A 57,399-nucleotide genomic window follows, 5' to 3' on the forward strand; every position below is an offset into this window, starting at 1 on the left:
CAGCTCGTCGACGCCCTGCGCCGACACGCTCACCCCGACACCGGCGCCGACACCAAATCTGTCGGTGCCGCCGCCTAGAGTTCATCGTGGATCGTCACCCAAATTCCACGCGACTCGGGACATGCTCCCCTGCCGCTCCCACGGCGAGAACGGGCACGATCGATGCAACGGACACAACGATGAACATCGTGCGACCGCCGAATCTGTCGGTCAGCGATCCGATGACGATGCGGCCCAGCGATCCGACGAGGATCGGGGTGGCGACGAGCATCGACGCCTCGGTGCTGCTCAGTGACAGGTCGCCCGCATATGTGGTCGAAAGGGGCCCGATCATGTTCCAGGCCCAGAAGTTGATCGCCGAAACCCACGTAGCCAGCACCAAATTCACAGTTCTGCCGGTGCCGATGTCCGGCGAAGTCGCCGTGTTCACGTTCCTAGATAATCATCAGCCGGCCAACGAGGTGTGACTTTCGCGGAAACATTTGCGGCAAACGCAGAGCCCACTGCGCAGTGCGAATTAGATTCGCCGATCCGCATCCGCGGCTTAGGTAAGCCTGACTATTTGCTGGAACTTGATGCTTTTGACGGCTAGGGAGTGATGATTGTTTCTGGGTCTGGCTCGCCTACAGAATCCAACGAGGCGTCCTTGGTCTCGCGCATGACCAGAATCGCAATGAAGCTCAAGGATGCCGCGATGAAGAGGTACAGGCCCACCCAGCCCACGCCGTAGGACGTGGCGAGCCAGGTTGCGATGAACGGCGCTACCGCAGCCCCCAGAATGCTCGCGACGTTGTAGGAGATCCCCGATCCCGTGTATCGCACGTTCGTCGGAAACAATTCGGGCAACACGGCGCTCATCGGCCCAAAAGTGAAGCCCATCAACGTCATTCCGATCACCAGGAAGAGCAGCATCATGCCTTGCGAGGTCTCACCAGATCCGAGCATCGGGGCGAACAGCGCACCGTAGGCCATGATTCCCAAAGTCACGACCAGCAGCGAGCGCCTGCGGCCGAAGCGGTCGGAGACCAACCCCGACAAGGGCAATGTTGCCGCGAAAAACAGCACGGCGATCAGCTGGAGTTGCAGGAAGTCGACATAGGCGAACCCAAGGCCTTTGCCGTCTGGCGGCCGCTTGCCGGTGCCGAAGCTCAGCGCCCACGTCGTCACGATGTAGAAGATCGTGTAGGTCGCCAGCATGACGAAAGTGCCGATGATCAGCTGGCGCCAACTGGTCCGAAATACTTCGGCCACTGGAGCTTTCACCTTCTCGCCACGTTCGACGGCGCGGGTGAACACCGGTGTCTCGACGAGGCGCAGCCGCACATACAGGCCGATGGCCACCATCACCGCGCTCAGGATGAACGGCACGCGCCAGCCCCACGTCAGAAACGCCCCGTCAAGATCGGGCGTCACATTGCTGTGACCGAGCCACAGCAGCAACCCCACGAAAAGGCCATTGGCCAACAGGAACCCGAACGGCGCTCCGAGTTGCGGCCACATCGCGGCCCAGCCTCGCCTACCGGGTTTCGCAGTCTCGGTGGCCAGCAGCGCCGCTCCGCTCCATTCGCCGCCGAGAGCCAATCCCTGCGAGAAGCGCATGATCGCCAACAGTGCCGGAGCCAGGATTCCCACCTGGGAGTAGGTCGGCAACAGCCCGATCGCGAAGGTCGCAATCCCCATCACCAGCAGGGAGGCGACCAGGGTGGCCTTGCGGCCTACTCGATCGCCGAAGTGGCCGAACAGGACCGAGCCCACCGGGCGGGCCACAAAGGCGAGACCGAAGGTGGCCAGCGAGGCCAAAAGTGCCGTCGTCGGATCACCCTTGGGGAAGAACAGATGCGGAAACACCGAAACCGCGGCGGTCGCGTAGATGTAGAAGTCGTAGAACTCGATGGTGGTGCCCACCATCGAGGCGATCACGATACGGCGACGGGGAATCCCGCCGACCAGATCGGGGTCGGACGTCTCGGTGCTCATCTACGCGCCTCTCAGCCGAGGTTTTGGCAAAGGCACATCATGCCAGCGGCCAGCGCAATCTGAGGCTCGTACGCGGAGATAGGTTGGCGAGCTGTTCAAGGCATTGACCAGTAGTAACTATCCGGATGCGACGACACCTTCGGAATCCCACGGCGCCAGAGGCGAATCCGATGTCGAGCGGAATGCGTCGGGCACGTCGTCTGTGACGCTCCACGTCGCCGCCAGCCGGCCCATGCCCACCGCATAGGCGCAGTGCACGCCGAGTTCGACGAGTTCGTCCTCGGTGAAGTGCTGGCGCAGATCGTCGTACACCGCGTCGTCGATCGCCAGGTGGTTCGTGGCGAACAGGTCGGCGTATCGCAGTGCGCTGCGTTCGGCTTCAGTGAGGTCATCGGCCTCTGCCGGCTGTTCGAGCGAGCACACCAGGTCCTCGGTGAGCCCATCGTCGATCGCGCTCTGGTAGCGCACCGACATGCAACTGCGGCACTGATTGTGGAAGGCGATCCGCAACCGCACCAGTTCGGCGAGCCGCGGCGACAGCGTGCCGGTGGAGACAAGCGCCGCCTTCAACGCTCCCAGCGCGCCGGCCACCTCAGGCCGATGACCGAGTATCGAAGCCACCCCGAGGTTGATCCGGTCACCTTGACCGAGGTCTTCCACCGGGATCGCAGAGAACGCCGCGGACGGGGCAATTCGGGGCTTTGTCACTTCAAGTCACCTCACATCGCCGTAGGTTAGCGCTGAGGAACACCGTAACGCGCGGGACTGCGACAGCTAAACTGTTGGTCATACGGTAAGCAACTACAGAGGAGCGCCGCCGTGAACAAAGACGACATGATCCTGATCAGCGTCGATGATCACATCGTCGAGCCGCCGGACATGTTCCGCAACCATCTGGCGAAGAAGTACTTGGACGAGGCACCCCGTTTGGTGCACAACCCCGATGGGTCCGACACCTGGCAGTTCCGCGACGTGGTGATCCCGAACGTGGCGCTGAATGCTGTCGCGGGCCGGCCGAAGGAGGAGTACGGCCTGGAGCCTCAGGGCCTCGACGAGATCCGGCCTGGCTGCTGGCAGGTCGACGAGCGCGTCAAGGACATGAATGCCGGCGGCATCCTCGGCTCCATCTGCTTTCCAACCTTCTGCGGCTTCGCCGGCCGATTGTTCGCCACCGAGGATCCCGAGTTCAGTCTGGCCCTGGTGCAGGCCTACAACGACTGGCACGTCGAGGAGTGGTGCGGGGCTTATCCCGCCCGGTTCATTCCCATGACGCTGCCAGTGATCTGGGACGCCGAAGCCTGCGCCAAGGAGATCCGCCGCAACGCCGAACGCGGCGTGCATGCACTGACATTCAGCGAAAACCCCGCGGCGATGGGCTACCCGTCGTTCCACGACGACTACTGGACGCCGATGTGGGAGGCGCTGGTCGATACAGACACGGTGATGAACGTGCACATCGGGTCCTCGGGAAAGCTCGCCATCACCGCCGCGGATGCTCCGATGGACGTGATGATCACGCTGCAGCCGATGAACATCGTGCAGGCCGCCGCGGATCTGTTGTGGTCCAAGCCCATCAAGAAATACCCCGACCTCAAGATCGCGCTGAGCGAGGGCGGCACCGGATGGATACCCTACTTCCTCGACCGTGCCGATCGCACATACGAGATGCACTCGACGTGGACAGGCCAGGACTTCGGCAAGCAGACGCCCTCAGAGGTCTTCCGCGACCATTTCCTGACCTGCTTCATCTCCGATCCGGTCGGGGTGGCGCTGCGCAACGAGATCGGTATCGACAACATCTGCTGGGAAGCCGACTACCCGCACAGCGATTCAATGTGGCCGAGTGCTCCCGAGCAACTCGACGCGGTCCTCAAGAAGTACAACGCGACCGACGCCGAGATCAACAAGATGACCTACGAGAACGCCATGCGCTGGTACCACTTCGATCCGTTCAGCCACATCGCCAAGGAGCAGGCGACCGTCGGCGCGCTACGGAAGGCGGCAGAGGGCCACGACGTGTCCATCCAGGCGCTGAGCAAGCACGAGCACGGCGGGGACGGACTCGGGGCGAATTCACTGCAAGCGCAACTGGATAGGGCCACCGCGCAACAAAAGTGACCGCCTAGGTCAGCGCAGCGAATACCTGATCGGCAGGTGCTTGAGCCCGCCGACGAAGATCGTCGCCATATGCGCAGGATCTCCCGTTAATTCGATCGAGTCGAGTCTCGGCACGAGTTCGGAGAAGAAGCTGTTGACCTCCATGCGTGCCAGCGCCGCGCCAAGGCAGAAGTGCACGCCGTAGCCGAACGCGTTGTGCTTATTCGGTTCGCGGCCGACGTCGAACCGGAACGGATCGTCGAAGACGTCTTCGTCGCGGTTGCTCGACACATAGGACAGCAGTACCGATTCGTCCGCGGAAATGGGCACACCCCGGACTTCGGTGTCCTCACGCGCCGTGCGCATGAACTCCTTCACCGGGGTGACCCAGCGGACCATCTCCTCGGTCGCCAGCGGCATCAGATCCATGTTGGCGCGCAACCGTTCCCGTTGATCTGGATTGTCGACCAGCGCATGCAGGCCACCCGCAATCGTCGCGCTGGTGGTGTCATGGCCGGCAGTGGCGATGATCAGGTAGTAGGAAACCGTATCGATGTCGGAGAGCGGCGCACCGTCGATCGTGGCGTTGGCGATCGCGGACGCCAAATCCTCGGTCGGGTTCTTGCGCCGCGACGCAGTCAGTTCGTTGAAGTACTGGAACATGTCAAGGAGGACAACCATCTTCTCCTCTTGTGTTGTACCCCGCTGAAACTCGGCGTCTTCGCTGCCGAATAGTTCCTGCGTGTACTTCAACATGCGGGGGAAGTCGGATTCAGGTAAGCCGAGCATCGACATGATCACATACAGCGGGTAGTTCACCGCGACCTCCTGAACGAAGTCGCACTCTGGGCCGGCCGCCATCATGTGGTCGACAAACCGTTTCGCCAGTTCGTCGATACGGACCTTGAGCGCCCGCATTGCCTTCGGGCGGAACCAATCGGCCCCGATCGCCCGCACGGCGCGATGCTGCGGATCGTCCATGTGGATGAGCGTGCTCACGCCGATCGCGGCCTGTTGCTCGTCGCCCTCGATCGTCGCCAGCACGGGCCTTGGCGAGTTGGTGAACACGGTGTTGGCCCGCTCGATGCTCATGACGTCGGCGTGTTTGGTGATGGCCCAGAAAGGCCGGTAGTCGGGCACATCCACCCATGACACCGGAGCATTGGCACGCAGATGTGTCAGTGCGGCATGGAGTCTCGCCTCGTCGGCATATGCCTGCGGATCGGCGAATACCCTTCCCGCCTCATCCATGATCCGAGTACTCATGTTCGGCTCCTCATTGACGCAGCTCCTGCAACACCGTCTTCACCGTCTCTTCGGAAGTCGAGCTTCCGAAGCCCACCATGACGCGGTCGATCAGGCCGTCGCATCGGTCTCGAATCTTCGCCGCCAGCTTGTCGATTGGAGCCACCACGGCGAACGTTTCGAGAATCTCGTCGTCGACGAGCGCACCCATCCCGTCCCAGTCACCTTTCAGCGACAAGGCGTGCAGCTGGTCGTGCAGCGCGCCCCAGCCGTGTAGGTCGAGCACCTTCTTGTAAGCAGGTGTCGAACCGTAGAAGGCGATCTGCTTACGGGTGCCGACGGCGGCGGCATCCAACTCGGACTCGTCGGAACCCGTGACGACGAACAGCGGACACGACACCTGAAAGGCATCGCGCTGCCGGCCCGACTTGCTCATCCCGCGCATCAGCGCGGGCATGGTCACCTCTTCGAAGTAGCGCTTGGTCGTGAAGGCATGCGCGAGAACTCCGTCGGCGACTTCGCCTGTCATCTCGGTCATTGCCTCACCGACTGCTGCGATGAACACTTTCGGGATGCCGTAGTGATGGGGCTCTGGCGTGAACATCGGCGTCATGAGCTTGTGTGTATAGAAATCGCCCTCGAACCGCAATTTCGAACCGTCATGCCAGCATGCCCAGATCTCGCGCAACGCCAGCACGAACTCCCGCATCCGGGGCACCGGCCGGCTCCACGGCATGCTGAAGCGCTTCTCGATGTGGGGTTGGATCTGAGAGCCCAGACCCAGGTTCAGCCGGCCCTTCGAGTAGTCCTGGAGATCCCAACCGACGTTCGCGACCGTCATCGGGTTTCGCGCGAAGGCCACGGCGATGCTGGTGCCCAGTTCGATGGTTTCGGTGTGCTCGGCGGCGAGCGCCAACGGCAGAAACGGATCGTGGTTTACCTCGGCGGTCCAGCAGCCGTCATAGCCGCGCCGTTCCAAGGTCACCGCCGCGTCGACCACGGCATGGAGCTGGGTGAAAACGCCGCCATCGACCTTGAGGCCGGCGCCGGTACCCATGCCCGCAGACGCTACAGTAAGCAATTCAGTATGGTCAACGTGAACATGCCGGTGCGACGATCGCCTTTCAACGACAGGAAGAGCGCATGACGAACGAGCAGGGCTGGAAGGAGACGCTCGAAGACCTCGATCTTCGGCGTGAGCGTTCGCGGGCGATGGGTGGCCCCGAGCGGCTGGCCAAGCACCACGGCAAGGGCAAACTCGACGCCCGTGCGCGCCTCGATCACCTTCTCGACAAGGGCAGCTTCCGGGAGTTCGGCACCCTGGTCGGAGGTGAGATCGCCGCCGACGGAATCGTCGCCGGCTCAGGTCTCATCGATGGATCACCGGTGATGATCGGGGCCGAGGACTTCACCACGCTGGCGGGCAGCATCGGCCCTGGGGGCAACGCTAAGCGCTACCGGCTTGCGGAGTTGGCGCTCCGGGACCGAATTCCGTTGGTGATGCTGCTCGAGGGTGCCGGCTTCCGGCCCAGCGGCGAGCACTACGGCCGCACCCCCACCGATCTGCTCGCCCAGGCGCAGTGCTCAGGCAAGGTGCCGATGGTCGGCGGCCTGCTCGGCCCGTCGGCCGGCCATGGCGCGCTAGTGGCTCCCGTATGCGACTGGACCGTCATGAGCAAGCAGGGCGCGATCTTCACCGCCGGGCCGCCGGTCGTGAAAGAGTCCACGGGCGAGGATATTTCGAAGGAAGACCTGGGCGGTCCGTCGGTGGCGATCGCCAGCGGAGTGATCCACAATCTCGCCGAGGACGACGAGGCGGTCCTCGACGACATCCGCCGTTATCTGTCGTACTTCCCGCCGAGCGCGTGGTCGTATCCCGCGTCGTTGCCCTCAGACGATGCGAGCGAACCGCGCTCGACGCCTGAGCTGCTCGACATCGTGCCGCGAGGCAATCGGCGCGTCTATGACATGCGCGCCGTACTGGACGTGGTGTTCGACGACCGTGGCTGGTTCGAGGTGCAACCGAAATTCGGACCGGCGATGATCTGTGGGCTTGCCCATCTGGGCGGCCATCCCGTCGCCGTGGTGGCCAATCAGCCGAAGGTGATCGCCGGGTCGATCGACGCCGACGCCGCCGACAAGGCAGCACATTTCATCAATGTCGCCGACTCGTTCCATCTGCCGATCGTGTTCCTCGCCGACAACCCCGGCATGCTGCCCGGGAGCCGATCGGAGAAAACCGGCGTGCTGCGCAGCGGCGCCCGCATGTTCGCCGCCCAGACCGCGGCCACCACGCTGAAGCTGCACGTAACGCTCCGCAAGGCCTACGGTTTCGGGTCGATGGTGATGTCGCTGTTGGGCTTCGACAACCAGAGCGCGACATTCGCCTACCCGGGCGCCACGATGGGCGCGATGAGCGCTGCCGCTCTCAGCAAGGCCTCCCACGCCGCCGAGGACGTGGAGGCCAAGCTGCGCAAAGCGGAACTGGATGCGTCGTTCCGCTCGGCAGGCACTATGGGCTTCGACGACCTGATCCACCCGGAAGAGACGCGTAACGCGCTGCTGTCGGCGCTGCAGCGCGGGATCTACAGCAGGCAGGCCGCCGCAGAACCGGTGAGCCGCACCGTCATCACGCCTTAGCTCTGTGGCGATTTCGGTGCGCAAACGATCGCTCAGCGACTGTTTGCGCACCGAAATCACACCGTTGCGCGGTATTGGGCGACGATCGGCTCGAGTTCGTCGGGCGTCGCGCCGTGCATGATCACCGCGTCGGCTCCGTAGTCGAACTCCTTGCGGATGCGGTCCACACATTGCTGTGCCGAACCCGTCGCCGAGGGCTCCAGCCACTCGTCAGGGATGAGCGTGGCGATGTGCTCGATCTGCTCGGCCGTGGCTTTGTGGTCGATGCCCCCGCCGATGGACTGGACCACCTGGTCATCCCTGAAGCGTTGCAGCACTGAGAGATCCCAGCCGTTGGTGTTGATCAGGAGTTCGCCGTAACCCTGCAGATAGGTCGCCAGTCGCGCCACCGTCTTCTTCAGTCGGAGTTCCTCGGGTAGATGGTCACCGACCGTCGCGAAGCACGACCACACCTTGACGTCGTCAGGGTTGCGGCCCGCCTGCTCCGCGGCATCCTTCACGGTTTTGACCGCGCGCTGCAGGGTTTCAGGCGTGAAGTAGGTGTGCAGGATGACGTCGTCGAACTCGCGACCGCCCAGCGCCAACGTCTGCGGACCGAAGGCCACGATCGCTAGCCGAATGTCCTCGTTGAAGTCCGGATCCAGGAAGAGCAGCTGATACTTGCCGATCGGCCCATCGTGGTTGAAGACGAGTTCACCGTGCCAAAGCCTGCGCATCACCTGGGCGAAGTCCTCCATCTGTGCCGTCGTCACAGCGGGCACACCGAAGGCCGCGTACATCGCCGCCACACCTCGGCCGATCCCCAGCGTGAAACGTCCTTTCGACAGCCGGTGCATCGTGGTCGCGTACGACCCGGTGATCAGCGGATGGCGGGTGTTGTGATTCGTAGCGGCGGTGGCGATCTGCATCCGGTTGGTGACCGCCAACGCGGCACCGGTCAACGACGACGCTTCCTTGACGTTCCAGCGCTCGGAGATGAATCCCGTGCCGAAGCCCAACTCCTCACCGCGGCGCGCCTCGTCCATCAACCCGGCCGGCCCCTCGCCGCCCGCTCCCGCGAGCAGGTAGTAGCCGAGTTCGTCCAATACGCGTTCAGTCGCCGTCATTGCCAGATCCCTTGTTTGTAGCCGCAATTCCATACTTCGACGATCCTGCCGTCGACCACCCGGAAGATCTCCATGCTGCCGACATCGGTCTTCGTGCCGTCCTTCAGCTCCATCGGCGACTGGTACACGATGGCAACGTGCTCACCGTCATCACCTGCCACCACCAGGTTCAGCTCGAAGCGGATCGTCTCGAACATGTCCCAGTGGTCCACGATGCGCGCGAGGGCCTGCTCGTGGGTGAGCACCGTCGACTCTCCGACGCCATGGCGTATCACGCTGTCCCCCATGAGTTCCTCTGCCAGATCGAACTTGCGCTCGTTCCAGACGACGAGGTTGTACAGCTCCACCACTTCACGGGCCGACCGGGTCATTCGAACACCTCCAGTGCGTCGATCTCGTCGATCGCGGCGATCGCGCGATCAGTGAGCGTGAGGCACAGTTCACGTGACCGCTCGGGCAGGGCCTCCCAGCCGTTGAGTGTGATGACGGGCAGCACCATCAGGTAGACCGCGGCGTATCGGTAGTGCCGCCACGCGTCGTCGAACGAATAGTCCGTCACGCCCTGCGCGGCAAGGTGATCGAGGTACACCCGCAGTAGGGATTCGTCGTGGCCCTCGCGGGCCTCGCTACGCAGACCCTGCGTGACGAGGTAGGCGATATCAGCCGCGCCACAGCCGCGGGCGGCGAACTGGAAGTCGACCACCTTCATCTCGCCGCCGTTGAAGAACAGGTTGTCGGCGCGGATATCTCCGTGCAGCAGCATGTCGCGTTCGGTCAGCGCAGGCAACGCCGTCACCGCCCGTTGCGCGAAGTTCTCCGCGAAGTCCGCGACACGATCAGGAACCGAGCCGGCGCACTTCTCGAGATAGACCTCCCAGCCCGGCGCGAACGCAGGCACCAGAAGATCGCGCGCAATCGGCGTGTCAATGCTCGGAAACTCCTCGAGCGCAGAGGCATTCGCGGGGTCGGCAGACCAAGCGTGGAGCCCGGCAAGCTGTTCTACGCACAGCCGCGCCCGATCCATCGAAAGCCCCGCAAGATGGTCGGCGTTCTCCCAGTCCTGCAGGTCTTCGAGCAGCAGGATGAAGTCGACGGAGTCCTGCGCCATTCGTGCCGCGTAGACCCTAGGCGTCGCGATCGGCGCGCGTCCGGCGACGTTCCGGTAGAAGGCCAGTTCGCGTCGGTAGCCGCCGAGCAGTTCCATCGCTCCGCGCGCCTCGGACACGGCGGGCAATTTCGCGATCAACGTCGACGGGAGACCATCACCGGTCAGGTGCAGCCGGTAGAGCAGCGACGAGAAGCCGCTGTCCATGGCGATCTGCTCGACGCGAACATCGGTGACGTCGGAGCCGAGCTCAGAGGTCAGCCAGTGCAGTGTCAGCGCGTCGATGCCGTCGGGGACCGACCTCGTGCCCGCACTCACCATCGAGTTCCTCCGCGACTTATTTGACGAAATGCAACTAACTTAGTTGTCGTGCGTCTAATATGCAAGAGTGCCCTCCCCTGCTCGTGGCCTGACGCAGCCGGAACGAGTCGAGATCTCCAGTCGGCGGCTGGTCGAGGCGGCGGCTGAGTTGATCGTCGAAAAGGGCTGGGAGGCAACGACAGCAGCGGAGATCGGCCGTCGGGCCGGTTACAGCCGCGCCATGGTCCACGCCAGGTACGGCAGTAAAGATGCGATTCTCGACGCCTTCTTTCTGCACGACTATGTCAAGCAACTCAGCCCCGAGGCCAATCCTGATGCCACCGGCCTGCAGGAGGCAGTCGGCCACTTCGACCGAGTTCGACAACTGTTCACCGAAGATCAGGGCTTTCTGCGCGCTATGTTCGTTGCCACGTTCGAGGGAGTCAAGACGACATCGCCCCTGCGCCAACGTGTTCAGCGTTGGCTCCAGCGCGGCGTCGACAAGGTCGAGGGTGGTCTGCGACGCGGCGTCGACGATGGATCGGTTCGCGCTGACGTCGACATCGACCGTGCGACCAGCGACCTCAGCGCAGCCATCTTCGGCGCCGCGTACCTGTGGACCGTGCTGGCCGATGGCTATGACCTCGATCGCGAGTTGTCCTACATCCGCGACCGTTTCATTCGGGAGTACGGCTCGAGCGCTCGCTGACTCCGCGCAGGAACCGCTCCGAGGCCTGCTGGACCCCACCTGCGAAGAGATGTCCGACATGGCTTCCGGGATGCCAGTACACCTCGCCGCCCCACCGTTCGTGCAACAGCTGGGCGGGCTCGCGCATCGCCATCCGGTCGTTCCAGGCGCCCACGATGAGTCGGCGCGCCGGGGGCGGGGTCGGCTCGACGTCCATGTGATCGACGACCGACGCCGCGGATGCCACGGTGTCGGACTGCAGCAGGTCGATGGTGTCGCGCACCGATGGTCCCCAGCGGCCGAGGTGCTGGGCGATCATTGCGTTGAGTCCGAAGATCGGCGTGTAAACCGCTACGCCGTCGACTTTTTCGAGGTGTGCGGCCAGCGCGGCGACCGGGCTTCCCATGGAGACCCCGGATATGGCGATCGCGCTGGACTGGGGCCGCAGCCATCGGATGACCGCCCGGACCTCGGATACCACCCGCATCATGCCCGCGACATTGTTGAGCGGATCCATGTCCGGATAGGACGGCCATGCGTCGCGGCGGGCACCGTGGCCGGGCTGTACCGGCAGCGCGATGTTGAAGCCCAGTTCGTCCTGAAGTCGGCGGGCCCGTGAGAACAGCATGTCGATGGGTTGGCCCTGACCGGCGCCGTGCACCCACACCAGCCACGGCCGTTGGTCGTCGCCGGTGCGGCAGAGGTGCACCACCGCCGTAGCGGGACCGCCGAACCCCTCGCTGCTAAGTGACTGCGGCAGCCGCGGCTCGTGGTCGAATGACATCTGCTCGTAGACCTGGCGGCCGATCCGGCGTCGCCGAATAGACTTGATCCGCAGCGGTTCCGGCTCCGAGTTGGCTTCTGCCACACTGAGCCCCGACAACTCTTTGGCCGCTGCGGCGCAGGCGTCCACCGTGCGTTCGAGTTTCGGCGGCGGTGCGGTCAACGTCATGCCCGAGAGGGCGATTTCGTCGAGCACCACCTCACCGAGTTGACGGGCTCCGCGCTGCGACATCGGCTTCCAGTCATCGGAGCTCGCCACGGCGGCGTGCGCCCGGGGTAGCACTCCGGCGAAATCGCGGCCGATGAGCCTGGCGCGTTCGGAAGCCCTCATGCGAGCTTGAAGCCGGTGTAGCCGGCGTCCGCGATTTCGTCGCACCGTCTGCGGTACTCCGGGATTCCCGCCGTGTAGCCCATGTACATCCGTTTCTTGCCGGGGACGTTGCCGCCGTTGTACCAGGAGTTGCATGATGGATCTGCCAACACCGTCGGCTCCACGAGGGCGGTCGTGTGCTCGATCCACTCGCGCTGTGCATCTGGCAGCGCCTCGATGCTTCGGTAGCCGTTGTCCCGCATGTATGCGATGCAGTCGCCGATCCACTCGACGTGCTGCTCGAGAGCAGCGACGAAGTTGGTTGCCGCCGAGGGGCTTCCGGGCGCCTGAACGACGAACAGGTTGGGAAATCCCGCCACCGCGATCCCAAGGTAGGTGTACGGACCTTCGGACGTCCAGAAGTCGGCCAACGACATTCCGTCGCGGCCATGGACATTGATTCGGGTGAGCGCGCCCGTCATCGCGTCGAAGCCGGTGGCGTAGATGATCACGTCGAGGTCATGATGCCCCTGCTCGGTGCGGATCCCAGTCGATGTGATTTCGACGATGGGAGCCTTGCGTAGGTCGACCAGCGTGACGTTGTCGCGGTTGAACGTGTCGTAGTAGCCCTGGTCGATGATCGGTCGCTTGCATCCGAAGGGATGGCTCGGGATAAGCGATGCTGCCGTCTCGGGATCCTTCACGATGCGGGCAACCACCTCGCCATACAGTTGCGCGGCCATGCGATTTGCTTCGATGTCGAAGAAGACGTCGCCCCAACTGAGCGCGCCGATCACGCCGTTCTCCTCGATGGCTCGCAGTTGGTCTTTACGTGACGCGGATTTCAGCGGCGGGTTGGCCATCATCTCGAACATCACCGAGAAGGCACTCAGCCGCGCCGCTCCGATCATGTGCGCCCGCTGCGCGGCCCGGATCTCGGCGTAGTTGGCCTTCAACTCGTCGAGCTCGCCGTCATCGAATGCACGAACCTCCCACGGCAGTGTGTAGGCCGGCGAGCGCTGAAACACCGTGAGGTGCTCCGCCTGCTGCGCGACGACCGGGATCAGCTGTACGCCAGTCGAGCCGGTGCCGATGACACCGACGCGTCTGCCGGAGAGGTCATAACCCTCTTTCGGCCAGCGACCGGTGAACAACGAAGCGCCGGTGTAGGTGTCCATTCCGGGGAAGTCGGGGTCCAGCGGCACCGACAAGATGCCCGATGCTGCGACCACGAACGATCCGATGAACGTTTCGCCGTCCTGAGTTTCGACCACCCATTCGGCGGCGACCTCGTCGAACGTCATCGCCACGACTTTCGTATTGAAGTGGATGTCGCGGCGCAGGTCCAGTTTGTCCGCGACGAAGTTGAGGTAGGCCTCGACTTCCGGCTGCGCCGGCATGGTTTCCGTCCACACCCACTCCTGCTGGATCTCCTCGGAGAAGCTGTAGGAGTACTCGATGCTCTCGATGTCGCATCGGGCACCGGGATAGCGGTTGAACAGCCAGGTGCCACCGACGTCCTCGGCCGCCTCGAGCACCAGCGTCTGCACGCCGAGTTCGCGTAGCCGATGCAATGCGTACAAGCCGGAGAATCCGGCTCCGATGACGATCGCATCGAATCGCGCGGGACTGGGCCTGGTCACGTGTCGGCACCTCGTGTTCACTCCGACGGCAGATACTGTAATGATTACAGTATCAGGCGTGGGCGTCGTCGATGGCGCAACCAGATGTCGGCAAGCGCGCCGCGGTCAGCGTCCCGCGGACGCACCCGCTCCCGCGAGCCGTTCCTCGCGACGACGGTCGTAGTGCGCGGCCCTGTCCTGCACGAGATCGAGGAAGGCAGCGAGTTCATCTCGCGCACGCGCACCGTCGCCGTCGAGGTCGTCGCGTTCGAACACTCGCCAGAACCGCAGCACGGGGCGCACGACGTCGTCCAGATGTGACCGGAGGTCGTAGATGCCCGCCTTGGCGATCTTCAGGGCGTTCTCGGCGAAGCCGGGCATCGTGCTTCCCGGCATCTGGAAGTTGATGACCTCGTGGGCGATGGCGGTCATCGTCGCGTTCGGAGCGATCTCGAACGCCGCATCGACCAGGTTCCGGTAGAAGACCATGTGCAGGTTCTCGTCGGTCGCCACTCTGGTGAGGAGTTGTTCGGCGAGCGGGCAGCCTGACGCCTTGCCGGTATTGCGGTGGCTGATCCGGGTCGCCAGTTCCTGAAACGACACATAGGCCAGCGCCTCGAGCATCGACTTGTCACCCGAGTCGTAGCCGGCGACCATGTGCACCATTCGGCCACGCTCGAGCTCCACGGGATCGATGCCGCGCGTGACGAGGAGATAGTCGCGGATCGCAATGCTGTGGCGCGCCTCTTCGGCCGTCCACTGACCTACCCACTGACCCCACGGTCCGTCGGGCCCGAAACGCACGGCGATTTCGCGATGGTAGGACGGCAGGTTGTCCTCGGTGAGGAGGTTGACGAGCATGGCCGCCCTGGCAACGTCGTCCAGCGGCGAATCCTCCGGGACCCAGTCCTCGCCGCCGAGGAATGCGAAGTCACGACCCTGGCTCCACGGCACGTAGTCGTGCGGATTCCAGGGCTTCGCCGATGCGAGGTGGCGGTTCAGATTGGCCTCCACCACCGGTTCCAGCTCGGTGAGCAATGCACTTTGAGTTGTCGTCATTCGAGACTCTCCATACTTACGGCTGCGTAACCTACGCTACCGTAGGTTGACGGAAAATCAAGCCCCGGACGTAGCGGCGGAGCTCGACGTCGAATCGCCTGATAGACAGCGTGTTTCGTGGCCGTTGGCATCGCCGATCGTCCGCGCATTCGTCTCACCGGCAGCTGTCGAAACCTCTACTGTAATATCTTCCGTTAACTACGCTGGCGGTATGGAGGCGACGTGAAAGTCCCGTTCACCTGGAAAGTCACCGGCTGGTTCATGGCGGGTTGGTCGGCCGAGTTTCCGCAGGGCGAGGTCCGCCCGCTCCGGTACTTCGGTGACGACCTCGTCGCCTATCGCGACGAATCCGGTGAACTCCATGTGCTGCAGGCGCACTGCAGGCATCTCGGCGCGCACATCGGACACGGCGGCAAGGTCGTCGGCGACTGCGTCGAGTGCCCGTTCCATGGCTGGCGATGGGGCCCCGACGGCACCAACCGCTACATCCCGTACCAACCGGACCGGCCAAACCGTGCCCTCAAGCTTCGGGTGTACCCCGTCAACGAGCAAAACGGCTGCGTGTTCATCTGGCACCAACCCCAGGGCAAAGAACCGCAGTGGGAGATGCCCGACATCTTCACGTCGTTCCCTCAGTTCGAGACCGACCCAGCGGCGTACTACCGCCCGTACCCGGAGTTTTCACGCCGAACCGAAAACGAGCCGGTCCACCCGCAGATCGTGGCCGAGAACGGTCCGGACAGCTCGCACTTCCATTACGTACACGGCGCCACGGTGACCCCGGTGAACCTGGAGTGGAAGATCGTCGACGAGCAGTGGCAGTTCCTCACCGGCTGGCCGGACGCACGCAGCGACGATCCGAACAAGATGGCGCTGCACATCCACAGCCATATGTTCGGGCTCGGCGGCGCGATCAGCGTGTTCGAGGGGTCGTCGAATCACCGGCTGATCTTTGCCGTCACTCCGGTCGAGGACGGGCTCTCGACGATGTTCTATTCGATCTGGTGGCCCAAGCTCGATGGCGAGACGTCTGACGTACCGCCCGACAAAGTGCGCGAGCGAGTCGAGAAGCAGTTCCTGGGCACGGTGTGGGAGGACCTGGACATCTGGCGCTATCAGGAGTACATCGAGAATCCGCCGTTGGCGAAGATCGATGCGAAACCCTATATGGCGCTGCGGAAGTGGGCACAGCAGTTTTACGAGGTCCCCGCATCGGTATGAGAATCGACCTCGCTGAACTCGTTGCGCCCCCGCACACCGCGATCGTCACCCAGGAGTGCCAGGGTGCGGTCGTCGGACCGAACGCCGGACTCGCCGTCCTGGCAAAAGAAGCGCAGCGCGAGGCTCTTCCGAACATCGAACGACTGCTTCCGGCCGCCAGGGCGGCAGGGGTGAAGGTTGTCCACTGCCTCGTCCAACGCCGACCCGACGGACTCGGCGGCAACCACAACGCGAAGATCTTCGCGATCGGTGACGGCTCGGGCCGCGAAATCGCCATCACTGCGGGCACCCCGGGCGCGGAGCTGTTGCCCGAACTGGGTCCGGCACCAACCGATCTCGTACTGCGTCGCTGGCACGGCATCGGGCCCATGGGTGGTACTGACCTCGACGCCGTCCTGCGCAACCTCGGTGTGACGACGATCGTTGCCGTCGGCGTCTCGGTGAACCTGGCCATCACCAACCTCTGCATGGACGCCGTGAACAAGGGCTACCGCGTCGTGCTGCCACGCGACGCCGTCGCCGGTATCCCCACCGACTACTCGAACACGATCATCGACAACATGCTTTCGCTGCTCGCCACCATCACAACCACCGGCGACCTAATCGAGATGTGGAACCAGACGTGACCGAAACCGACCGTCACACCCCGGCCGAGAGCACGGCCTTTCCCGAGATCAAACCCGTCGTTGCCGGACCCGAGCTGGGCCGGTTCATGACCGCCATGCGGCGCCTGCAGGACATCGTCGTGTCGACCAACCCGGACGAGTCGCTGTGGGCCGACGGCGCCGACCAGATCGAAGAACTGTGCGCTCGCCTCGAAGACCACCGCGCGCCGCAGGGTGTCGCTCCCGCCGGTCGCGGGCCTCACCTGCCGGGGCTCGGCCATCCCTTGATGCCGCCGTGGACGATGACGGACTTCGGGCCCGATGGCGTGGTCATGGAGGGCCACTTCAGCCGCTTCCACGTCGGCGGCAACAACGCCGTGCACGGCGGCGTCATACCGCTGTTCTACGACTGGCACTTCGGGATGATCGTCTCGGCCGCGGGCCGGGCCAACAGTCGCACCGCCTACCTGCACGTCGACTACCGCAAGATCACGCCGATAGACCAACCCCTTGTCGCTCACGGTCGGATAGATTCGATTGATGGACGGAAGGCGTTCGTCACCGCGACGATGACAGACTCTGACGGCAACGTACTCAGCGAAGCCAACGGCCTGATGATCCGCCTGCTCCCCCACCAGCCATGAGAGGCACGATGTCCGACACCGCAGCTCAGTTCACCGTTCCGGGCGCCGCCGCCGCAGTCGCCGCGGTGATCGGTGACCGCGACCTCATCGTCCAGGGCGACCGCCGCTACACCTACGCCCAGATCGTGGAGCGGTCCAACCGGCTGGCGGCCTACCTGCACGCACGCGGACTGGGCACCAAGACCGAGCGCTCCGAGATTGCCGGTCACGAGGTGGGCCAGGACCTGCTTGGCATCTACGCGTACAACGGCCCGGAGTACGTCGAGTCGATGCTCGGTTCGTGGCGGGCCAGAGTCGCGCCGTTCAACGTCAACTACCGCTACGTGAAGACCGAGCTTCAGTACCTGCTGGAGGATTCCGGTGCGACGGCGCTGGTCTATCACGCGACGTTCGCGCCACGCGTGGCCGACGTCAAGCGAGCGCTTCCGCGCCTGCGCGTCCTCATCCAGATCGCCGACGAGTCTGGCAACGACCTCGTCCACGGTGCTGTCGACTACGACTCGATCGTCGGTTCGGGCTCGTCGCAGCCGCCGCCGGTCGAGCCGTCCCCCGACGACCTCTACGTCCTCTACACCGGCGGCACGACCGGCATGCCCAAGGGCGTGCTGTGGCGCCAGCACGACATCTTCATGACGTCGTTCGGCGGTCGCAACATGGCCACCGGCGAGCTCACCCGGTCCTATGACGAGATCGCCAAACGCGTCCAAGAGAACCCGGGGACCAAGATCTTCACGCTTCCGCCGCTGATGCACGGCGCTGCGCAGTGGAGCGTAATGACCGCGCTCACCACCGGACAGACGATCGTGTTCTCCGAGACACCGAGCCGATTCGACGCCGACGAGGTGGTGCGAACCGTGGAGCGGGAGAAGGTGCTTGCGGTGCAGGTGGTCGGCGACGCGATGGCGCGCCCGCTTGCCGACGCACTCGAACGCTCGTCGGCGGACCTGTCGTCGATGGCCGTGGTGGCCAACGGCGGCGCGCTGCTGACCCCCACCGCCAAACAACGGCTGATCGACGTCAAGCCCGGCCTGATCATCATGGACGGCGTCGGGTCCTCGGAGACCGGGATCCAGATGAATCACATGTCTTCTTCCGGCGCCGTGTCGACCGGCAAGTTCAACGCGGGACCGGACACCTTCGTCGCGGCCGAGGAACTCGATTCGATTCTCGAGCCCGGGCATGACGGCATCGGATGGCTGGCCCAGCGCGGCTTTGTGCCACTGGGTTACAAAGGCGATGCGGCCAAGACCGCCAAGACATTTCCGGTGATCGATGGCGTGCGGTTCTCGATTCCCGGTGACCGCGCACGCCACCTCGCCGACGGCGGAATCGAACTGCTGGGCCGCGAATCTCAGACCATCAATTCCGGCGGGGAGAAGATTTTCGTCGAGGAGGTCGAAACCGCGCTGCTATCGCACCCCGCGGTGGCCGACGTCGTGGTCTCCGGCCGCCCGAGCGAGCGGTGGGGACAGGAGGTCGTCGCGATCGTGGCCCTCCTGGAGGGCGCCGGCGCCGACGCCCAGGAACTGATCGACCACGCGTCGGGTTCCATCGCGCGATACAAGCTGCCCAAGGCGGTGGTGTTCCGGCCCGTCATCGAACGCAGCCCGGCGGGCAAGGCGGACTACCGCTGGGCGCGTGAGCAGGCGATCAGCGGGAGCGCTTGAGTCGACGACGCGTGCGGTTGCGTGCCATCCGTAACGCCAGCCGTGAGCCTGCCTGCATCGACCCGCTGAACGGCGGGGCCGCGCGCCCGGTGATGGTGAACGGCAGATCGGTGCCCACCACGGTGCGGTAGTGGCTGAAGGCATCGAATCCGGCCTTGCCATGGTAGGCGCCCGTTCCGCTGCGACCGACGCCACCGAACGGTGCGGCGGACGGAATCATCTGCGCGGCAAAGTCATTGCGGGCAACACCCCCACTGCGGGTATTGCGGACGAAATGACGGAAGTCGTCGTTGTCGGGCCCGTACCAGTACGCGACGAGCGGTGCGGGCCGCTGGTTGATGTAGTCGACGGCGTCGGCCACTTCCGAATACGGCCGCACGACCAGTACCGGACCGAAGACCTCCTCATCGGCGATGCGCATCCGTTCGTCGACGCCACGCACGATGGTGGGCGCGATTTTGCGGGATCCGCGATGCGGCAGGGACTCACCGTACGGGGCGACGCCCTCGACGGTGGCGCCCTTGACGCGCGCATCGTCGATGAGTCCGACCACCCTGTCGAAGTTGGTCTCATTCACCGAGGAGCAGTAGTCGTCGTTGTCGACGATCGACGGGAACATCCCGCGCAACGTGGCCTTGGCGACGCTGACGAACGCGTCCACCCTGTCATCGGGCACGAAGACGTAATCCGGGCATACACAGACCTGCCCGCCGTTGATCATGCGGCCCTGGGCAATTCGCGTCGCCGCCCGCTTGAGATCGGCATCGCGCGACACCACAACCGGGTTCTTGCCGCCCAGCTCCAGCGTCACGGGCACGAGGTTCTCGGCCGCGGCGCGCTGCACGAGCGCACCTACCGACGGCGAGCCCGTGAAGAACAGGTGATCGAAGGGCAGCGCTGAGAACACCGCGGCGACGTCGGCACCGCCAGTGACCACAGCCAGTTCGGTCGGGTCGAAGTATTTCGGGACTGTCGCGGCCATCAGGTCGGCGGTTCGCGGCGTCACTTCCGACATCTTGATGATGACGCGGTTGCCTGCGGCGAACGCCGCCGTCGCGGGCAGCACCACCAGGTTGAGCGGAAAGTTCCACGGCCCGATGATGCCGACGACACCCAGGGGCGACGGCTGCACCTCGGCCCGAAGCCCGAACAGCCGTGCGGCGCGCATGAGTTGTGTCGTCCGCATCCACTGCGGGACATGGGCTCTGGTGTGTTCGATCACCGAGATCATGCCGAGAACTTCGGTGAACAGCGTCCCCGCCCTTGGCCGGGTGCCGAAGTCGGCCGCCATGGCGTCGACGAAGGCATCGGAGTTGTCCAGCACCAGGGCCAGTAGTCGGTCGATGCGGTTGCGCCGCACCGCCGCGTTCGGTGGCCCGTCAGCGATGAACGCCTGTCGTTGACGCTGCAGAACTGCGCCCGTGTCCATCGCACCGCCGTTTCCGAAGTGATTGTCCGAGCCACCAGAATTGTTTACTGTCGAGCCTACTGTCGGCCATTCGATGGTACGACGGCAGAGCGCGGGGCCGGAAGGATTGGGTGCAGATGAGCAGAATCGTGGTCGTTGGCGCGGGATCGGGTATCGGTGCGGCCGTTGCGAAATACTTCTACGACCGCGGCGACCACGTGCTTGCGGTCGACATCCGGGAGCCGCGAACGCCGGTCTCGGAATTCCGGCACTGCGATCTTCGCGACGCCGAACGGATCGCCGCGCTGCTCGGCGACATCGGCTCCGGCTGGGACATGCTGGCCCACGTAGCGGGGATTCCGGGTACCGCACCTGCCGCCGATGTATTGAACGTCAACTACCTCGGCATGCGATTGATGACCGAGGGCATGCTGCCATTGCTGAACGAGGGCGGATCGGTCGTCACCGTGGCATCGACGGCCGCGCTTGGCTGGGATCAGCGGACCGAAATCCTTTCCGAGCTCCTCGAACTCACCGAAGGCGACGCCGTCGCGCAATGGCAGGAGCGGCAGGATCCGGGTTATCCGGTGTACAGCACGTCAAAGCAGGCGGCGATCCTGTACACCAAGCGGCTCGCGGGACCCGCGTGGGCGAAGTACGGAGTGCGGGTGAACGCGGTGAGCCCGGGGCCCGTCGAGACGCCGATTCTCGCCGATTTCGAGCAGACGATGGGCAAGGAAATCCTCGACATGTGCCGCGCTACCGTCGGCCGCCACGCCACCGTCGAGGACATCGTTCCGGTGATCGCGTTCCTCGGCTCGCCGGAGGCCCGCTGGATCACCGGCCAGGACATTCACGTCGATGCCGGATTCCTCAACTCGATGACCGCTGGGCCTCCTGTCCAGCTGATATAGTCTACTGTAAGATTTACAGTACAGTTCGCAGGACCGACCCGGACCCGGAGATGCTGGAGCAGTTGTGGAGAGCTCGGTGCACAACGTCACGGTCGAGGAGGCGGCTGACCTCGTACGCGACCCCTACCCTCTGTTCGCGCGGCGGCGGCAGCAGTTCGGCGTCTTCAAGGGCAGCGTCATGGACTGGTCCACGACACCTGAATCGATGCTCCCCGAACACCTCTACGCCGCGGTCTCCTTCGATGCTGTCAACCGGGTGTTCCGTGACGGCAAGGTGTTCAACTCCCACATTTACGACAGCACCATCGGCCTGTTCATCGGCCCGACGATTCTGGCGATGGAAGGCAAGAAGCACTGGGAGCACCGCAATCTGGTGTCCGCGGCATTCAAGACGCGATCGCTCTCACGGTGGGAACCCGAAATCGTCCGCCCCGTCGTCAACGGGCTGATCGACGAGTTCATCGACGTCGGGAACGCCGACCTGGTCAAGCAATTCACGCTGGAGTTCCCCACCCGGGTGATCTCGAAGCTGTTGGGCCTACCCGAAGAAGATCTCCCGTGGTTCCGCAAGCGAGCGGTGGAGCTGATCAGTTACACCGTGAAGTGGAAGCGGGCGTTCGAGGCGTCTGCGGCGCTGAAAGACTATTTCCTGCAACAGATCGAGCAGCGCAGGAGCAAGCCCACCGAGGACATCATCGGCGACCTGGTGACCGCAGAGATCGACGGCGAGAAACTCACCGACGAAGCGATCTACTCATTCCTGCGACTGCTGCTGCCGGCCGGGCTGGAGACCACATACCGGTCGTCGGGGAACCTGCTGTTCCTTCTGCTCACCCATCCCGAGCAGTTCCGCGCGGTGCAGGCGGATCGCGACCTCATCGGACCCGCCATCGAGGAGGGCCTGCGGTACGAGACTCCGCTGACCACGGTGCAGCGTTACGCCACCGAGGAGACCGAACTCGAGGGTGTCACCCTTCCGCAGGGCGCAGTCATCGACGTGTGCATCGGCTCAGCCAACCGCGACGAGCAGCGTTGGGAACGCTCGGAGGAGTTCGACATTCACCGCAAACGCGTGCCGCACATATCCTTTGCCGCAGGCGAACATACCTGCATGGGGCTGCATCTGGCCCGTATGGAGACACGCGTCGCCGTGGAATGCCTGCTGGATCGCCTGACCGACATCCAGCTCGTCACCGACGACGACCCCTACATTCACGGGCAGCCCTTCCGCTCCCCCACGGCCATTCCTGTGACCTTCGCCGCCGCCGGTTGAGCTGTGGGCGCCAACGCGAAGTCCGGCACCCGCAAGCGTCGGGACCGGGGTTCGATCAGTGCCGACGAAATCATCAAGGGCGCCTTCGACGTCGCCGCACAGGTGTCGATCGACAATCTGAGTATGCCGGTCCTGGCCAAGCACCTGGATGTCGGAGTCACCAGCATCTACTGGTACTTCCGGCGCAAGGACGAACTGCTCGACGCCATGACCGATCTCGCACTTGACCGGTTCGAGTTCACTGTGCCGACCATCGACGCGTCCAATTGGCGGGAGTCGCTTCGCGATCACGCGCACACGATGCGCGCGCACTTCCGGGAGAATCCGATCCTGTGCGATCTCGTTCTCATCCGCAGTCAGTTCGGCGGCAGGGCGGTGCGCGGAGCTTTGCAGAAGATCGAGCAGCCAGTCGCGGCGCTGATCGAGGCGGGGCTGGAAGCTCACCAGGCCGTCGCCGTGTACGGGGCGATCTCGGTGCACACCCGCGGGTCGGCGGTGCTGGAGCGCATCCAGGACAGGACCGAGACGTTTCCCGCCCCCAGCTCAAACGGTAAGCGCCTCATCGGCTTCGCCGACGACATCGACTACGACTACATCCTCGAAAGCATCCTCGACCACGCACAAACCCTCATCGACGCCTCGTAATCAGGCGATTTGGGTGCGCGTACGATCGCCCAGCGAATGTTTGCGCACCCGAATCACTTCTGCCGGGGCATCCGGCATCCGATGGTTTTTGTCTCGAGGTACTGCTGAAATCCCTCGATTCCGCACTGCCGCCCCACGCCACTGTTCTTGTAGCCGCCGAACGGGGCGTCGGCGCCGTAGAACATCCCGCCGTTGACCCCGAAAGATCCGGTACGGATGCGGCGAGCGATGTTCATGCCGCGCTCCATCGATCGCGAGATGACCGCGCCTGCGAGGCCGTAGGCACTGTCGTTGGCGATGCGCACGGCGTGGTCGTCGTCGTCGAACGGCAGCACGATGAGCACCGGGCCGAAGACCTCTTCCTGTGCGATCGCTGCGCTGTTGTCGACCCCGACGATCACCGTGGGTTGCACGTAATGCCCGCCCGCAAGGTGCGCCGGCAGACCTTCGACCGCGCCTCCCCCTGTGGTGATCTCGGCGCCGTCGGCTCGTGCCCGATCCACTGCCGTGAGTACCCGGTCCTTCTGTGCGGCGCTGATCACCGGTCCGACAAGGGTTTCCGGCAGAACCGGATCGCCGACCGGCACGCCCTGGTATGCGGCGGTGACGGTGGCGACAGCCTCGTCGTAGCGCGACCGGTGTACGAGCATGCGGGTGGTGGCCGCACACGCCTGGCCGGCATGCACGCACACGCCGATCGCGGCGCCCAGGATCGCGGCGGGGTTGGCGTCGTCGAGCACAATGGCCACCGACTTGCCCCCGAGTTCCAGGAACATCCGCTTCATCGTGTCGGCGCCCTCACGCATCAGCAGTTTGCCGACCGCGGTGGATCCGGTGAACGAAATCATGTCGACCCGCGGGTCGGTGCCCAGGATCGAAGCGACATCGTTCGACGGGGTCGTGACGACATTCAGCACACCCGCCGGAATATCGGTGTGCTCGGCGACGAGCCTGCCCAGCCGCGTCGCATTCCACGGTGTGTTCGGATCGGGTTTCAGCAGAACCGTATTGCCCGCGGCCAGCGCAGGTCCGAGCTTGTTGAGGATGACCTCGATCGGGAAGTTCGACGGGGTGATCGCTGCGACGACGCCGACCGGTTCCTTGACGACAGTGCGGACGTTGCGCTCGCCGAACAATCCGCCGCCGTCGAGCGTGCGTTCCCATTCGAAGTCGTCGATCAAGCCCGCCGGGTAGCGAAGCGATTCGGCCAGCGGCCAATCCAGCTGTGCGGACTGCGTTGTCATCGCTGGACACCCGACCTCGGCGATCAGTTCCTCACGCAGGTCTTTCTTCTCGGCCTCGATCGCCGACTGCAATTGCGCCAGGCACCGCTTGCGCAACTCGCCGTTGTTCGGCCAGTCGGTCTCGTCGAAGGCCCGACGGGCACCCGCGATGGCACGATTCATGTCGTCAGGGCCGGCGGCGGCGGTGGCGCCGAGCAGCAGGCCGGTTGCCGGACTGACGTTGTCGAAGGTGGCGCCGGAGGCCGCGTCGACCAGATGACCGTCGATCAGCATGCGGGATTCGGCGCGCGCCGCCGCCCGGGTACCGACATCGACGCTGGTTTCTATCCGCTCTTCTGGATCTTTGATGGAGCTCACCATCTACCTCGTACAATCAGAAACAATGCCGGACGCTCAACTGTAACTATTACAGTAGGCGAATACAACAACGGAGAAGTCGAGTTGATCAAGGTGATGGAGGGCGTTCGCGTCCTCGAGGTTGCGCAGTTCACGTTCGTCCCGGCGGCCGGAGCGATCCTCGCCGATTGGGGCGCCGACGTCATCAAGGTCGAACACCCGGTGCGCGGCGACACCCAGCGCGGCTTCATCAACATGGGCGGCTTCCAGTTGGACCCGAACCGGCACCCGTTGATCGAGCATCCCAACCGCGGTAAGCGAAGCGTCGGCATCGACGTGTCCACTCCCGACGGACAGGAGGTGCTCTACGAGATCGCCAAGACCGCGGACGTGTTCTTGACCAACTACATGCCCGCGCAGCGCCAGAAGAACAAGTTCGACGTCGAGCACATTCGCGCGGCGAATCCGAACATCATCTACGCGCGCGGCAGCGCATACGGCGACAAGGGCGTCGAACGGGATACCGGCGGATTCGACGGAACCGCGTTCTGGACCCGCAGCGGTGTGGGCCACGCTCTGACCCCCGAGGAACTCGGAGGTGCTCTGCCACAGGGCATTCCGGCATTCGGCGATTCGATCGGCGGGATGAACATCGCGGGCGGGATTTCGGCCGCGCTGTTCCACCGCGAACGCACCGGGGAGGCAGTCGAACTCGACGTCTCGCTGCTGAGCACGGCATGGTGGGCGGCCGGCGCCAGTGTCACTCAGGGCATGGAGACCGGGGAGACCATGCGCTCGCTGATGCCCGGCACCACGGCATCGGTCAACCCGTTCATGGCCAACTACCTGACGTCCGACGGCGGCACTATCAACCTGTGCATCGTCAGCCCCACCGGATACATCCGCGATGCGTTCGAGCATCTCGGTCTGCCCGAACTCGCCGACGACCCGCGTTTCTCCGACGTGATGCCGCTGATCCAGAATGCCGAGGCCGGTGTGGCACTGATCGCCGAATCCATTCGGAGCAAGTCCTTCGACTACTGGCGTGAGCACCTCAAGACCATGAAGGGGCAGTGGGCTCCGTTCCAGAGCCTCATCGACCTCGCGTCTGACGAGCAGGCGATCGCCAACGACATGATCGTGGAAGTCGAGGCCAGCGACGGCGGCGCCCCGTTCAAGGTCGTGCGCGGTCCCATCCAGTTCAACCACGAACCGCTGGAGACGACGCGGGCGCCGCAGGCGTCGGAGCATACCGAGATCGTGCTCATGGAAATCGGGATGGACTGGGACCGTATCGAGGCACTCAAGGACTCCGGCGCCATCGCCTGAGCTACCCCGTCGCGGGGCTAGATCCGGTCGACGCGCACGGGTACGCCTGTCAGCCAGGCCATTCCGGACATCGACTCGACGTCCTCGGGCTCACTCGAGGTCAGTCGGTTGACGTTCGCCCCGCCCGCGCGATTGGCCAGCTGCCAGCCGCCGGTGCCCTTGTGACCCCAGCCGTGCGGAATGGCGACAACACCGGCGACGAGGTCCTTCGTCGCGGTGATCGGCACGGTGATCTGACCGTACGGCGAGCTGATCGACACGACTTCGCCGTCGGCGATCTGCAACTCGGCCGCGTCGTCGACGTGCATCAGCGCGTGGTGGCGACGCTCGCCGCGCATCAACAGCGGCGAGTTGTGCATCCACGAGTTCTCCGAGCGCGGCTCTCGCATGCCGATCATCCGCAGCGGGTAGCCCTCGGGATGCCTGCTCTGAGAGAGCTTGGCGACCTCGTCGCTGATATCGGAATGGACCAGCCGGATCCGCCTCGAGAGGTATCCGACCACATCACGCAGGACACCGGTGCGAATATGCGGCGACAACACGACACCGTGTGGGTGCTGTTCGGTCAGTCTGCGCAACGACAGGCCACCGCGGCGAAGGCCGAAGCGGTCACCGCCCTGCGACATCCGCACGAGTGCGTCGATCATGAGTCGCGGCGTGAGAGCGGTTCCGAAGGTGCTCAATGCTTTTCGCGCGACACCGAAGGCTGCGAATGCCGGCACCTGCCGTCCGAGGCGACGCGTGAGGTCGTCGACGATGTCCCACTCCGGACGCGACTCACCCGCGGGTGCGACCACCGCCTCGGTGGCCTGGCGAAACGGCGTGGCCTGAAAGGCCTGGAACGTGTACGGGAAGTCGTCGCGTTCATACATCGTGGTGACGGGCAGGATGTAATCGCATCGCGCGGTGGTCTCGGTGACGTAGAAGTCAAGCGCCACCGACAAATCAAGTGTTTCGAACGCGGCCTCGAGTTCATCACCGTTCGGCACCGACAAGACGGGATTGCCCGCCGAGACGAACATCGCCTTGATCTGGCGATCGCCCGGCGTCGTGATCTCCTTGGCCATCATCGCGGCAGGCTCTGAACCAATGGCACTGCGAATCCCGCTGACGCGCGACCGTTTCCGCCGCCGCGAGCGCCGCATCACAGCGCCCATCATCGTGTTCTGCCATCTCTGCCCGACGGTCTCCATCGAGCTGAAGACCGAACCGCCAGGGGCGTCGAGGTTTCCCGCGACCAGGTTGACCGCATCGATGAGATAAGTGGTGAGCGTGCCGTAACGGCCCACGCACGTGCCGAGTCGTCCGTAGATCGCGGCGCGCGGTGTGCGCACGAGATCCCGGGCGAGCGCCCTTACGCTCGCCGGATCTATGCCGGTCTGGGCGGCTGTCGCCTCCGGCGTGAACGGTCCGCTCAGCATCCGCAGCCAATCCACGCCGTCGGCGACCCGGCTCACCCGGTCGACGTCGACAAGGCGCTCGGAGAACATCACCTGCAGCAGCGAGAGCAGCAGAAAGGAATCCGAGTCAGGAACGATGCCGAGCCATTCGAACGCGACGGCGGTTTCGGTGCGGCGGGGGTCGACGACCACCACACGGCCACCACGCTTGACGATGTCCTGCATGCGGTCCTTGATCCGGGGCGCGGTCAGGAAGCTGCCGTGGGAGACAACCGGATTGGCGCCCATCATCACCAAGAGGTCGGTACGCGTCAGATCCGGGATCGGCACCGATGTCGGCACGCCGTAGAGCAGTTGGCTCGCGATCAGCCTGCTGTTGGTGTCCTGCGACGAGGCGGTGAAGTAGTGGCCGTGACGACCGAGGCCCTTCATGAACAGCAGTGCCGCGAAGGTGTGCGCGTAACTGAACGCGCCGGGGTTGCCCATATACCAGCCGACACCACCGGAACCGTCTCGACGCAGCACCGCCGACAGCCGTGCGGCGATATCGGACATCGCGTCATCCCACGCGACCGGTTCGAATCCGTTCGGACCGCGCCGCAGTGGGGTCGTCACCCGGTCGGGGTCGTTCTGCACCTCGGTGAAGGCGATGCCCTTCTGACATGCGAACCCCGCCGACAGCGGGTGTTCCTTGTCAGGACGCAACGCGGTGAGACGGCCGTCCTCGACGGTCGCGATCATGCCGCAGAGCGGCTCGCAGATCCGGCAGAACGTGGGCTTGTGTTCGATCACCGATGCCACGCCGACTACGATACTGTAATAGTTACAGTTGGGATAGGCTGTTGCTCCGACCAGGGAGGATCACCAACCGGCTTAACCGAAAGGCCTCAAGTCATGACCAACGACGTCGCCATCATCGGTGTCGGGCTGCACCCGTTCGGCCGCTTCGAGGGCAAGTCGGCGATGGAAATGGGCGTTGACGCCATCTTCGCCGCGGTCGCCGACGCCGGTGTCGAATGGAAGGACATCCAGGCGGCCACCGGCGGCAGCTGGACCGTCGCCAACCCCGACGCCATCGTCGGCATGGTCGGGCTATCCGGAATCCCGTTCACCAATGTGTTCAACGCGTGTGCCACGGCCGCGAGCGCCGCCAAGGCCTGCGCCGACGGAATTCGGCTGGGCGACTACGACATCGGCATAGCGATCGGTCTGGACAAACACCCGCGGGGCGCATTCACCGAGGATCCCGCGCTGGTGGGGATGCCGAGTTGGTACGCCGAGAACGGCCAGTACCTCACCACGCAGTTCTTCGGGATGAAGGCCAACAAGTATCTACACGACCATGGCATCTCGCAGGAGACGCTCGCCAAGGTCGCGGCCAAGAACTTCCGTAACGGCGCGCTGAACCCGAATGCGTTCCGCCGCAAGCCCATCGCCGAGGATGACATTCTCAACTCGACGATGCTGAACTATCCGCTCACCCAATACATGTTCTGCGCGCCCGACGAGGGAGCAGCGGCGGTGGTCATGTGCCGCGCTGACATCGCGCATAAGTACAGCAAGAAGCCCGTTTACCTGAAGGCGGTCGAGGTGCGGACGCGGCGGTACGGCGCCTACGAGGTCAACACGACCTTCGCACCCGTCGCCGAGGACGTCGCGCCCACGGTCTATGCCGCCAGGTCCGCGTTCGAAAAGGCCGGTGTGGCACCGGAGGACGTCGACGTGATTCAGCTGCAGGACACCGATGCCGGCGCGGAGATCATCCACATGGCCGAGTGCGGGTTCTGCGCCGACGGCGATCAGGAGAAGCTGCTGGCCGATGGCGCCACCGAGATCGGTGGCGCGTTGCCCATCAACACCGACGGCGGGCTGATCGCCAACGGCGAACCCATCGGCGCATCGGGCCTGCGTCAGATCCACGAGTTGGTGCGCCAACTGCGCGGTGAGGCGGGCGACCGGCAGGTACCCGGCGAGCCGAAGGTCGGCTTCGCCCAGCTCTACGGTGCGCCCGGCACCGCAGCGGCGACAATCCTCACGAGGTAACCATGACTCAGTTCACCGGGGCGCCGATCTTCGACGCCGACCAGCACATGTACGAGACACCGGAATCGCTGACGAAGTTCCTGCCCGAGAAGTACTCACGGGCCGTGCAATACGGCCAGTTCGGCCGCCACACGCGAATCGTGATCAACAACAGGGTCAACGACTTCATCCCCAACCCGACGTTCGAGCGCGTCGCCGCGCCCGGTGCGCACGAGAAGTTCTTCGCGGGCGAGAACACCGAGGGACTCACCCTGCGCGAGATGCAGGGCCCGGCCATCGATGCGCCCGCCGCGACCCGCAACCCCGCCGACCGCGTGGCCGAACTCGACCGTCAGGGCGTCGTCGAGGCGTTGAACTACCCGACGCTGGCAAGTCTCATCGAGCACGCGACCGCCGACGATCCCGAGCTGTCGCTGGCGGTCATCCACGCGCTGAACCAGTGGATGCTCGAGCAGTGGACGTTCAACTATGAGAACCGCCTCTACTCGACGCCCATCATCAACCTCTCCGAGGTGGACGGCGCCCAGCGTGAGCTGGAGTACCTACTCGCCAACGACGTCAAGGTCGTGTTGATCAAGCCCGGTCCGGTCAACGGCATCCGGGGCTGGCGGTCACCCGCACTGCCGGAGTTCGACCCGTTCTGGCGTGACGTCGAGGCCGCCGGGTTGCCGGTCGTGCTGCACGCGAGCTATCCGCCACTCGACGATTACGTCGCGAAGTGGGAGCCGCCGTACACCCAGAACTTCATGGCGCAGAGCGCCTTCCGCTGGATGGTGTTGGGGCACCGCGAAATCTCGGACATGATCGCTGCCCTGATCTGCCACGGCACGCTGACCCGCTTCCCGAAGTTGCGCGTCGCCAGCGTCGAGAACGGCAGCTCGTGGATCTTCCCGTTGTTCAACGACTTCGACGATCTCTACAAGAAGATGCCGCAGAATTTTCTCGAGCACCCGCACGACGTCTTCCGCCGCAACATCTGGGTGAGCCCGTTCTGGGAGGGCTGCGTCTCCGACGTCGTGAACACCGTCGGCTGGGACAAGGTGCTGTTCGGCTCTGACTATCCGCACCCCGAGGGGCTGGCCGAACCGAAAGGCTTCTGGAAGTACGCCGAGGGGATGGACCAGCGGCGCACCTACGACTTCATGGGTGACAACGCGCGGCGATTCATGGGTCTGCCGATCGCGAACCCGGATCCCGAAGCGGTCAAGCCGCCTGCGCTGTCGCACGTTTAACCAGACATATCGCCGGTTCACGGGGCATGCTGGACCCATGCCCACCATCACGACGAATGACGGCGTCGACATCTACTTCAAGGACTGGGGCTCGGGTCAGCCGATCGTCTTTAGCCACGGATGGCCGCTGTCGGCCGATGACTGGGACGCTCAGATGCTGTTCTTCCTGCAGCACGGCTTCCGTGTCATCGCCCACGACCGTCGCGGCCACGGCCGGTCCTCTCAGGTCGGCGACGGTCACGACATGGACCACTACGCTGACGACCTCGCCGCGGTCGTCGAGCATCTGGACCTGCACGATGCCGTGCACATCGGGCACTCGACCGGCGGCGGTGAAGTCGCACACTTTCTCGCCCGCTACGGCCAGAACCGCGCCGCCAAGGCAGTACTCATCAGCTCAGTGCCGCCGCTGATGGTGCAGACCGACGCCAACCCCGGCGGTCTGCCCAAGGAAGTGTTCGACGACTTTCAGGCCCAACTGGCGGCCAACCGGTCCGAGTTCTACCACTCGTTGGCATCGGGTCCGTTCTACGGGTTCAACCGGCCCGGTGTGGAACCGTCGGAGCCGATCATCCAGAACTGGTGGCGCCAGGGAATGATGGGTGGCGCCAAGGCGCATTACGACGGCATCGTCGCGTTCTCGCAGACCGACTTCACCGAGGATTTGAAGAAGATCACGATTCCGGTTCTGGTGATGCACGGCGACGACGACCAGATCGTGCCGTACGCCGACTCCGGGCCCCTATCGGCCAAGCTACTGCCGAACGGAACGTTGAAGACGTATGCCGGCTACCCCCATGGCGCATTCACCACCCACCACGACGTGATCAATCCCGACCTGCTGGAGTTCATTCGCTCCTGAGCTGTGGTTCACCCTCGGCGCGACACTTCCTTGGAATGGTCGACGTGAAACCGTGCCGCCTTCCGTATGGACTCCGCCGCGGGGCGCGGATTCCAGCCGAGTTCGCGCGTCGCCTTACTGTGATCTGCGGGCGACGTGGTGTGTAGTAGCCGCACACCTGTCACGTCGATGACCGGATCACGTCGTAGCAACCGGGCCACCGCTCCGCTGGCGAAGCCAGCGGCGTACATCATCGCGAGCGGAATGCCGAAGCGCGGCGGTCGCGCACCGACTCCGTCCGCCGCGGTCGTCAGCAACTCCCGCATCGGCATGTATGTCTCGGAAATGATGTAGCGTTCGCCGACCCGGCCGTGTTCGGCGGCGAGCAGGAACGCGTCGGCGACGTCCTCGATACCCACCACCTCGGTGGACACATCTTTGACCCACACCGGAAGCTGGCCTTGGGCAGCCAATTTCACCATCAACCCTTGATTCGGCTGAAAGTCCAGCGGTCCGTACGGGTTGGATACATTCAACGCGACGGCGGGCAGTCCCCGCTCGCGGGCATAGCGCAGGACCAAATCCTCCGCCTGACGGCGCGACTCGATGTAGGGCCCGCCGACCCCCGGCCAGTTGAACGCATCGTCTTCGGTCGCCGGGCGGCCTTCGCCGAGGGCGATCGTGCCGATGGTGCTGCAGAACACGAACCGATACAGATCGTTATCGGTGGCGATATCGAGCACCCGCTGCAAGCAGTTGACGTTGGTTTCGAAAAGGGGTGCCGGGTCGCGCAGGTGGAAGCGGGTGTCCACCACGCAGTAGTAAACGACATCGCGGTCGGCCATCGCTGCGCGCAAGGCGTCCGCGTCGTACAGGTCGCCGTAGCACCGCTCGATGTCGAGGTCGTCGATAGCCATTGTCTTGCTGGACTTGCGGAGATACACCCGAACGTCGTCGCCGCGCTCAGCGAGTTTGCGGGTGACATGGGAGCCGACAAAGCCACTCGCACCCATGACGAGGGCTTTACGCCGAATCGCTGAAGTCACACTACGAAGCTTTCTTGGCGACCGGGGGTGCGTACGCCGGCTTCCCGAGGCCAAGCGTGTACTGCGCGATCATATTTCGGAACACCTCGAGGGTGCCGCCGTAGATCCCCACCAGCGGCGCGAACCGGTAGACGTACTCGGCCGCACCGTCATCGGCCGCCCCGTCGGTACCGATCGGCAACAACGCAGGCGTACCCAAGATGTCCATCAGATCCGGCGAGATGTCGCGCATCGTCTGGGCCAGGGCGACGCGGCCGAAGATGCTCGGCGCACTCAGTGATGCCTCCATTCGGGCGACGCTTCGCCCGAGCCGATATGCGACCGAGCCGTCGTCGATCAGGCGGCGGCCGTCAGGGCCCGTCTCGCCGACCTTCGCAGCGGCCTTGTCTACCGCGGTGGCCATGAATCCGGCCTGGTGCATCATGATCGACACGTCCTGCAGTCCGTCCTGGGCGGCCTCCACTGCGCCGTGCTCCACGTTGAGAGGTTCGCGCACCACGGTCCAGCCGTCGTTCACCTCTCCGAGCCGATACTTGTCGTCGACGCGTACATCGCTGTAGTAGACGATGTTGGTGCGGTCACCGTCGACCGTGCGGACGCCCTGGATCTCGATACCCGGCGAATCGAGAGGAACGAGAAACATGGTGAGGCTCTTGTGCTTCGGCGCCGCGGGGTCAGTATTGGTGATCAGGAAGACGTACTGGCAGTTGTGTGCACCGGTGGTGAACATCTTCGACCCGTTGATCACCCAGCCTTCGCCGTCACGCACGGCGCGGGTCTTGCAGGTGGCGACGTCGGAACCGCCCTCCGGTTCGGTGTAACCCAGGCAGAGGCGGGCGTGACCGCTGTAAACCTGTGGCATCACTTCGGCTTTGAGTTCGGGTGAGCCGAACTTCTCCACCGAGTGCGCAATCATGGCGGTCGTTCCGGACGTGACCCACGGTACGTGGGCGCGGCGCTTCTCGAGTGCCCAGATACGAGCCCGGAGGCGATTGAAGCCGCCTTCTGATTCCGGCTTCCACTCCTTGGCCAGGTAGCCCGCTTCGCCGAGCGCCAGATGTACGCCCTCGTCGAAGTTGTCGCCGGTCTCACGATCACGGCGGATCACCTCATCGGTGACGTGCGTGCGCAGGAAACCGCGTGTCTCGTCGAGGAAGGCCTGATCGTCATCGGACAGTTCGACCCGTGAGAAATCCATTGCGGCCTTTACCTGCCTTCCCGTGCGGCGACGATCTCGGCGATGTATTTGGCTGTGACACCGGGGTCACCGCCGGCCAGCGACCATCCGCGGGCCCGCACCAGATAGGCAGTCGCCGCGGCTTCGGCCGAAACGCCGAGGCCGCCCTGGACGTGGACCGCCATCGTCGCTGCCTTCGACGCTTCTTCGGCCATGAACACGAACGCCGACGGCGCCAGCTCCGGACGCTCGTCGGGCTCGTTGTCGAGGAACCACGCTGCCCGCCGCGCCAGGTTACGTCCACCCTGGACTGTGATGGCGATGTTGGCCAAGGGGTGCGAGATGCCCTGCAACGTCGAGATCGGAACACCGAGTGTGTAGCGGGACTTGGCGAACTCGGCGGCGATGGTCATCGTCTCCTCGACGAGGCCGACCAGTGCTGCCGCAGTGAGCACCCGCCATTCATCCAGGGCCCGTTGATATTCGATCAACGCCTCGGGTCCGCTGCCCAGCACGGTGCGATCGTCGGCGGCGGCGGGGTCGACCCACGCCATCGGAAGCTTGCCGATGTTGTCGACCTTGACCGGTCGGGTCCCGAACGTCAGTCGCACGACGTCTTCGCCGTCACGCACGATGATGTGGTCGGCAATCGATCCCGTCGGGATCAGGCGAACCCCGGAGACGTTGTCCTGTCGGGGATCGAGCGCGATCAGCTGCTTACCGTTGACGACGTCCGGCTCGGCCGTGCCCAGCCGTGCCAGTAGCCGAGCCGCGCAGACATGATCGATCCACGGAACCGGGGCTAGCGCGCGGCCGAGTTCGTCGGCCACCAGCGTCAGATCGACGAGAGTGGCGCCGTCCCCTCCGCTGGACTCGGGCAACGCCATGCTGGTTGCCCCCATGGCGCACAGCCGTTCCCACAGACTCTTGTCGAAGCCGGATTCCTCAGCGGCGCGGACGGTTTCGATCGGGCAATGCGTTTTGAAAAACTCACGATACGCCGACTGTATGGCGTTGTGGTCCTCGGACAGGCTGTAGTCCAGCCTCCGCAATTCGTAACGGTCCATCGTCAGTGTTCCCCTTGCTCCTCGCGTCCGCGGCGATCCTCTCGGACCCCGAAGAAGAAATCCTGTGCATTGTTGTAGAGGTAGTTCTCCAGCACCTCGGCAGGCAGGTCCAGCGCCAGCGCCTCGGGCACCACACGGTGCATTCTCAGAACCGGCCAGTCCGATGCGAATATGACCTTGTCGGGTCCGCGGGTGCGCATGTAGTGCAAAAGGCTGTCCGGCAACCGCTTGGGCGACCACGCCGACGTCATCAGGCGCAGGTTCTGGTATTTGATCATCAGTCGGATCGCGACGTCCCACCACGGATCTGCCCCATGGATCATGCAGAGCTTCAGCTCGGGGAATCGCACGCATACCCGGTCGAGGTGGATGGGGTTCTGCGCCTCCCCGGGGATCGGCGGACCCGGCAGACCGGTGTTGATGCACAGCGGTAGACCGATTTCAGCGCATTTGGTGTAGAGCGGATAGTAGACGGCGTCACTCGGCGGGTACTGACCGTCACCCCAAAAGCTGGGCCCTACAGCGGTGTACGCCACCGGGAGGTCGCGCACGATGGCGCTGAGTTCCCGCAGGGACGGCATGGGCCGCAGCAGATTCACGCCACCCACCGCGAGTGCGAACTTGTCGGGCCGCTGGTCGACGAACTTGCGGGCCGTCACCGACGGCTTCGTCAGGTTGTCCATCAGGATGGCCTTCTCGACACCGCGCTCGTCCATTTCCTCGAGCAACTGCGGCAGCTCGACCTGGTCGTAGAGCGACTGCGGTCCCTTGAAGTAGTCGTCGCGCACCTTGAGCATGAACTCGGGTTGCTTCTCAGTCTCACCGAAGTGGACGTTGACCAGGCAATCGATGGCTTTCGGGCTCATGTCAGCGACGCCTCTTGCATCGCAGCCGCTTTCGCCCAGCGATAGTCCGGTTTGCCATTTCCGAGCCGCCGTACTTGATCGACGAAAATGAACTCCTTCGGCGCCTTGAACCGCGCGAGATGCGATGTGCATTGGCCATGAAGCTCTTCGGGGGTGATGCTGACGTCGTGCTGCAAGGCCACCAGTGCGACGATTTCTTCACCCCACCGCTCACTGGGCCGACCGACCACCAGCGCATCGGCGACACCCGCGTATGCGCGCAACACTTCCTCGACTTCCTCGACGAAGACCTTCTCGCCGCCGGTGTTGACGACCAGCGAGTCCCGACCGAACAACTGGAGAGAGCCATCGGGAGCCAGCGAGCCGCGGTCCCCGGAAATCACCACACGCTGTCCCTCAACGACGGGAAACGTCTTACGGGTCGCGGCCTCGTCGTCGAAATAGCCGAGCGGGATGCGTCCGCCGCGTGCGACGAAGCCGACCTCCTGCTCCCCCGATTGCAGGAAGCGACCGTAGTCCTCGGACAGGACCAGCGCGCCTTCCCTGAGCACGAACGTGTCCTTCTGGTCCCCGTGTTGGCTGCGCCCGAAGCCCACGTTCCCGGTCTCCGAGGAGCCGTAGCCGTTGATCAAGGTGATCTGCGGCAGCAACTCCAGAAGCGCCTGTTGGTGTTTCGGATTGGTGGCCGCCCCACCGGTGCCGATCGCATACATCGACGACAGGTCGTAAGCACCGCTGCGCAGTTCCTCGACCAGCGGCCCCGCGTAGGCGTCGCCGACCATCGTCATCATGCCGACTTTCTCACGCTCGGCCGTCTCGAGTACCGCACATGGGTCGAAGCGTGTCTTATCGTAGAGGACGATCGGCAGCCCGTTGAGGAGCCCCGCGAAGGCCGTCCACATTCCCGCTGCATGCATCAGCGGTGACACGGCGAACCACGGCTGACCTTCGAAACCGAGCTTGGCATGGATCTCGTCGACGGATTCGTGGTCGGCGCCGTTCATGGACACCACGTACGTGTCGCTCTGCCGCCACATGACCCCTTTGGGGCGGCCGGTGGTCCCGCCGGTGCACACCATCATCACATCGTCGGGTGACGTCGCAATGTCGACGTCCGTATCTCCCTGCGCCAGAGCATCTTCCAAACTGATGGCCCCCGGCAACTGCGGTGCCGAACTGTCGTCGTCGACCGAGATCATCAGGTCCGCGGCGGCGGGCGGGAGGACATCGGCGAACTTGGGCCCGAACGAGCGGTGATAGATCACCGCTCGTGGCTGCAGGTAGTCCAGGAGTTCGGCAACCTCGCGTGGGGTGTAGTTGTAGTTGACGTTGACCGGTACGGTTCGCGCCTTCAGCGACCCGATGACCATGTCGGGATACAGGTCGTTGTGCATGATGAGTGCCACGCGATCCTGTCCACATTCCCAGTTCGCGAGGTCAGCTCGTTCCCGGTGCGCGCCCAACCCCTGCCCGGCAAGGTAATTGGCCAGTCTGCGGGTCCGCTCCGCCGACTCCCCGAACGTGCTACGGCGCGTACCGCAGATGGTCATCAGCCGGTCGGGAACGGCTTCGGCGATCGCGTCCAGCACCGCGCCGATGGTCCATTCGCCCATGGCTAGGCGGAGGCCGTTACGTTCGCACCCAGCAGCTGCAGCGCGTTGTCGCGCATCACCTTCCGGGTGTCCTCGTAGCTGAACTCCGGGAACTGCGGGATGTCGGCGGTGAAGGTCATCGGATCGGCCAGGCCTTCGCCGTGAGGCCAGTCCGAACCGAACAGGATCTTGTCGACGCCGATCGTCGCGGCGAGCAGCTTGACGTCGTCCTCGTAATACGGCGCGATCCACACGTTGTTTCTCAACTGCTCGACCGGGTCCTCTTTGAAGTGGTACGGCGCGGTGTTGGCGGCCTTCTTGAGCCGTTTGATCAAGCGGTAGACGAAGTATGAGCCGTTCTCGATGCTCGCCACCTTCAACTTCGGATGCCTGGTGAAGACCTGATGCACGAGCATCGATGCCATGGCGTCGTGAATCGCGCGGTCGTCGAGCAGCACCTGATCGAGCGGATCCTTCTTACCGAACCCCTCGAAGGTGGCCTTGCCGCCCCACAATGCCGCGATCGCGAGATAGCCGCTGTCGGACAGGTGGAAGATCACCGGAACGCCCGCCTCGGCCAGTCGGGCCCACACCGGATCGTGCAATGGATCTCCCAGTGAACGCGGCTTGACACGACCCGGAACCGGCGCAGGCCGTACACACACGTTCTTGGCGCCGCGGGACAGGACGAACTCGACCTCTTCGACGGCCTTGTCCGGATCGGCCAGCGAGATGATCGGCGCCGACAGGAACCGGTGGTCGGGACGGTCGAAACCCCAGTCTTCATCGAGCCACAGATTGAACGCGTGCACCGTGGCCATGGTGGCCTCGATGTCGTGTTTGAGGGCTTCCTCGACGCCGCACGCGAAAGTCGGCAGCATGAACACGGTTTCGAGGTTCTGCTTGTCGAGAACCTTCAGCCGGGCATCGCGATTCTGGTACTCGGGATGGTCTGGCAGCCGGTCGACCTTCATCAGCGAAGCCGGGTCCACGCCCTCGGGGATTTCACCGCGGAACAGAAGGTCGAGGCAACCGGGTTCGATGATCGGGTCGAACGTCGGATTCGGGATGAAGTGGTTGACCACACCACCCATGACGGCGAACGTGCGCTTGCCCTCGTTGAGCATCTGCACTCCGCGGCGTTTGAACTCCTTGGGCAGGTGGCGGGTGCACGAGTCGATCGTCTCGTAATAGTGATTGTCGACGTCTATGGCCATGTAGTCCAGGGTCATGATTCCTGTCCTTTCAAAGATCCTTGGCCTGATCCTCGGGCCGGCGGGAAGTTCGGCTGACGCTTTTCGAAGAAGCTCGTGATGCCTTCGATGAAGTCGGGGCGCTGCATGGATTCGTGCATCAGCTTTTCGGCATCGTCGCTGGCATCGAATACATCGCGCATGGTGTCTGCGTACACCTGTTGCTTGATCACCGCCAGCGAGCTCGGCGCGCAGTTGGCGGCGATGTCCTCGGCGTAGGCGATCGCGCGGGAAAGTAGTTCTTCGGGTGCCACGACTTCTTTGACCAGTCCAAGGCGCAGGGCCTCGTCTGCCAGGAACACCCTGCCCGACAACAGCAGGTCGAGAGCAACGCCCTGGCCGACGATGCGAGGCAGGATCCAGGAGATCCCGTACTCCGCGATCAGGCCTCGGCGGGCGAACGAGGTGCTGAATTTTGCGCCGTCGGCAGCGAACCGCACGTCGCACATCAACGCCATCGTCATACCCATACCGGCACAGGCACCGTTGATTGCGGCGATGAGGGGTTTTCTCATCGTCGCCGTGAAATGCGGATGACGCGCACCGACCAGCTTGCCGACGTCCGTGTCCGCGGCGGCATCGACGGTGGCGGCGCTGATCGACGTGAGGTCGCCCATGTCCGCCCCGGCGCAGAATGCTCGGCCTTTACCGGTCACGACGATGGCCCGGACGTCAGGGTCGGCCTCTGCGTCGTCGAGTCTCAGATAGAACATGGTGGCCAGACCGCCGCCCCAGCCGTTCATCCGCTCGGGCCGGTTGAGGGTCAGGACGGCGACGCCGGTGTCGAGGACCTCGTAGAGCACGGGTGCGCTCTGGTCGGAGGCGTTGCGGTCCAAGGGGTCAGCGACGCGATCTCCAACGCTCACCCGTCAGCCCTCCTCAGGCATGTCGAACTGGATGTTTGCACTTACTGTACACCTATCGGTAGTGCCTTCCGCAACCGTCTGGCAGGGCATCAGCCGGCCAACCCGAACCGTCGATACGCAGCGTCGATGTCGGATTTGGCCTCGTGTGGCAGCTCAGCCTGCGGCGGCCGCGAGTGGGGGTAAGAACCGATGGGCAATCCAAGCACCGACGCCGCGTACTTGAACGCCCCGCCCCAGTGGGTGAAATAGTCCGGACGGCCCGGATAGCACGTAAAGCACCCACCGATGTCGACGGTGAACTGATCGATACCCGACTTCTCCGCGTAATCGATCGCCTCAGACAACTTGTCGCTCCACACGAGTTCCCAGTATTCGGACAACACCCGATGCTGCGGAGTTTCGTAGAGATAACCGGACGTACCCAGTTGAGCGGGCCCGACGATCCCGGCGCGTAGCCAGCCGGCACGGTAGACCATCGTCTCGCATTCCCAGATCGTCAGGTCGGGAGCGAGGTTGTGTAGCTGCCGGCTGGCCGTGGGCCGGAACGCGCCCTCCTTGGTCGCGCACACCGCCGGAATCTCGTCGTAGATCCGCGCACCCTCGGCAGGGGTCAGCACGTATCCAGACGACGGCGAGTTGAACATGCCGAGCGCGACATCGCTGCGGTCGGCGATGTAGTGAAAGAACCGTAAAACACCGGCTCCCCCATGCGCTTCCATCATCGGCGTCTGGATGTAGACGATGTCGGCCCCCGCCTGCTGTGCGTGCAGTGTCAGATCCAGACAGTCCTTCGCCGACATGGCAGCGGTGCAGGCCTGCACCACGACATTGGGATCGGCGGCCCGGCCCTCTTGAATCGCGACCTCCAGCAGGCGCTTTCGCTCATCGATGGTCAACGACCAGAACTCCGCAATACCGCTGGTGCACCAGAGCATCGGGTGACGCAGTTCTCCGACGCAGTAACGCACCAGCGTGCGGTAAGCGTCCCAGTCGATGTCATCGCCGTCCACGCCACAGAACGGCGTGTAAAGGGAGTTGCCGATCCCCCGCAGATTGCTGCGGGCCCAATCCCGCGCTTCGCTGGCCGTCGCCACTGCTGCCTCCTCAGGTGAAGTCTCAGGTGAAGTCAGAGCCTCCGTCGACGTTGACATTGGCACCGGTCATGTACGAATTTCGCCGGGAAGCGAGAAACGCTACGACAGGACCCATTTCGTCCGGCAGACCCGCGCGCGGTAAGTGCGCCGGATGCCCGAAGTGCTCGTCGATGGCCGACATCAACGCATACGGATCGCTGCCGTCGACTCCGACAGATGCGGCCCAGCCGACCAACGCCTCCGAGGAGATGCTGCCCGGTGAGACGACGTTGACCATGATCTCGTCCTTGGCCAACATCAGCGAAAGGTTCTTGGAGATACTCGTCAGTGCCGCCTTGGCGGCGGTGTACGCGGGCAGAATGACGCTCTGACGTTGCGTCGAATGCGCGGAGAAGTTCACGATGCGCGCCCACTTGGCTTTTCGGAGCAGCGGTAGTGCGGAACGGACGCAGTGCACCATCCCCAGCACGCCGTCGTCGAACGCTGCGCGCCACTGATCGTCGGTGAGATCGTCGAAGGTGCCGACCGACCCTGGCCCCACTGCGTTTATGAGGATGTTGAGCTCACCACCCCACCGTGCGCTCAGGTCGTCGAAAACCCGCTGCACCTGTTCGGCGTCCGAGGCGTCGGCCACGAGCCCGAGCGCATCAGGGCTTCCCCGGGTCGCCAAATCCGTTGCAGCGTCGTCGAGTACCGCCTGCGTCCGGCCGACGACTGCCACCCGCGCACCGTCCTCGGCGAGGCAGCGCGCAGTCGCAAGTCCCATGCCTCGGCCGCCTCCGACGACGACCGCGGCTGCGTCCCTCAACCCCAGATCCATGGCGTACGCGCCGTCAGGTACCAGTCCAGTTGGGCGCGCGCTTTTCTGCGAACGCGATCGCGCCCTCCTTGGCATCGTTCGAGGAGAAGATCGGAATGATGTACTCGAGTTGCTTTTTCCACATCTCGTCCTCGCTCCAACCGACCGACTTGACGAGGATTTCCTTGGTGGTCGCCACCGCAAGAGGCCCGTTGGCTGTGATGCGTTCGGCCAATTCGATTGCGCCGGCAAGCGCTTCGCCCGGTTCGGTGAGCACGTTGACGAATCCCCATGCCTCGGCCTGCTCGGCGGTGAAGCTCTCGCCGGTGAGCGCCAACTGAAGCGCCTTCTGATACGGGATTCGTTTGTGTAGACGCAGCAGCCCGCCACCCGCGGCGACAAGTCCGCGTTTCACTTCGGGGATGCCGAACTTCGCCGTCCGCGATGCCACCACCAGATCCGTCGCGAGCACCACTTCGGTGCCACCGGCTAGCGCATAGCCCTCGACGGCTGAGATGAGTGGCTTCCTCGGCGGCCGCTCGGTGAAGCCGATGCCACGACCCGGAATCGCGACCATCTCGCCGGCGGCGAAGGCCTTGAGGTCCATGCCGGAACAGAAATTGCCACCTGCCCCCGTCAGCACCGCGACCGATAGGTCCTTGTCCTCGTCGAGTTCGTCGACCGCGTCGGCCAGGCCCTGGCTGACCGCCAGGTTCACCGCGTTTCGCGCTTCCGGCCGATTGATCGTGATGACGAGTACGCGCCCCTGGCGCTCCGTCAGGATTTCGTCCGACACACTTCGCCTTTCGCCGCCTTTAGCTGCAATCGCTAGAAACACTTACTATAGGGCTTACAGTAAAGAAGTGAAACGGTGGACCGGTACAGTTGACGGCAGCGGCTGAGCGGCGACACACCTGCGTAGACGCAGATCAGAGGGCAATTGCCGGTACATTCAGTCCACCAGTCGATTGTGATGGAGGTGCCGTTCGTGGCAAGGCAGGCGACCGCCGAGAAACGTCCGCGGCGCGAACGCGGATCGATAAATCCCGACGACATCATCAAGGGTGCTTTCGAACTCGCCGAAGAAGTGGGCATCGACAACCTCTCCATGCCGCTGCTCGGTAAGCATCTCGGCGTCGGCGTGACCAGCATCTACTGGTACTTCCGCAAGAAGGACGATCTCCTCAACGCCATGACCGATCGGGCGCTGCGGCAGTACGTCTTCGCCACGCCCTACGTCGAGGCCAAGGACTGGCGCGAGACTCTGCGTAATCACGCGCGGTCGATGCGAAAGACATTCCTGGGCAACCCGATTCTGTGCGATTTGATTCTCATTCGCTCCGCTCTGAGTCCGCGTACTGCGCGGCTCGGCGTGCAGGAGGTCGAGAAAGCGATCGCCAGCCTGACGGAGGCGGGCCTGTCCGCCGATGACGCCTTCGACACATACTCCGCGGTTTCGGTACACGTCCGCGGTTCGGTGGTGCTGCAACGCCTCCGCGAGAAGAACCGGTCAACGGACGAAGGCCCCAGCGATATCGACGAAGCGATGGCCATCGACAGCGACTCGACGCCGCTGCTTGCTCTGGTCACCGAGAAGGGTCACCATCTCGGCGCGGCCGATGAGAACAACTTCGAGTTTGGTCTCGAGTGCATCCTCGATCACGCCGGTCGGCTGATCGACGAGGCCAACAGCACGACCGCCAAGAAACCCGCGCGCAAACGCTAGCGATTTGCGGAGTTCTAGCCGCAGTCAGCGCGGCCGCGGCTCCACAAATCGCACGGGGTTTAGACCTCGATGACGACCGCGCCGCCCTGGCCACCGCCTGCGCACATCGCGGCGACACCGATGCCGCCACCGCGCCGCTGCAACTCGTAGATCAGCGTCGTCACCATGCGCGCACCCGAGGCGGCGATGGGATGGCCCAGGCTGCATCCACTTCCGGAGAAGTTGACCAGCTCCTCGTCGATGCCGTACTCGCGGCACGCCGCGATCGGCACCGAGGCGAATGCTTCGTTGATCTCCCACAGCGTGACGTCGGACGGCTTCAGCCCGGCACGGCCGAGCACCTTGCCGATCACCTTCACTGCACCCAGCCCGCAGTCGCGAGCGGGGACACCCGCTGCGCCCCAAGCCTTCACGGTGGCCATCACGGAAAGATTGTTGGCGTCGGCATAACCGCGCTCGACGAGGGCGACGCCCGCAGCGGCGTCATTGGTACCGCTGCTGTTGCCCGCGGTGATCGAGAAGCCCTCGATCTCGGGATGCAGCACCTTGAGCCCGGCGAGCTTCTCGACGGTGGTGTCGCGGCGGGGATGCTCGTCCACGCTGAAATCCACCACTGACCCGTCGAACTGCTGGATCTTCATCGGGATGATCTCGTCGAGGAACTTGCCCGCATCCTGTGCGGCGACGGCCCGCTCATGCGACCTGGCGGCCCACGCGTCCATCTCCTCGCGGGTGATGCCCACCGATTGCGCGGTGTTCCATCCGACGGTGATCGACATGTCCTTGGTCGGCGCGTCGGGTGTCTCGACGTGCGTCGGCGGCATCCACCGCTCCTCGAACTTCAGCTCGGGGCCGGGGATTCGCCAGTTCGTCAGTGGGGTCATCGACAGGGACTGCACGCCGCCTGCGATCAGTACCCGCTCCATACCCGAGCCGATCTGCGCGGCCGCGTTGCCGATCGCGGTCAGGCTGCCTGCGCAGTGCCTGTTCACCGACTGGCCCGGAACGTGGTGCAGCCCAGTGGCGTCGGCGGCATAGCGTGCCAGATCCCCGCCACCGTAGTGCGATTCGGCGAAGATGATGTCGTCGATGTCGGCGGGATCCACACCCGACCGGCGAACCACCTCGGGCAGCACCGTGGTGATCAGTGTCTCGGGCGGGGTGTTGACCAAAGTCCCCTTGAACGAACGGCCGATAGCCGTCCTGGCTGCACCGACGATGACGGGTGTGGACATGTTTTCAACCTCGGGTTTCGGCATAGGTGACTTTACAAAAGTAACAGATAGTGTTGCGTTGCCAGAAGGTGAGGGTGCTCACTCCGGCTCCGGAACGTAGAAGTGCTCGTCGCGCAGCCGGAACGCCTCCTTGGTGCCATGCTGCGCACGGGTCTTGACGAAGTTGAACTCACCGGGCGCGAACTGCAGGTTTGTCCCGTAGGCGTGGAACAGATAGCTGGCCACCTCCTCGCCCGCATACGCCTGGCTCTGTTCGACGAGGCGGAACGCTTCCTTGGCGATGACCACCCCGTCGGCAGGCATCTTCGCGGCCTTCTCCGCCCAGTACCGCGCCCGTGCGGTGACCGAACCGGGGTCGCAGGTGTCGGTGAACACTCCCAGGTGTTCGACCGCGCCCGCGTCGATGATGTCGCCGGTGAGAAGGAGGCGCCGTGCCAACACGGGACCGAGGCGGTGAAAGAACATGTGTAGGCTGCCCAGCGCCGGGCCGAGGAACCGGGTGGCGGGCATACCGATCTTGGTGTCGCGCCCGATCACGGAGATGTCGGTCATCAACGCCATCTCGAATCCTCCGCCGAGCGCGTAGCCGCTGATCTCCCCCACGGTGACTTTCGGGTAGCCCATCAGGTTGTGATAGAAGCCGAACGACTTGCGATCGACGGTCAAGCGCCGCCGTTGACTGGGGCGACGTTTGGATCGAATCCTTGTCTCGTCTGTCTGCTCTTCGCGCAAGCGTCCCCCTGCACTACGTGCGGGAGGTGCCCCCACATCGCCGTACCAGCCGTACGCGTTGTTCATGTCCGCGCCCGTGCTGAACACACCCTCGACGCCACGCAGCAGCACCACCGTCAGATCGTCGTCCTCGGCCACCTGGTCGAGATATCGGCCGACGGTCTCGCGCATCGCCGCATCGTAGGAGTTGCGCCGGCTCGGGTTGTTGAACGCGATCGTGGCGATGCGCTTGTCGCGGTCAACGTCGAAAAGCACTCGGTCGTCGGTGGTCGTCATCGAAAGTCCTTCATTCGGCGTTGGAAATCAGTTTGGCCTCAATGGTTTTGTCCGCTCCGACCGCGAGCGTGTTGCGCCGCGCTGCGGACAGGTGGTGGTGCGCCAGCTTCACAGCACGCGCCTCATCGCCGTCACGAATCGCGTCCAGCAGCCGTTGGTGATCGCGAAGCGCGGCCCGCATGGTCTTCTGTTTCATCGGATCACCTTCATCGCTCCACACCGAGGACTCGTGGGCCGACCAGATGAGCTCCAGTGAGCCGATCAGCAGAATCATCGGCTCGTTTCCGCATCGGGACACCAGCGCCTCATGGAATCGCCGCGCGTTTGGCACGTAGCGCGCAAGATCGTCGAATTGCTCTGCCTGCGTTTTGATCTCCGCCTCGAGATACGGCACAACCTCGATCATCCGGTCTTCACGGGCGGCACACATGCCTGCGCAGATCGGCTCGAGATGCATCAACGCGCCACTCACGTCGGCGGGCTTGGCAGACCGCGTCTGCAACACCATGCTGATCATGTGCGCGGTGCGTTCGGCCGAGGGTGGATGTACGACCGCACCGCCCATGTTCCCGCGACGCACCGAGATCAACCCGTCGGTCTCGAGGATGTGAATGGCCTCGCGCAGCGCGGGCGGGCTGACTCCGAATTGGGCCAGCAGAGTGTCCTGCGACGGGAGCACGTCGCCTTCCTTGATGCGCCCGGACAAGATCTCGTCGCGTAGCCGGGACGCGACGATCTCGGCGACCCGGGGCTGACGTATGCGCTGCACGCTGGTCATCAGCCCTTGACCTGTCGGTGACCGAAATCGAAGACACTCAACTTGTCGGGCGACGAAGCCGCCGTGTTGAATTCGCCGACGCACAACACCTCGTCGCCGAGCAACAGCCGTGCCGTCGACGTGACCCGGCCGTCGGCTTCGGCACGTGCGACTTCGAACGCGAGTTCAACCAGGACCGGAGTGGGCCGGCGAAACGTCACCGTGAGCGAGCGGGTCTTACCGGTGCGCCCCGAGGCACAACTCTGATGCTGGGTGATGCAGTCGAAGAACACCGCAAGGAAGCCGCCGTTGACCAGCCCCGGCGGCCCTTCGTACACCACGGGAAAGGTGACACGGCCGGACGCCGCGTCGGCATCGAGATGGTCGAACGTGTAATCGGGAAAGCACGGGTTGTACGCCCCGACATCGAAGGCGTGATCGAGATACACCCGTTGGGTCTCGGTGCTTTGCGGCCCGATGCGAGGTGTCAGGTCGGGCGGTGCAGCGGGCGCCAGTTCCCGTTCCCACTCGGCGATCTGGGTGACGATGGCGTCGACGGTCGGGTGCTCGTGTTCCAGTGACAGCAGCAGCCCGGTCAACCGGCGCATGGCCCCGGCGGCGGCCACCGTTTGCGGCAGCGGTTGCTCACCGAAACGGGGGGTGCCCTCGGCCATGAGTTGCCTTTCGCCTGTCGACTGTTCCGTCAGGACGCTTTCCTTGCTAACTTGTACAAGATAGCAATACTGTATGCCTAACCGTATATCGAGGGAAGGGCGGAGGCAACGGTGACTGACGACGGGACGGTAACGACCTCCCGGGCGGACGGCGTTCTGCATGTCACGCTCGATCGGCCGTCGCGGCGCAACTCGTTGAGCCCGCCGATGGTGGCCGCGTTCGTCGATGCGTTGACCGACGCCGCCACCGACGACTCACTTCGCGCCGTCCACATTCGCGGCGGCGGAAACGATTTCTGCGCGGGCGTCGACTGGGTCAGCGCCAACAGCGGCGACCGTCCCCGCACCGGCGATCTCGTACGCCGCGTTCCGCACGGCGCCCACCGCGTGATCGAACTCGTTCACTCGATCCACCTGCCCGTCGTGTGCAGCGTCCGCGGCTGGGCCGCCGGGCTGGGCTGCAATCTGGCGCTGGCCGCCGATTTCACCGTCGCAGGTGCGGATGCGGTGTTCTGGGAGCCGTTCCTGGACCGCGGTTTCAGCCCGGATTCGGGTTCGTCGTGGCTGCTCCCCCGGTTGGTCGGGTTGGCGCGGGCGAAGAGCATGCTGCTGCTGGGCGAGAAGGTCAGCGGATCCGACGCGGCGGACTGGGGTTTGATCCATCGTTGCGTAGACGATTCCGAAGTCGACGACATCGCGGCGGAACTGTTGGCGCGGTTGGCCGCCGGCCCCACTGTCGCGATCGGACTCGCCAAACAGGCCATCCACTACGGGCAGCACGCGACGCTTCCGCAGACAATGGACCAGGAGTTGTTCAACCTGGAGCTGTCCTGTCGGACCAAGGATTTCAAAGAAGGACTCGCGGCGTTCCGCGAGAAGCGTGCGCCGGAGTTCGGTGGCCGGTGACCCAGACGGAAGGACTCCGCCATGTCATATGACGACATCACCTACGAGGTCGACGGGCACAAGGCCACCATCACGCTGAATCGGCCGAACGCGCTCAATGCGCTCAGCCCACGCATGATCACCGAACTCCGCACCGCGTATGACGAAGCGGAGAACGACGACAACGTCTGGATTCTGATCGTGACCGGGACAGGGCGTGCGTTCTGCACGGGCGCCGATGTCGGCGAGATCCCCGAAGACGGACGGGTGGTCTACGAACGGCCGTACCTGTCCACCTATGACCAGTGGGAGGCACCGCAGGAGGGCACGCCGCCGTTCCGTCGTATGGCCAAGCCCGTGCTGGCCGCCATCAACGGGTTGTGTTGCGGCGCAGGACTGGACTGGATCACCACCGGTGACATCGCCATCGCGTCGGAAAAGGCGACGTTCTTCGATCCGCATGTGAGCATCGGGTTGGTGGCGGGCCGGGAGATGGTGCGATTGGCCCGGGTGCTGCCACGCAACATCGCGCTCCGCATGGCGCTGATGGGCAAGCACGAACGGATGAGTGCCCAGCGGGCATATGAGCTAGGGATGATCAGCGAGGTTGTCGAACACGACAAACTCCTCGAACGCGCCCACGAGATCGCTGACATCGTGAACTCGAATGCGCCGTTGGCAGTTCGGGGCACGCGCCTGGCTATCCACAAAACACTGGACCTGCCGCTGCACGAAGCCGAGATTCTGGCCGAGACCTTCCGCGAACGTGTGGTCCGCACCGAGGATGCCGACGAGGGCCCGAAGGCGTTCATGGAGAAGCGCGCGCCGAATTGGCAATGCCGATGACGTCGCACAGCTTCGAGACAATCGCGCTTGACGTGGACCCGGACGACCACGTTGCCACGATCACGCTGAATAGGCCGGACTCGCTCAACTCGTTCAACCGGGCGATGTGCGAGGAGGTGTCCGAGGCCTGGCGGCTCGCCAAGCTCGACGATTCGGTGCATGCCGTGGTGGTGCGCGCCGCGGGCAGTCGGGCGTTCTCCGCGGGCCTGGACATCAAGTCGTCCTACGGTCAGCCCGACAACGTGTGGAATCACGAGGATCCGGGCGAGTACCTGAGCCCCAAGTGGCAGAAGGTGTGGAAGCCCGTCGTGTGCGCCGTGCAGGGTATGTGCACCGCGGGAGCCTTCTACTTCGTCAATGAATCAGATGTCGTGATCTGCAGCGAGGACGCGACGTTCTTCGACTCGCACGTCAGCGCTGGCCTGGTATGCGCACTCGAGCCGGTCGGGCTGATGCGCCGCGTCGGTCTGGGTGAGACGCTGCGAATCGCGTTGATGGGCAACGACGAGCGGGTCAGCGCCGACACCGCTCTTCGGATCGGGCTGGTGACGGAGGTCGTCGCGCGCGAGGCGCTGTGGGCGCGCGCGCACGAGATCGCGGCGGCGATCGCGGCCAAACCGCCGACGGCCACCCAGGGCACCGTGAAGGCGATCTGGGAGTCACTGGACAAGCCGTACCGCGCAGCCATGGAACAGAATCTGATCTACACAAGGTTGGGAAATCCGCTTGGACAGGCCGAGCTCGCCAGCCGCTCCCCCGGCGACAGGCCCACTCCGAGGCTGCGCTGATGGAAGAACATCCCCTCAGTAGGCGGATCCGTCGCGTTCTGGAGCTGCGGCCCGACGGGCCCGCGATCGAGTACGACGGCGAATGGCTGACGTGGGGCGCCGTCGCCGCGCTGGCCCGTCGCATCGAATCGCTCACCGCCTCTGGGCGCCAGGTCGGAATCCTGTTGCATAACACACCGTCCCACGTCGCGACGTTTCTCGGCGTTCTGATGGCGGGCGGCACGGCCGTCGCCATCAACCCGTCCCGCGGCGACGACCGCATCAAGGGCGATATCGAGGCGCTTCAGCTGCCCATGGTCATCGGCACCAACGACGATATGACGACGTTGGTGACGCCGACGGCACGCACCGCCACGGTGGCGATCGCGGGCCTTGCCGATGCGCCCGACGTGAGCTCGGCGAGCGAGCAGCGCCGCGACGCGGGCCGCGAAGGGGTCGCGGTGCGGATGCTGACCAGTGGGACGACGGGTCCGCCCAAGCGAATCGACCTGACCTACGACATGCTGGCGCGCAGCGTGATCGGCACCGACTTCGACATCGCACCGACGCCGACCGAACCGCGCCGTGGCGTCGCGATCGTCAACGCCCCGCTGGTGCATATCGGCGGCGTGTTCCGCGTCCTGCAATGTGTCTGCGAAGCGCGTTCGTTCGCCCTGCTGGATCGATTCGAGCTCGACCGGTGGGCCGACGCCGTGCGCATGCACCGACCGCAGGCGGTGTCGTTGGTTCCCGCGGCCCTGCGCACCGTGCTGCACTCCGACCTGACTCGAGACGATTTGCAGAGCATCCGCGCCGTCACCTCAGGCACGGCGCCGCTATCAGCCGAGGATGCCGACGCATTCACCGCCAAATTCGGCATTCCGGTCCTGACGTCATACGCCGCAACGGAGTTCGGTGGCGGCGTCGCAGGATGGTCGCTGCGTGACTACCAAAAGTACTGGCACACCAAGCGCGGCAGCGTGGGCAGGGCCACGCTCGGCGCAAAGCTGCGTGTGGTCGACGACAACGGTGCACCCGTCGCCGACGACCAGCCAGGCCTGCTCGAGGTGAGGCCGGGCCAAATGGGAGCGATCGGAGATTGGATGCGAACCACCGATATGGCGCGCATCGACGCCGACGGATTCCTGTGGATCCTCGGCCGCGCCGACCAGGCGATCATCCGCGGCGGTTTCAAGGTGATGCCCGACGATGTGCGCAGCGCGTTGGAGAGCCACCCGGCGGTGCAGGGCGCGGCGGTGGTCGGTCGGCCCGATCAGCGACTCGGCGAGACACCGGTGGCCATGGTCGAACTGCGGAACGCGGTCGAGGTGGATATCCTTCTCGACCACTTGCGGAAGCGGTTGGCGCGCTACGAGATTCCCACCGACATCGCGATCGTCGAGCAGATTCCCAGGACCCCGTCGGGCAAGGCCGATCTGACCGCCGTCCGCAAGCACTTCACCACCGTCGACCATGCCTGACACCACAGTCGCCGACGTTCTACGCGAACAGGCGCAGAACCGGGGCGAGCATCCGCTGCTGATATGCGACGGCGACCGGCTCAGCTACGCCGAGGCCCACCAACGCTCGACGAGGTTGGCGTGTGGGCTGATCACGCTCGGTGCGGGGAAGGGCACTCACGTCGGCGTGCTGTACCCGAACGGGCCGGACTTCATCGTGGCGATGCTGGCCGCAGCCCGCATCGGCGCCGTCGTGATTCCCTTCTCCACGTTCGCCACCGCCCCTGAACTCGCGACACAGCTCGCCCACGCCGACGTCGAGATCCTGCTCGCCACTGCGTCCTACCGGGGCCACGACTACCGCGAGAGACTGGCCCAGATCGATCGGTCTGGTCTCCCGCTGCTACGTCAGACCTTCGTCGATGCCGCGCCGCCGGTCGCCGTCGACTCGGAACTGCTGGAGGCGATGGAGGACGACGTCGACTCCTCCGACCCGCTGGCGATCGTGTACACGTCGGGATCAACGAGCGCGCCGAAGGGCGTCGTACACACACATGCGTCGCTGCTCGACCATCAACGCGTGCTCAACGAGATCCGTGGGCTGGGCCCGGAAGACAAATTGTTCTGCAACTCGCCGTTCTTCTGGATCGGTGGCATCGCGTTCTCGATACTGGCCGCGATGCTGGCCGGTGCCACGCTCGTGTGTTCCAACGCCGTCGATCCGGGCGATACCCTCGACCTTCTCGAAGCCGAAAAGCCCACCATGACGAACGGTTTCGTGGGAGGAATCGCTCATCTCGCCCGCCACCCCAGCCTGGCGCAGCGCGATCTGTCGTCCATGCGCCGCGGGAACCTGTACCCCATCATGGCGCCGGAGGTGCGGCCCGTGGACCCCGAGCTGCGGCACACCATGCTCGGGATGACCGAGACCGGAAGCGTCATCACGATCAGCGAGGATGAATCCGACCAGCCCGAGCATCGGCGTGGGTCGTTCGGCCGGCCGGCACCGGGATTCGACACCAAGGTCGTCGACGACACCGGCGGACGCGTCGATGCCGGGGAGGTCGGCGAACTGTGCGTCCGCGGGCCATTTCTGATGCAGCGCTATTACAAGCGCAGCCGGGAAGAGTGCTTCGACGCCGACGGCTGGTTTCACACCAGCGATCTCGTCCGCACCGACGCCGATGGCTTCGTGTACTTCATCGGTCGTCGCGGCGCGATGATCAAGACCGCGGGCGCCAACGTCGCCCCTGCGGAGGTGGAGAAGGCGATCGCCAAGGTCGCCGGATTTACAGCGCACGTCGTCGGACTGCCCGATCCCGAGCGCGGACAGCTGGTGGCCGCCGTGATCGTGCTTCCGGAGGACAGGGAGCTCGACGAAGACGCGCTGCGTGAAGGCCTGAAAAGCGAGCTGTCGTCATACAAGATTCCGCGGCGCTTCGCCGCGGTGCCGGCCGCGGAGATTCCGGTGATGTCCAGCGGAAAAGTCGACATATCCCGTCTCACAAAGGTCTTCGATGTCTGACACCATCGACGGGCTGGTGCGACTTCGAGCGGCAAGCGACGCAAGCAAGCCGATGGTCATCGACCCCGATGCCCGGCTCACGTACGCCGAACTCGACGCCACCAGCCGCGACCTCGCCGCCGCGTTCATCGCCACCGGCGTCGGCAAAGGCACGCGGGTGGGCCTGATCATGCCGAACTGTGCGCACTGGGTGCAGATCGCGGTGGCACTCACCCGCATCGGCGCGGTGCTGGTGCCGCTGAGCACGCTCCTGCAACCGCCCGAGCTTGCCGCTGCGCTGCGCGCGGCCTCCGTCCAGTGCCTGATCACCGTGCAGGAGTTCCGCGGCCACCGCTACCTCGACGACCTCGAGCCGTATCGGGTGGATCTTCCCGCGCTGCGCAAGGTGTGGACGGCCGACCGGCTCCCCCGCCCCACCGACAACGCGCCTGTCGATGCGGTCGCCGAAACCGTCACACCCAGCGACACACTCGCGATCATGTTCACGTCGGGCAGCAGTGGTCCACCCAAAGGCGTCATCCACTCGCACGGCAATGCGCTGGGTGCGGTCCGGTCTGGACTGGCCGCACGTTGCATCGGTCCAGACACCAGGCTGTACCTGCCGATGCCGTTCTTCTGGGTGGGCGGATTCGGCAGCGGAGTGCTGTCCGCACTGCTGGCCGGGGCCACGCTGGTCACCGAGCAGATACCCAAACCTGAGACGACGCTGCGCCTACTCGAACGCGAACAGGTCACCCTTTTCCGCGGCTGGCCGGATCAAGCCGAGGCGCTGGCGCGCCAAACCGATTCTCTGGCAGCCGATTTGTCATCGCTGCGTCCCGGCAGCCTGGAAGCTCTGTTGCCTGCGGATCAGCGGGCCGAACCCGGGGCGCGGGCGAGGCTGTTCGGGATGACCGAATCGTTCGGGCCATACTGCGGCTACCCCGCCGATACCGACATGCCGCGATCAGCGTGGGGCAGCTGCGGAAAACCGTTCGACGGCATGGAGGTTCGCATTGTCGACCCCGATGACGGTACACCCGTCCCGCGGGGCAACATCGGGATGATCGAGCTACGCGGACCCCACATGATGCGTGGGATCTGCCGCCGCAGCCACGACGAACTCTTCACCGCCGACGGCTTCTACCCCACTGGCGATCTCGGCCACCTCGACGACGACGGCTTCATGTTCTACCACGGCCGCTCCGACGATATGTTCAAGGTCAGCGGCGCCACCGTTTACCCGAGCGAGGTCGAGGACGCGCTGCGCACCATCGACGGTGTCCACGGCGCGTTCGTCACGGAGGTCGCCGGAGCTGTGGGCGCCGTCGTGATATCCGGGCAGGCTGTCGAAGACCTTCACGCCGCGGCACGCCAGCGGCTGAGCTCCTTCAAGGTCCCGACGGTGTGGTTGACCGTCGACTCCGACGAAGCCATCCCGCGCAAGGCGACGGGCAAGGTCGATGTCGCCGCCCTGCGGGAGATGCTGCTCGAGGCTAGCTGACCACGCCCTGGGCAGTGAGGTGCTCGATCAGTGGCTTCGCACCCGCTGCGAGGTGCTCGGACATCGCTGTGCGAGCCAGGTTTTCGTCGTGCTTCTCCAACGCTTCCAACAGTCGACGGTGATGCTCGTTCGACTTCTCCGGCCAGCCGGCAATGATCGGGAACACCGACTCCGGCGCGTAGCGGGTGATCTGCGACATCAGCTGGGCAAGTTTAGGGGAATCTGAGGCGACGTTGATTGCGCGGTGGAACTCATGGTTGAGCCGCACTGCGCGTTCGTCGTCATCGGCGGCATACGCCACTTCCAGCTCGGACTGGATCTGCTGTAGTTCCCGAAGTTGTTGGTCGCTGATGTTCGCCGCGGCGCGTGCGGCCAGCTCACCTCCGATGTAGGCCTGCACGTCGGACACGTCGGTCAGGTCGCGACCGGTCACCGGCAGGACCACGAAGCCACGGTGCGGCTGCTGGGCCAGCAGTCCCTCGGCCTTGAGTTCGAACAGCGCCTCACGCACCGGCGTGACGCTGATGCCGAGATCCACCGCGAGTTGGTCCAGCCGCACGTATGTGCCTGCGGCATAGGTGCCGTCGAAGATTCGCTTACGCACGATGCGCGCGACGTCTTCGGCCAGTTGCGTCCTGGCCAGGGCCTGCGGAATCTCGGGTACGGACACGGATCAGATCCGATAATCGGCGAGCAGTCGCTTGCTGATGATGTTCTTCTGGATCTCGCTCGTTCCCTCGCCGATCAGCAGGAACGGGGCATCGCGCATCAGCCGCTCGATCTCGTATTCCTTGGAATAGCCGTACCCACCGTGGATTCTGAAGCTCTGCTGCGTGACCTCCGAGCAGAACTCGCTCGCAAGATACTTCGCCATTCCCGCCGCGACATCGTTGCGTTCGCCGGAGTCCTTCAGCCGGGCGGCGTTGACCATCATCAGATGTGCCGCTTCGACCTTGGTCGCCATCTCGGCCAACTGGAAGGCGATGGCCTGATGTTCTGCGATCGGCTTGCCGAACGTCTGCCGCTGCTGCGCGTAGCGCACCGCGAGCTCGAACGCGCGGATCCCCACGCCACAGGCCCTGGCGGACACGTTGACACGGCCCACCTCGATGCCGTCCATCATCTGGAAGAAGCCCTGGCCCGGCGCCTCACCGAGAATGTCGCCCGCTTGCGCCACATACCCGTCGAAAAGCAATTCGGTGGTGTCGATCCCCTTGTAGCCGAGCTTGTCGATCTTGCCCGGAATCGTCAGCCCCGGGACGACTTCACCGAAGCCCGTAGGCTTTTCGACCAGGAACGCGGTCAGGTTTCGATGCGGCTTCTCGGCACCTTCATCGGTGCGCACCAGCGCGGCGACCAGCGTCGAGCTGCCGCCGTTGGTCAGCCACATCTTCTGGCCGTCGATCGTGTACGTCCCATCGGCATTGCGCTTGCCCCGGGTGCGAATTGCGGCGACATCGGAACCGAGTTCCGGCTCGGACATCGAGAATGCGCCGCGCGTCTCTCCGGTCGCCATCCGCGGCAGGTAGTACTGCTTCTGCGTATCGGTGCCGTGCTGGCGAATCATGTACGCGACGATGAAGTGAGTGTTGATCACCCCGGAGACGCTCATCCAGCCGCGGGCGAGTTCCTCGACGCACAGCGCATAAGTGAGCAGAGACTCCCCCAGGCCGCCGTACTCCTCGGGAATCATCAGACCGAACAGACCCATCTCCCGCATCTGGTCGACGATCGCCTGCGGATAGGTGTCCGCGTGCTCGAGTTCCTGGGCGGCGGGAATGATCTCCTTGTCGACGAACTGCCGTACGTTGGCGACGATCTCGGTCTGGAACTCGGTCAGTCCCAGCGTCTGCGCAAGTTTGGTCATGCGCCCACCCTCTCGAAAACCGCCGCCAGACCCTGTCCGCCGCCGATGCACATCGTTTCCAAACCGTACCGAGCCCCGCGGCGGTTCAACTCGCGCGCGAGGGTCGCGAGCATCCGTCCGCCGGTGGCACCAACGGGATGACCCAGCGAAATTCCCGAACCGTGCACGTTGGTCCGGTCGCGGTCGGCGTCAGTGAACTCCCACGCCCGCATGACTGCGAGCGCCTGCGCGGCGAACGCCTCGTTGAGTTCGATCAGGTCAATGTCATCCAGCGACAGCCCTGCCTTGACAAGCGCAGCTTCGGTCGCGGGCACCGGCCCGATGCCCATGACGTTGGGCGCCACACCCGCTGAACCCCAGGAGACCAACCGGACCAGCGGTGTCAGACCGAGTTCGTCGGCCTTCTCGGCGGTGGTGACAATGCACATGGATGCCGCGTCGTTCTGCCCGCTGGCATTACCGGCCGTGACCGTCGCATCGGGATCGCTCTTCAGCAGAACAGGTTTCAGCTTGGCGAGTGACTCCACCGTGGTGTCGGCACGAGGATGTTCGTCGGTGTCGATCAGTTCCTCACCCTGGCGGGTGCGGACGGTCACGGGAATGATCTCCTCGGCGAGAACGCCGTCCTTCTGCGCGGCAACGGCCCGCTGATGCGACGTCACCGCCAACTCGTCCTGCTCCTGCCTGGAGATCGCGTACTGCTTGCGCAGGTTCTCGGCCGTCTCGAGCATTCCGCCGGGCACCGGGTAGTGGCGCCCGCCCGCGGTGGTGCGCCCACGCGCCAGTGCGTCGTGCACCTGGACGCCGGATCGGGCTCCGCCCCACCGCATATCCGTCGAGTAAAAGGTGACGTTGCTCATGCTCTCGGCACCGCCGGCAACGACGAGATCGTTGTCGCCGTTGGCAACCTGTAGACAGGCCTGGATCACGGCCTGCAGACCCGAGCCGCACCTGCGGTCGACCTGCATACCGGGCACCGTGACGGGGAGGCCGGAGTCGAGCGCGACGACGCGACCGATCGCCGGTGCCTCACTGCTCGGATAGCAGTGCCCGAGAATGACGTCTTGCACTGCGCCAGGTTCGATCCCGGTGCGTTCGAGCAACCCCGTGAGTGCCGCGACACCCAGGTCCACCGCGGTCAGCGATTTGAACATGCCGCCGTAGCGGCCGATCGGTGTGCGTACCGGTTCACAGATAACGGCCTCGCGAGTCATACGTGCCTCCCCCCGGTGACTTCGAGCACCGTGCCGGTCATGTACGACGACAGGTCGCTGGCGAGGAACAATGCCACCTTGGCCACCTCGGCCGGTTCGCCTGCACGACCCATCGGCACCTCGGCCAGCTTCTGATCCCAAATATGTTGGGGCATAGCCTCAGTCATTGCGGATCTGATCAGTCCCGGCTGGATGGCGTTGACCCGCACACCGAGATGGGCGAGTTCCTTGGCCGCGGCCTTCGTCATCCCGACGATGCCCGCCTTGGCCGCCGAGTAGTTGGTCTGACCGATCAGACCGACCTTCCCGGAGATCGACGACATGTTGACGATCGCTCCGCGCTTGTTTTCGCGCATGATCGCGGCCGCGGCCTTGGTGCCGTTCCACGTGCCCTTCAGATGCACGGCGATCACCTGGTCGAACTGCTCCTCGGTCATCTTGCGCAGCGTCGCATCGCG

At 64.5% G+C, this 57,399-nt stretch carries 52 protein-coding genes and 1 pseudogene (1 of these 53 only partly in view); 21 read left to right on the forward strand and 32 right to left on the reverse strand.

Translation table 11 applies throughout. From position 1 onward, the window contains the following. Positions 1–130: 130 nt before the first annotated feature. The 3 genes and pseudogenes from CSQ99_RS21495 to CSQ99_RS21505 all read right to left on the reverse strand — a co-directional run. Positions 131–406, reverse strand: a pseudogene (locus CSQ99_RS21495) (MFS transporter); the annotation flags it as partial. Positions 407–588: 182 nt separating this feature from the next. Continuing rightward, positions 589–1,977 (reverse strand): MFS transporter, encoded by a 1,389-nt coding sequence (locus CSQ99_RS21500; RefSeq protein WP_099041030.1) that lies wholly within the window; start codon positions 1,975–1,977, stop codon positions 589–591. 117 nt (positions 1,978–2,094) lie between these two features. Next, entirely contained in the window at positions 2,095–2,685 is a 591-nt protein-coding gene (locus CSQ99_RS21505) for a carboxymuconolactone decarboxylase family protein (RefSeq protein WP_099041031.1), read from the reverse strand. Positions 2,686–2,796: 111 nt separating this feature from the next. Between CSQ99_RS21505 and CSQ99_RS21510 the strand changes: the two genes are divergently transcribed. Then, positions 2,797–4,095 carry an amidohydrolase family protein gene (locus CSQ99_RS21510; protein WP_099041032.1) on the forward strand — a complete coding sequence of 433 codons (1,299 nt, stop codon included), beginning with the start codon at positions 2,797–2,799 and terminating at the stop codon, positions 4,093–4,095. Positions 4,096–4,104: 9 nt separating this feature from the next. Here CSQ99_RS21510 and CSQ99_RS21515 read toward each other — a convergent pair whose 3' ends face one another. Then, the gene (locus tag CSQ99_RS21515; protein ID WP_099041033.1) at positions 4,105–5,340 is read right to left on the reverse strand and encodes a cytochrome P450; all 1,236 of its coding nucleotides are present in this window, start codon (positions 5,338–5,340) and stop codon (positions 4,105–4,107) included. Between the two features lie 10 nt (positions 5,341–5,350). Beyond that, the gene (locus CSQ99_RS21520) at positions 5,351–6,376 is read right to left on the reverse strand and encodes an LLM class F420-dependent oxidoreductase (protein ID WP_099041034.1); all 1,026 of its coding nucleotides are present in this window, start codon (positions 6,374–6,376) and stop codon (positions 5,351–5,353) included. 86 nt (positions 6,377–6,462) lie between these two features. On the opposite strand from CSQ99_RS21520, the gene CSQ99_RS21525 reads away from it, so the two are divergent. Beyond that, positions 6,463–7,959 (forward strand): acyl-CoA carboxylase subunit beta, encoded by a 1,497-nt coding sequence (locus CSQ99_RS21525; protein ID WP_099041035.1) that lies wholly within the window; start codon positions 6,463–6,465, stop codon positions 7,957–7,959. Positions 7,960–8,015: 56 nt separating this feature from the next. Here the strand turns inward: CSQ99_RS21525 and CSQ99_RS21530 are convergent, their stop codons facing one another. From CSQ99_RS21530 to CSQ99_RS21540, 3 genes are read right to left on the reverse strand one after another with little or no spacing between them, the layout of a single operon-like run. Beyond that, positions 8,016–9,065 carry a TIGR03857 family LLM class F420-dependent oxidoreductase gene (locus tag CSQ99_RS21530; RefSeq protein ID WP_099041036.1) on the reverse strand — a complete coding sequence of 350 codons (1,050 nt, stop codon included), beginning with the start codon at positions 9,063–9,065 and terminating at the stop codon, positions 8,016–8,018. After that, entirely contained in the window at positions 9,062–9,436 is a 375-nt protein-coding gene (locus tag CSQ99_RS21535) for a nuclear transport factor 2 family protein (RefSeq protein WP_099041037.1), read from the reverse strand. Before CSQ99_RS21535 ends, CSQ99_RS21530 begins: the two co-directional genes overlap by 4 nt. Beyond that, positions 9,433–10,491, reverse strand: a complete 1,059-nt coding sequence (locus CSQ99_RS21540) for a phosphotransferase (protein ID WP_099041038.1) — start codon at positions 10,489–10,491, stop codon at positions 9,433–9,435. The genes CSQ99_RS21535 and CSQ99_RS21540 overlap by 4 nt, the downstream gene beginning before the upstream one ends. 67 nt (positions 10,492–10,558) lie before the next feature. Here CSQ99_RS21540 and CSQ99_RS21545 point away from each other — a divergent pair, with 67 nt between their 5' ends. Further along, complete coding sequence (locus CSQ99_RS21545) at positions 10,559–11,179, forward strand: TetR/AcrR family transcriptional regulator (RefSeq protein ID WP_099041039.1); 621 nt, start codon at positions 10,559–10,561, stop codon at positions 11,177–11,179. On the opposite strand, the gene CSQ99_RS21550 is transcribed toward CSQ99_RS21545, so the two are convergent. From CSQ99_RS21550 to CSQ99_RS21560, 3 genes are all read right to left on the reverse strand, one after another. Beyond that, a complete protein-coding gene (locus CSQ99_RS21550; RefSeq protein WP_099041040.1) occupies positions 11,148–12,272 on the reverse strand; it encodes an alpha/beta fold hydrolase in 1,125 nt (374 codons plus the stop codon). The two genes, CSQ99_RS21545 and CSQ99_RS21550, sit on opposite strands and share 32 nt — an antisense overlap. Further along, positions 12,269–13,894 (reverse strand): flavin-containing monooxygenase, encoded by a 1,626-nt coding sequence (locus CSQ99_RS21555; RefSeq protein WP_099041041.1) that lies wholly within the window; start codon positions 13,892–13,894, stop codon positions 12,269–12,271. The genes CSQ99_RS21550 and CSQ99_RS21555 overlap by 4 nt, the downstream gene beginning before the upstream one ends. 105 nt (positions 13,895–13,999) lie before the next feature. Further along, positions 14,000–14,932 (reverse strand): acyl-ACP desaturase, encoded by a 933-nt coding sequence (locus CSQ99_RS21560; protein ID WP_099041042.1) that lies wholly within the window; start codon positions 14,930–14,932, stop codon positions 14,000–14,002. Positions 14,933–15,154: 222 nt separating this feature from the next. On the opposite strand from CSQ99_RS21560, the gene CSQ99_RS21565 reads away from it, so the two are divergent. Genes CSQ99_RS21565 through CSQ99_RS21580 form a run of 4 tightly spaced genes read left to right on the forward strand, consistent with a single transcriptional unit; the run spans position 15,155 to position 19,069 of the window. After that, on the forward strand, positions 15,155–16,153 hold the full coding sequence (locus CSQ99_RS21565; RefSeq protein WP_099041043.1) for an aromatic ring-hydroxylating oxygenase subunit alpha: 999 nt from the start codon (positions 15,155–15,157) through the stop codon (positions 16,151–16,153). Next, on the forward strand, positions 16,150–16,779 hold the full coding sequence (locus CSQ99_RS21570; RefSeq protein ID WP_099041044.1) for a cysteine hydrolase family protein: 630 nt from the start codon (positions 16,150–16,152) through the stop codon (positions 16,777–16,779). The genes CSQ99_RS21565 and CSQ99_RS21570 overlap by 4 nt, the downstream gene beginning before the upstream one ends. After that, positions 16,776–17,402 carry a PaaI family thioesterase gene (locus CSQ99_RS21575; RefSeq protein ID WP_099041045.1) on the forward strand — a complete coding sequence of 209 codons (627 nt, stop codon included), beginning with the start codon at positions 16,776–16,778 and terminating at the stop codon, positions 17,400–17,402. The genes CSQ99_RS21570 and CSQ99_RS21575 overlap by 4 nt, the downstream gene beginning before the upstream one ends. Positions 17,403–17,410: 8 nt before the next feature. Next, positions 17,411–19,069 (forward strand): acyl-CoA synthetase, encoded by a 1,659-nt coding sequence (locus CSQ99_RS21580; RefSeq protein ID WP_099041046.1) that lies wholly within the window; start codon positions 17,411–17,413, stop codon positions 19,067–19,069. Here CSQ99_RS21580 and CSQ99_RS21585 read toward each other — a convergent pair. Continuing rightward, on the reverse strand, positions 19,053–20,498 hold the full coding sequence (locus tag CSQ99_RS21585; RefSeq protein WP_099041047.1) for a coniferyl aldehyde dehydrogenase: 1,446 nt from the start codon (positions 20,496–20,498) through the stop codon (positions 19,053–19,055). The genes CSQ99_RS21580 and CSQ99_RS21585 overlap by 17 nt on opposite strands. Before the next feature lie 116 nt (positions 20,499–20,614). Here CSQ99_RS21585 and CSQ99_RS21590 point away from each other — a divergent pair, with 116 nt between their 5' ends. The 3 genes from CSQ99_RS21590 (at position 20,615) to CSQ99_RS21600 (ending at position 23,309) form a co-directional block, all read left to right on the forward strand. Then, positions 20,615–21,391: a coniferyl-alcohol dehydrogenase gene (locus tag CSQ99_RS21590; RefSeq protein WP_099041048.1), complete on the forward strand. Its 777-nt coding sequence runs from the start codon at positions 20,615–20,617 to the stop codon at positions 21,389–21,391. Between the two features lie 64 nt (positions 21,392–21,455). Then, positions 21,456–22,664, forward strand: a complete 1,209-nt coding sequence (locus CSQ99_RS21595; protein WP_099041049.1) for a cytochrome P450 — start codon at positions 21,456–21,458, stop codon at positions 22,662–22,664. 3 nt (positions 22,665–22,667) lie between these two features. Further along, a complete protein-coding gene (locus tag CSQ99_RS21600) occupies positions 22,668–23,309 on the forward strand; it encodes a TetR/AcrR family transcriptional regulator (protein ID WP_099041050.1) in 642 nt (213 codons plus the stop codon). A 53-nt stretch (positions 23,310–23,362) separates the two neighbouring features. Here the strand turns inward: CSQ99_RS21600 and CSQ99_RS21605 are convergent, their stop codons facing one another. Further along, positions 23,363–24,826, reverse strand: a complete 1,464-nt coding sequence (locus CSQ99_RS21605) for an aldehyde dehydrogenase family protein (protein ID WP_425437849.1) — start codon at positions 24,824–24,826, stop codon at positions 23,363–23,365. A gap of 180 nt (positions 24,827–25,006) precedes the next feature. Here CSQ99_RS21605 and CSQ99_RS21610 point away from each other — a divergent pair, with 180 nt between their 5' ends. Further along, entirely contained in the window at positions 25,007–26,218 is a 1,212-nt protein-coding gene (locus CSQ99_RS21610) for a CaiB/BaiF CoA transferase family protein (protein WP_099041087.1), read from the forward strand. A 17-nt stretch (positions 26,219–26,235) separates the two neighbouring features. Here CSQ99_RS21610 and CSQ99_RS21615 read toward each other — a convergent pair whose 3' ends face one another. Continuing rightward, on the reverse strand, positions 26,236–28,419 hold the full coding sequence (locus CSQ99_RS21615) for a molybdopterin-containing oxidoreductase family protein (protein WP_099041052.1): 2,184 nt from the start codon (positions 28,417–28,419) through the stop codon (positions 26,236–26,238). 93 nt (positions 28,420–28,512) lie between these two features. Here CSQ99_RS21615 and CSQ99_RS21620 point away from each other — a divergent pair, with 93 nt between their 5' ends. Genes CSQ99_RS21620 through CSQ99_RS21630 form a run of 3 tightly spaced genes read left to right on the forward strand, consistent with a single transcriptional unit; the run spans position 28,513 to position 31,755 of the window. Further along, positions 28,513–29,661: a thiolase family protein gene (locus tag CSQ99_RS21620; RefSeq protein ID WP_099041053.1), complete on the forward strand. Its 1,149-nt coding sequence runs from the start codon at positions 28,513–28,515 to the stop codon at positions 29,659–29,661. Between the two features lie 2 nt (positions 29,662–29,663). Then, a complete protein-coding gene (locus CSQ99_RS21625; RefSeq protein WP_099041054.1) occupies positions 29,664–30,893 on the forward strand; it encodes an amidohydrolase family protein in 1,230 nt (409 codons plus the stop codon). Positions 30,894–30,930: 37 nt separating this feature from the next. Beyond that, positions 30,931–31,755, forward strand: a complete 825-nt coding sequence (locus CSQ99_RS21630) for an alpha/beta fold hydrolase (protein ID WP_099041055.1) — start codon at positions 30,931–30,933, stop codon at positions 31,753–31,755. A gap of 8 nt (positions 31,756–31,763) precedes the next feature. Here CSQ99_RS21630 and CSQ99_RS21635 read toward each other — a convergent pair whose 3' ends face one another. The 10 genes from CSQ99_RS21635 to CSQ99_RS21680 form a co-directional block, all read right to left on the reverse strand. Beyond that, positions 31,764–32,747 carry an NAD-dependent epimerase/dehydratase family protein gene (locus tag CSQ99_RS21635; RefSeq protein ID WP_099041056.1) on the reverse strand — a complete coding sequence of 328 codons (984 nt, stop codon included), beginning with the start codon at positions 32,745–32,747 and terminating at the stop codon, positions 31,764–31,766. Between the two features lie 34 nt (positions 32,748–32,781). After that, a complete protein-coding gene (locus CSQ99_RS21640) occupies positions 32,782–33,978 on the reverse strand; it encodes an acyl-CoA dehydrogenase family protein (RefSeq protein ID WP_099041057.1) in 1,197 nt (398 codons plus the stop codon). Positions 33,979–33,986: 8 nt separating this feature from the next. Continuing rightward, entirely contained in the window at positions 33,987–35,024 is a 1,038-nt protein-coding gene (locus CSQ99_RS21645) for an acyl-CoA dehydrogenase family protein (RefSeq protein ID WP_099041058.1), read from the reverse strand. A gap of 2 nt (positions 35,025–35,026) precedes the next feature. Continuing rightward, the gene (locus CSQ99_RS21650; RefSeq protein ID WP_099041059.1) at positions 35,027–35,890 is read right to left on the reverse strand and encodes an amidohydrolase family protein; all 864 of its coding nucleotides are present in this window, start codon (positions 35,888–35,890) and stop codon (positions 35,027–35,029) included. Continuing rightward, on the reverse strand, positions 35,887–37,503 hold the full coding sequence (locus tag CSQ99_RS21655) for an acyl-CoA synthetase (RefSeq protein WP_099041060.1): 1,617 nt from the start codon (positions 37,501–37,503) through the stop codon (positions 35,887–35,889). The genes CSQ99_RS21650 and CSQ99_RS21655 overlap by 4 nt, the downstream gene beginning before the upstream one ends. Positions 37,504–37,505: 2 nt before the next feature. Next, positions 37,506–38,714: an amidohydrolase family protein gene (locus CSQ99_RS21660; protein WP_099041061.1), complete on the reverse strand. Its 1,209-nt coding sequence runs from the start codon at positions 38,712–38,714 to the stop codon at positions 37,506–37,508. Next, positions 38,711–39,601, reverse strand: coding sequence for an enoyl-CoA hydratase (locus CSQ99_RS21665; RefSeq protein ID WP_099041062.1), 891 nt, complete (start codon positions 39,599–39,601; stop codon positions 38,711–38,713). Before CSQ99_RS21665 ends, CSQ99_RS21660 begins: the two co-directional genes overlap by 4 nt. 89 nt (positions 39,602–39,690) lie before the next feature. Further along, on the reverse strand, positions 39,691–40,695 hold the full coding sequence (locus CSQ99_RS21670; protein ID WP_099041063.1) for a dihydrodipicolinate synthase family protein: 1,005 nt from the start codon (positions 40,693–40,695) through the stop codon (positions 39,691–39,693). 22 nt (positions 40,696–40,717) lie between these two features. Beyond that, a complete protein-coding gene (locus tag CSQ99_RS21675; RefSeq protein ID WP_099041064.1) occupies positions 40,718–41,515 on the reverse strand; it encodes an SDR family NAD(P)-dependent oxidoreductase in 798 nt (265 codons plus the stop codon). A gap of 13 nt (positions 41,516–41,528) precedes the next feature. Beyond that, complete coding sequence (locus CSQ99_RS21680; RefSeq protein WP_099041065.1) at positions 41,529–42,290, reverse strand: crotonase/enoyl-CoA hydratase family protein; 762 nt, start codon at positions 42,288–42,290, stop codon at positions 41,529–41,531. A 177-nt stretch (positions 42,291–42,467) separates the two neighbouring features. Between CSQ99_RS21680 and CSQ99_RS21685 the strand changes: the two genes are divergently transcribed. Beyond that, on the forward strand, positions 42,468–43,220 hold the full coding sequence (locus CSQ99_RS21685; RefSeq protein WP_176561138.1) for a TetR/AcrR family transcriptional regulator: 753 nt from the start codon (positions 42,468–42,470) through the stop codon (positions 43,218–43,220). A gap of 59 nt (positions 43,221–43,279) precedes the next feature. Here the strand turns inward: CSQ99_RS21685 and CSQ99_RS21690 are convergent, their stop codons facing one another. The 4 genes from CSQ99_RS21690 to CSQ99_RS21705 all read right to left on the reverse strand — a co-directional run bounded on the left by CSQ99_RS21690 (position 43,280) and on the right by CSQ99_RS21705 (position 46,894). Continuing rightward, on the reverse strand, positions 43,280–44,455 hold the full coding sequence (locus CSQ99_RS21690; protein ID WP_099041089.1) for a thiolase family protein: 1,176 nt from the start codon (positions 44,453–44,455) through the stop codon (positions 43,280–43,282). A 78-nt stretch (positions 44,456–44,533) separates the two neighbouring features. Beyond that, positions 44,534–45,463, reverse strand: a complete 930-nt coding sequence (locus tag CSQ99_RS21695) for an enoyl-CoA hydratase/isomerase family protein (RefSeq protein ID WP_099041066.1) — start codon at positions 45,461–45,463, stop codon at positions 44,534–44,536. Between the two features lie 10 nt (positions 45,464–45,473). After that, positions 45,474–46,241: a FadR/GntR family transcriptional regulator gene (locus CSQ99_RS21700; RefSeq protein WP_099041067.1), complete on the reverse strand. Its 768-nt coding sequence runs from the start codon at positions 46,239–46,241 to the stop codon at positions 45,474–45,476. Beyond that, positions 46,241–46,894, reverse strand: a complete 654-nt coding sequence (locus tag CSQ99_RS21705) for a hotdog family protein (RefSeq protein WP_099041068.1) — start codon at positions 46,892–46,894, stop codon at positions 46,241–46,243. Before CSQ99_RS21705 ends, CSQ99_RS21700 begins: the two co-directional genes overlap by 1 nt. A 111-nt stretch (positions 46,895–47,005) precedes the next feature. Between CSQ99_RS21705 and CSQ99_RS21710 the strand changes: the two genes are divergently transcribed. From CSQ99_RS21710 to CSQ99_RS21735, 6 genes are read left to right on the forward strand one after another with little or no spacing between them, the layout of a single operon-like run. Next, positions 47,006–47,800 (forward strand): enoyl-CoA hydratase-related protein, encoded by a 795-nt coding sequence (locus CSQ99_RS21710; RefSeq protein ID WP_099041069.1) that lies wholly within the window; start codon positions 47,006–47,008, stop codon positions 47,798–47,800. Between the two features lie 21 nt (positions 47,801–47,821). Further along, entirely contained in the window at positions 47,822–48,625 is an 804-nt protein-coding gene (locus CSQ99_RS21715) for an enoyl-CoA hydratase/isomerase family protein (RefSeq protein ID WP_099041070.1), read from the forward strand. Then, a complete protein-coding gene (locus CSQ99_RS21720) occupies positions 48,616–49,413 on the forward strand; it encodes an enoyl-CoA hydratase/isomerase family protein (protein WP_176561139.1) in 798 nt (265 codons plus the stop codon). The genes CSQ99_RS21715 and CSQ99_RS21720 overlap by 10 nt, the downstream gene beginning before the upstream one ends. Continuing rightward, positions 49,413–50,873 carry a class I adenylate-forming enzyme family protein gene (locus tag CSQ99_RS21725; RefSeq protein ID WP_099041071.1) on the forward strand — a complete coding sequence of 487 codons (1,461 nt, stop codon included), beginning with the start codon at positions 49,413–49,415 and terminating at the stop codon, positions 50,871–50,873. Before CSQ99_RS21720 ends, CSQ99_RS21725 begins: the two co-directional genes overlap by 1 nt. Continuing rightward, positions 50,866–52,377, forward strand: a complete 1,512-nt coding sequence (locus CSQ99_RS21730; protein ID WP_099041072.1) for a class I adenylate-forming enzyme family protein — start codon at positions 50,866–50,868, stop codon at positions 52,375–52,377. The genes CSQ99_RS21725 and CSQ99_RS21730 overlap by 8 nt, the downstream gene beginning before the upstream one ends. Further along, a complete protein-coding gene (locus tag CSQ99_RS21735) occupies positions 52,370–53,860 on the forward strand; it encodes a class I adenylate-forming enzyme family protein (protein ID WP_099041073.1) in 1,491 nt (496 codons plus the stop codon). Before CSQ99_RS21730 ends, CSQ99_RS21735 begins: the two co-directional genes overlap by 8 nt. Here the strand turns inward: CSQ99_RS21735 and CSQ99_RS21740 are convergent. The 4 genes in view from CSQ99_RS21740 to fabG are tightly spaced (at most 3 nt apart) and all read right to left on the reverse strand, a layout consistent with a single transcriptional unit that may run on beyond the window. Further along, positions 53,853–54,530 carry a GntR family transcriptional regulator gene (locus tag CSQ99_RS21740; protein WP_099041074.1) on the reverse strand — a complete coding sequence of 226 codons (678 nt, stop codon included), beginning with the start codon at positions 54,528–54,530 and terminating at the stop codon, positions 53,853–53,855. The two genes, CSQ99_RS21735 and CSQ99_RS21740, sit on opposite strands and share 8 nt — an antisense overlap. A 3-nt stretch (positions 54,531–54,533) precedes the next feature. Then, positions 54,534–55,727 carry an acyl-CoA dehydrogenase family protein gene (locus CSQ99_RS21745; protein ID WP_099041075.1) on the reverse strand — a complete coding sequence of 398 codons (1,194 nt, stop codon included), beginning with the start codon at positions 55,725–55,727 and terminating at the stop codon, positions 54,534–54,536. After that, entirely contained in the window at positions 55,724–56,941 is a 1,218-nt protein-coding gene (locus CSQ99_RS21750; RefSeq protein ID WP_099041076.1) for an acetyl-CoA C-acetyltransferase, read from the reverse strand. Before CSQ99_RS21750 ends, CSQ99_RS21745 begins: the two co-directional genes overlap by 4 nt. Continuing rightward, a protein-coding gene (gene fabG / locus CSQ99_RS21755; RefSeq protein ID WP_099041077.1) for a 3-oxoacyl-ACP reductase FabG crosses the window boundary here: on the reverse strand, positions 56,938–57,399 show its 3' portion. The gene runs 273 nt beyond the window's last position; only the last 462 of its 735 coding nucleotides appear in the window; its start codon lies beyond the right edge, outside the window; the stop codon is at positions 56,938–56,940. The genes CSQ99_RS21750 and fabG overlap by 4 nt, the downstream gene beginning before the upstream one ends.

The organism is Mycobacterium neglectum (assembly GCF_002591975.1).
GTDB classification, from domain to species: Bacteria; Actinomycetota; Actinomycetes; order Mycobacteriales; family Mycobacteriaceae; genus Mycobacterium; species Mycobacterium neglectum.

Excerpts from the sequence above, each read along its gene's own strand:
- CSQ99_RS21685 (WP_176561138.1), top strand. The coding sequence starts at position 42,468 with ATGGAGGTGCCGTTCGTGGCAAGGCAGGCGACCGCCGAGAAACGTCCG.
- CSQ99_RS21655 (WP_099041060.1), bottom strand. The coding sequence starts at position 37,503 with ATGGGCGAATGGACCATCGGCGCGGTGCTGGACGCGATCGCCGAAGCC.
- CSQ99_RS21605 (WP_425437849.1), bottom strand. The coding sequence starts at position 24,826 with ATGCTGATCGACGGTCATCTGGTCGACGCGGCCTCCGGCGCCACCTTC.
- CSQ99_RS21745 (WP_099041075.1), bottom strand. The coding sequence starts at position 55,727 with ATGACCAAACTTGCGCAGACGCTGGGACTGACCGAGTTCCAGACCGAG.
- CSQ99_RS21580 (WP_099041046.1), top strand. The coding sequence starts at position 17,411 with ATGTCCGACACCGCAGCTCAGTTCACCGTTCCGGGCGCCGCCGCCGCA.
- CSQ99_RS21630 (WP_099041055.1), top strand. The coding sequence starts at position 30,931 with ATGCCCACCATCACGACGAATGACGGCGTCGACATCTACTTCAAGGAC.
- CSQ99_RS21530 (WP_099041036.1), bottom strand. The coding sequence starts at position 9,065 with ATGACGGCGACTGAACGCGTATTGGACGAACTCGGCTACTACCTGCTC.
- CSQ99_RS21725 (WP_099041071.1), top strand. The coding sequence starts at position 49,413 with ATGGAAGAACATCCCCTCAGTAGGCGGATCCGTCGCGTTCTGGAGCTG.
- CSQ99_RS21550 (WP_099041040.1), bottom strand. The coding sequence starts at position 12,272 with ATGAGGGCTTCCGAACGCGCCAGGCTCATCGGCCGCGATTTCGCCGGA.
- CSQ99_RS21620 (WP_099041053.1), top strand. The coding sequence starts at position 28,513 with ATGACCAACGACGTCGCCATCATCGGTGTCGGGCTGCACCCGTTCGGC.
- CSQ99_RS21500 (WP_099041030.1), bottom strand. The coding sequence starts at position 1,977 with ATGAGCACCGAGACGTCCGACCCCGATCTGGTCGGCGGGATTCCCCGT.
- CSQ99_RS21590 (WP_099041048.1), top strand. The coding sequence starts at position 20,615 with ATGAGCAGAATCGTGGTCGTTGGCGCGGGATCGGGTATCGGTGCGGCC.
- CSQ99_RS21535 (WP_099041037.1), bottom strand. The coding sequence starts at position 9,436 with ATGACCCGGTCGGCCCGTGAAGTGGTGGAGCTGTACAACCTCGTCGTC.
- CSQ99_RS21730 (WP_099041072.1), top strand. The coding sequence starts at position 50,866 with ATGCCTGACACCACAGTCGCCGACGTTCTACGCGAACAGGCGCAGAAC.
- CSQ99_RS21640 (WP_099041057.1), bottom strand. The coding sequence starts at position 33,978 with ATGGATTTCTCACGGGTCGAACTGTCCGATGACGATCAGGCCTTCCTC.
- CSQ99_RS21525 (WP_099041035.1), top strand. The coding sequence starts at position 6,463 with ATGACGAACGAGCAGGGCTGGAAGGAGACGCTCGAAGACCTCGATCTT.
- CSQ99_RS21705 (WP_099041068.1), bottom strand. The coding sequence starts at position 46,894 with ATGGCCGAGGGCACCCCCCGTTTCGGTGAGCAACCGCTGCCGCAAACG.
- CSQ99_RS21695 (WP_099041066.1), bottom strand. The coding sequence starts at position 45,463 with ATGACGACCACCGACGACCGAGTGCTTTTCGACGTTGACCGCGACAAG.
- CSQ99_RS21690 (WP_099041089.1), bottom strand. The coding sequence starts at position 44,455 with ATGTCCACACCCGTCATCGTCGGTGCAGCCAGGACGGCTATCGGCCGT.
- CSQ99_RS21700 (WP_099041067.1), bottom strand. The coding sequence starts at position 46,241 with ATGACCAGCGTGCAGCGCATACGTCAGCCCCGGGTCGCCGAGATCGTC.
- CSQ99_RS21515 (WP_099041033.1), bottom strand. The coding sequence starts at position 5,340 with ATGAGTACTCGGATCATGGATGAGGCGGGAAGGGTATTCGCCGATCCG.
- CSQ99_RS21560 (WP_099041042.1), bottom strand. The coding sequence starts at position 14,932 with ATGACGACAACTCAAAGTGCATTGCTCACCGAGCTGGAACCGGTGGTG.
- CSQ99_RS21720 (WP_176561139.1), top strand. The coding sequence starts at position 48,616 with ATGCCGATGACGTCGCACAGCTTCGAGACAATCGCGCTTGACGTGGAC.
- CSQ99_RS21650 (WP_099041059.1), bottom strand. The coding sequence starts at position 35,890 with ATGAGCCCGAAAGCCATCGATTGCCTGGTCAACGTCCACTTCGGTGAG.
- CSQ99_RS21750 (WP_099041076.1), bottom strand. The coding sequence starts at position 56,941 with ATGACTCGCGAGGCCGTTATCTGTGAACCGGTACGCACACCGATCGGC.
- CSQ99_RS21735 (WP_099041073.1), top strand. The coding sequence starts at position 52,370 with ATGTCTGACACCATCGACGGGCTGGTGCGACTTCGAGCGGCAAGCGAC.
- CSQ99_RS21570 (WP_099041044.1), top strand. The coding sequence starts at position 16,150 with ATGAGAATCGACCTCGCTGAACTCGTTGCGCCCCCGCACACCGCGATC.
- CSQ99_RS21635 (WP_099041056.1), bottom strand. The coding sequence starts at position 32,747 with ATGGGTGCGAGTGGCTTTGTCGGCTCCCATGTCACCCGCAAACTCGCT.
- CSQ99_RS21610 (WP_099041087.1), top strand. The coding sequence starts at position 25,007 with ATGGAGGGCGTTCGCGTCCTCGAGGTTGCGCAGTTCACGTTCGTCCCG.
- CSQ99_RS21675 (WP_099041064.1), bottom strand. The coding sequence starts at position 41,515 with ATGGATCTGGGGTTGAGGGACGCAGCCGCGGTCGTCGTCGGAGGCGGC.
- CSQ99_RS21520 (WP_099041034.1), bottom strand. The coding sequence starts at position 6,376 with ATGGGTACCGGCGCCGGCCTCAAGGTCGATGGCGGCGTTTTCACCCAG.
- CSQ99_RS21625 (WP_099041054.1), top strand. The coding sequence starts at position 29,664 with ATGACTCAGTTCACCGGGGCGCCGATCTTCGACGCCGACCAGCACATG.
- CSQ99_RS21660 (WP_099041061.1), bottom strand. The coding sequence starts at position 38,714 with ATGACCCTGGACTACATGGCCATAGACGTCGACAATCACTATTACGAG.
- CSQ99_RS21715 (WP_099041070.1), top strand. The coding sequence starts at position 47,822 with ATGTCATATGACGACATCACCTACGAGGTCGACGGGCACAAGGCCACC.
- CSQ99_RS21645 (WP_099041058.1), bottom strand. The coding sequence starts at position 35,024 with ATGGACCGTTACGAATTGCGGAGGCTGGACTACAGCCTGTCCGAGGAC.
- CSQ99_RS21540 (WP_099041038.1), bottom strand. The coding sequence starts at position 10,491 with ATGGTGAGTGCGGGCACGAGGTCGGTCCCCGACGGCATCGACGCGCTG.
- CSQ99_RS21585 (WP_099041047.1), bottom strand. The coding sequence starts at position 20,498 with ATGGACACGGGCGCAGTTCTGCAGCGTCAACGACAGGCGTTCATCGCT.